Raw genomic sequence first — 57,107 nt, forward strand, 5'->3', positions numbered from 1 at the left:
CGGGCGGCTATGTCACCGCAATACGCGCGGCGCAGCTGGGTATGAAAGTCGCAATCGTTGAAAAAGATGCCTTAGGCGGCGTATGTCTGAATTGGGGCTGCATTCCGACAAAAGCGCTACTGCGCTCGGCTGAAGTTTATCATAATATGCAGCACGCCAAAGCTTACGGACTGACGGCTGATGCGGGATATGACCTCAAAGCCATCGTCAAACGTTCGCGAGATATCGCCAAGCAGCTCTCGTCGGGCGTGGCCTATCTGATGAAAAAGCACAAAATCGACGTCATTAAGGGCTTTGCAAAATTAGAAAAAGGCAAAGACGCGCCTAAAGTGATTGTCGGTGACGATACGCTCACGGCTAAGCATGTCATTCTGGCCACAGGCGCTCGGGCGCGCACTATTTCGAAAGCTGGATTGGAGCCGGACGGTAAATTCATCTGGACTGCCAAAGAAGCGATGGTGCCGGATACCATGCCGAAGAATTTACTCGTGATAGGTTCCGGCGCAATTGGGATGGAATTCGCCAGCTTTTTTAGCGCCTTTGGCGCGCAGACCACTGTGGTTGAAATGGTTGACCGTATCCTGCCGGCCGAAGATGCTGAGATTTCGGCGCTGGCCCAAAAAGCATTTGAGAAACGTGGCGTGAAATTTCTGACGGGCGCTAAAGTTAATAGCGTCAAAACGGGTAAGTCCGTTACGGCAGAGATTGAAGCCGGCGGCAAAACGCAAACTCTTGAGTTTGACCGCGTGATTCTGGCGATAGGCATTGTTGGCAATGTCGAAGATATGGGGTTTGAGACGGTCGGCGTAAAAGTCGAGCGGACTCACGTCACCGTTGATGAATACTCGCGCACCGGCGTGCCGGGCCTATATGCGATTGGTGACCTGACAGGGCCGCCATGGCTGGCCCACAAAGCCAGTCATGAAGGCGTGATTTGTATTGAAAAGATTGCGGGTCAAAATCCGCATCCGCTGGATATTAACCGCATACCGGGCTGTACCTATTGCCATCCCCAAATCGCCAGCGTTGGTTTTACCGAAGCCCAGGCGAAAGAGGCAGGACATGACGTCAAAATCGGGCGCTTCCCCTTCCTTGGCAATGGCAAAGCGATAGCCCTTGGAGAGCCTGAGGGACTGGTAAAAACCATATTTGACGCCAAAACCGGCGAACTCCTTGGCGCGCATATGATCGGCGCAGAAGTGACGGAGCTTATTCAGGGCTTCGCCATAGCCCAGACCCTTGAGACAACAGAAGAACAGTTAATGGAGACGGTATTTCCGCACCCGACATTGTCTGAAATGATGCATGAGTCTGTTCTAGATGCCTATGATCGGGTCATTCACATTTAGACTATTTGGCGGGTGCAGCCTCTGGCGGGCGGCGTGAGAGCCAAGCGCTGAAACGCGGTTTTAGGGCTAATGCAGGCTTCTCTATCCATATCCAGGACGCATAGGCGATTAGCAGTGTTATGAGTGTGGCCGTAATCATAAGTGTCCATAATCCAATGTCGGGAAGTATGGCTTTGATCGTCTGTAAAACCGCCCAATGATAGATATATATCCCATAAGACGTATCCGTAGCGCCTTTTAGCTTATCTAGTTTTGGCACCTTCATATAGGCGAGCGTAAAGACAGCCGCGCCTATTGTAACGTTCATCAGGATTTCAACTTCGGGCGTAGATTTCAATAACCACGTCATCAGTCCGAACACCAAAACCATAGGCCAGTAAAGACGAATGAAGTCTTGATAGGCATAGAGCGCTGCACCCAGACCATATGCAACACTGAAACGTAATATGGATTGAACTGTTGCTGGAAAGGCGTCAAATATACCCAGTCTATGCGCTGCAATCCACCCAATAACGCTCAGTACAAAGGGCGCGGCAATCATCCATTTTTTGTGCATCAACCCTGTCGCGAACATGATTGCCGTTGCCATATAAGCCAGCAGTTCATAGCGCAAAGTCCAAAGCGTTGCTGAGGATAATTGCTCTGCATTAGATGTGAAGACGCCCGGCAGGATCATGTCTGTATCATAAAAACTCAAAACAAAGGCAGGTTGTGCCAGAACTTGAGGATCCATAAAATAATCAGCTAAAGGTAGGGTAGTCATGATTGCGCCCAAGACAAATGCCACGATGACAACATGCACAAAAAGAGCAGGATAAATCCGCAATACACGCGCGGCGCCGAATTCACGCAAATCACCCCGATAGAGCATGCTTCCTGTCACTAAAAACCCGGATGCTATAAAAAAGGCATTTACCGCCAAATAGCTGGGCGTGTAATGTAAGAATACTTTCGGCTCAAAATCAGATGCTCCGTAATAGACAACAAAGGCATGTCCAAATACGACCATTAGCGCCATAATAATACGTAGCGGCGTGAAGAAGTTATCATGCCCTTTGGAGATTGTGACAGCGCGAAACATATTAAACCTTCACAGTTTGTGATTGGGTGCGCCGATAAGTCTTAATAGATGACAGCAAGGCCGTCATAATCACGGATAAGATAAAAGTGACGGGTAGGGTTATCGTAATTAATTGCCAAGAAGATAGATTTGGGCTGGCCAGCAAAATAAGCTGAGCCGCAGGCCAATGGATCAGGAATATCCAAATCGAAATATCTGTAATAGATTTCGATTTAAGGGCGGTAGTATCGATATAAAGCGAAAGAGCACCCGCCAGCATAGCAAAGGCAATTGCGGCTATAACTTCTATTAACGGCGTCCATGGAAGCACATAAAATTGAAAAGCCGTCAATGCGATTAGGGTAAAGCCCGCAATAACTAATTGTCTGAATTTCGGTGTTTTGATTGATTGGCAATAGGCAAAAGCGCCTGCGCCGAGCATAAACATTGTACCCAACCGCAGTGGCGCTTGAATGAATTCAGGGGTTTGAACCCAGTTGCTTATATAATTTTGTAGACCCAGCATGTATAGGATGAGTACCGCCAAACTGGCCGAAATGACAAAGCCGCTACGTTTAAATATTCCAATTTGCCACGCCAAGGCCGTGCCGATATAGGCTATTGCGCCCCACCGTAATGTCCATATTGCGCCCTGTATCGACCCCATATATTTTGCATCATCCATAAGTCCCGGTAAAATCGCTCCGGGGTCTAAAAACGTTATCAATCTCAATACATAGAGGCTGAGGCGCACGGCTGTGTCTATCGGAGTTGCGGCCGGACTACCTAGCAAGGGGTAAATGATTGCCACAACAGCAAATGCAAACATAGCAACAGGAAGAAGATTGTTCTTGGTTCTGCTTTTCAACATGAGCCATGCAGAGCCATGAGTATAGAGGGTTTTAAGGGCGAAAAAGCCGGCGAGGATAAAGAGCACATTCATACCGTGCCAACTGGGATCAAGGCCGAATATACGGCCATATTCTTCTGTGCCAGGGCCGCGCGCCATAGTAGAGATATAGCCAAAGGCAACTAGCGATACCACGCCCATACGCACTATCGCCACGCCAGCACTTCGCGGGGACTGTTTCAAGTCTGTTTTTGCGACACTACTCTGCATCTTTGCCCTTCAAATTCGCACTCGAAACAGTTAGGTAGCCTAAAGCTGTTAAAATCAGGTCAAAGGCCCATATAAGACATTATGACCGTATTATTCGATGCAAAATCCCCGCCACACAAAGTGACCACACTGCGTCACCCTGAGAAGCAAAAGCGTGCAGACACGCCGGTGTTGCGTAAGCCAAGCTGGATTAGAGTTAAAGCGCCCACCTCCAAGGGCTATGCAGAGACCCGCAAAATCGTCAAAGATAAGGGTTTGGTCACAGTCTGCGAAGAAGCGGCCTGTCCTAATATCGGTGAGTGCTGGGAGAAATCCCACGCCACATTCATGATTTTGGGCGAAATCTGTACGCGGGCCTGCGCATTTTGTAATGTTAGAACCGGCCTTCCAACAGGTATTGACGAAGCCGAGCCAGAAAAAATCGGGCAGGCCGTGGTCGAAATGAAGCTCCAGCACGTCGTGATCACGTCTGTGGACCGTGACGATCTTCCCGATGGCGGCGCTCAGCATTTTGTCAATGTTATCAAAGCGATACGGTTGGCCTCTCCGGCAACAACAATTGAAATACTCACGCCGGATTTCCTGCGCAAAGCTGGTGCATTAGAAGCCGTCATTGACGCCAAAGCCGATGTCTTTAACCATAACCTTGAGACGGTTCCTCGCCTTTATCTCTCTATCCGTCCCGGCGCGCGGTATTATCATTCCATGCGTCTTTTGGAACGTGTCAAGGAACGCGATCCTAACCAATTTACGAAATCCGGTCTAATGGTTGGTCTTGGCGAGACCAAGTCTGAAGTGATGCAGGTTATGGATGATATGCGCTCTGCCGGTATCGATTTTCTGACAATCGGGCAATATCTGCAACCGACCCGTAAACATGCCGCCGTTGAACGCTTTGTTACACCTGATGAATTTAAAGCCTATGAAACGATTGCGCGCGCGAAAGGGTTCTTAATGGTTTCGGCTACACCGCTGACACGCTCCAGTTATCACGCCGATAGCGATTTTGCGCAGCTTCGCGCGGCTCGGAGGGCTTTGAATGCCTAAAGCCCATTTGCAGGAAATTATGCCCTACCGTCCTGACGACCTTCTCGGCATGGTAACAAATGTGGAGCAATATCCTTCGTTTCTCAATTTTGTATCAAGCATGCGGGTGCTCGGCCCCCGCGAACGCATTGGAGATATTGAAACATTCGAGGCGCAAATGAACGTCGCCTATAAAATGGTTTCAGAATCTGTGCGTTGTAGCGTGACAATTGATTATGCAAAGCGCAGCGTTATCGTCCGAAATAGCGATAAACCAGGGCCGCTGAAAACATTGATTAATGACTGGAAATTTACCGAACTCTCAGACGGACGAACCGTAATCGACTTCATGGTGAACGTGACTCTCAAATCCTTCCCGCTTAACTTACTGGCCGCGCAAAAATTCGGCTCCGTCACCGATAAAATCATGGATATTTTCAAATTGCGGGCCGCGCAAATTTTGCGGCCGGTTAAGGAAGACCCGAAAATAGACCTGGCAGCAGAGTTTAAAGATTTAAACTTAAAGCGCCTCGTTTAGGGTTTTTAGCGCGGCGAGACAGGTTAAGTCCCGCACCTTATTGCGGCCAATATCGCCAAATTCATACAGATGGGCGGTGGCAGATACGTCATCTCCGACATGTTTCGCAATGCCGATCCATACTGTTCCGACAGGTTTTGCCCGAGTACCGCCGCCCGGTCCGGCGACGCCCGTCACAGAAACCGCAACATCTAAGCTCAGCGCCTTTACTACGCCGGTTGCCATCGCTTCTGCTGTCTGCGCGCTGACTGCGCCATGGTCGCGTAAGGTTGAGGCTAGAACGCCAAGAAGCTTCATTTTGACTGAATTATCATAGGCAACAATTGAACCCCTAAACGCGCGAGATGAGCCCGGTATGGCGGTTAGCGCCGCACCAATAAGGCCACCTGTGCAGCTTTCTGCCGTTCCAATTTTGATGCCTGCAGCATTGGCTTTCTCTAACACTGCGGCAGCTTGGTCGGAGATATCTTCGAGAATCGGGTTCATTGAGGTATTTTTAGCGTTGCAATGGCCTGTGCCGCCAGACCTTCTTTACGTCCTGTAAAACCGAGAGCCTCGGTTGTCGTCGCTTTAATACTAACCCGTTCAAGGGGCAGGGCGCAAAGCTGCGCGATACGGCCTCTCATGGCGGCGCGGTGTGGCTTAATCTTAGGCTGTTCACAGATCAGGGTGAGATCGACATGTTGAAGCTCTGCGCCGCGCTCGCTTATCTTGTCTATCGCATATGACAGAAATTCGGCACTATCTTGGTCTTTGTGCGCGTCATCCGTAGGCGGGAAATGATCGCCAATATCGCCGAGCCCAAGCGCCCCGAATATGGCGTCAGTCAGAGCGTGCAGCCCTGCATCCGCATCTGAATGCCCTTTCAGGCGGTAGCCGCAATCAATCGCAATACCGCATAGCATCATCGTCCCGCCCGCTTCGAACTGATGTACATCGAAGCCTTGGCCTACGGCCATATAATTATCAGTTTGCAGCATATGTTCGGCCCGCTCGAAATCACCTGGATACGTTATTTTGAAATTGCGTTCTTCGCCCTCAACGAACTTTAACGAAAGTCCGTGTGTTTTGGCTATAGCGATATCGTCTGCGGCCTGATGCCCCGCCGGTAGAGCGTCAAATGCGGCCATAATCTTGTCATAGTGAAAGGCCTGTGGCGTTTGCATACGTAAAACAGTTGTTCGGTCAAATGCCTCGCCGGATTTTGTTTTCAGTGCATCCGTTACAGGAAGGGCAGGCGCCGCGGCGTCATGCGTATCCAACGCTTCAGATAGTTGCTGTAATAGGCCTGAAGAGACGAAAGGACGGGCAGCGTCATGGATGAAAACATGTTCAATGTCATACTCTCGCAGGGCTTGCAGTCCTGCACGCACAGAATCTGTGCGAGATGCCCCGCCTGTTGTACATCGAATATCGATGGATGATCGCGTAATTACGTCCGATACCAATTCATCATTCTCAGAAATAACAAAAATAATTTTATTAAACACCAATGCTTTAGCGCATGATTCTAATGTATGCTGTAAAACGGTTTTTCCAGCAATAACACGATATTGCTTGGGCACGTCCTGCTGTGCCCGTGTTCCGCGCCCCGCAGCGACCAATATAAGTGCAGTGTCAGCCATGTCACTCCTATATGAGCGATGAATTATTGTTCAGCGCAGCTATGCGCGGTAAGGGCAAGCATGAACAATTCGTTTCACATCGGCAAGTGTAAGATTGACACGCGCATATTCGTCGCGCCTATGTCGGGTGTGACCGATCTGCCGTTTCGAAAGATACTCCGTGATCTGGGCGCTGGCGCGATTGTATCCGAAATGGTGGCCAGTGAAGAGCTCTCCAAAGGCAATATGGAAAGTCTCCAACGCGCATCCGGCGTAGGGGAGATGTCGCCATTAATTATCCAGCTTGCAGGGCGCGAAGCTAAATGGATGGCGGAAGGCGCGCGCATGGGTGTGCGCGGCGGAGCCGATATTGTCGATATCAATATGGGATGCCCGGCCCGAAAGGTGACGAGAGGTGCATCAGGGTCTGCGCTGATGAAGGATCCTGACCATGCGCTAGAGCTGATTAAAGCCACTGTCGAGGCGGTTGATGTGCCTGTTACATTGAAAACACGGCTGGGCTGGGACGATGATATGCTTAACGCCCCTGAAATTTGCGCCCGCGCGCAGGACGTTGGCGTGCAAGCTTTCGTAATACACGGGCGAACGCGTTGCCAGTTCTACAAAGGCAAAGCCGATTGGGCGGCCGTGCGTAAAACGCGGGAGGCAGTGAGCAAACCTTTACTTGTAAACGGCGATATCCTCACACCTGAAGACGCCCGTCAGGCTATTGCGCAATCGGGCGCGGACGGAGTCATGATTGGACGGGCTTTGGTTGGCGCGCCATGGCTCATTGCAGACTTCCAATCCGCATTTGGTGAGCGGCATCAGTCGCCTCTATCACGAGAGGCGCAACGCGACATTGTTCTACGGCACTATGCATATGCGCTGGAGTTTCACGGAGAAGCGCTGGGCAGCCGTATGATGCGCAAACATCTGGCCGCCTATATTGACCGTTCTGATGTTGATATTTCCTCTGACGACAGAATCAGGGCTCGCGGACTGGCCTGTACACTAAGTGAACCTCAAGACGTTATTACCCACCTTACCCGCTTTTATGACGGCCGATTTGTCCGCAAGGCAGCGTGATGGTCGAGCTTAAAGACATTCATCAACTGGCTTTGATGGACGACCTGCCGATAGCAATTGTAATCATTACGCAGTCCGACCATAAGATTCAGTGGCTTAACAATCATGCCGAGCTGTGGCTGCAGCGCAGTCGGCAATCGCTTCTCAACAAATCATTATCCGAACTGACCGAAAATCCCGAGCTTCTGGCTCTGCCGATCTCGCGGGTTAGCGCAACCGGCGGCCCCGTGATCGCTGAGGATATTGCTCTGCGACGCGCTGACGAGGCCAATACGCTCTGTCACCTAACGGCGTTTCCTGTTGGAAATAATGTGGCGCTGATTATTCGCGAAGAGCCAGCCGGACGCGTTACAGGGCGCAGCTTGCAGGATTCCGACGCTGTCGAGGCGCTTGGCCGAATGCTCGCCCATGAGCTTAAAAATCCGCTGGCCGGCATTAAAGGAGCGGCGCAACTGCTTGCATCTGAAGCAAAATCTGACGAGGCCAAAGAACTTATAGCGTTGATAACCACGGAAACAGACCGCATCCGGCGGTTAGCCGACCGGATGGAGGCGTTTGGCTCGATTTCCATGGAAAGTCTGGAAGCTGTCAATATCCATACAGTCTTGCGTCAGACTCGTCTTCTGGCACAATCCATGAATGGGGAAATAGCGTTTAACGAGAATTATGATCCATCATTGCCTGATGTATCAGGCAATCGCGACGCATTGATGCAGGTTACGCTCAACATTATAAAAAACGCGCTGGAAGCGATTGTGCAGCATAAAACAGGTAATGAGATTACTCTGCAAACAGCCTACAGAGCCGGAATGTCGCGCAGCGAAACAGGCCGTAAACTTGCTCTGCCTGTTGAAATCAGAATCACGGATAACGGTCCTGGCATCCCCGGGCATATCCGTAGCCAGCTCTTCCATCCGTTTGTAACTGACAAGCCAGCCGGCCGCGGTCTGGGGCTAACATTAGTATCAAAAATTATTCACGCACATGGCGGAATTATCGAGGTCAGTTCCAAACCCGGGAAGACTGTCTTCTCAATCTTACTTCCAGCATATCAAAACCGAGGTTAATATGGCCGCCCAAATTCTACTTGCCGATGACGATGATACTATCCGTCTGGTCCTCAGTAAATCACTCACGCGCGCAGGCTATAATGTACGCTCAACTGATAATCCGCATACGCTCCTCAAATGGGCGGAAGCCGGAGAGGGGGATATAATATTGTCGGATGTTCTAATGCGGGGTGAAGAGATTTTTACCCATCTGCCGGCGCTTCGCCGCGCGCGTCCGAATATGCCGATTATCATTATCTCAGCCAATAATACGGTATCCACAGCGCTCAAGACCGGAGAGCATGATGTTTTTGAATATGTTCCTAAACCCTTTGATCTTGATGATGTGACCAGCGCGGTTAGCCGCGCTGCGGGTAGCCTGACACCAACGCGAGCGCGCGCGATAAAGAAGACTGACAGCTCGCCGATGATAGGTCGTAGCGCGGCAATGCAGCCCGTTTACCGTGCGGTGTCGCGTTATGCATCCGGTAATCTTCCTGTCCTTATCCAAGGCGATGTAGGAACCGGTAAAGATCTGGTCGCACGGCTCATCCATGAGGGCGGAACCCGTAAAAACCGCCCGTTCATTCGCGAGACGGTCTTTGATAATATCTCATTGACGCTCCAGAAAGTGAGCGGAGGCGACATATATATCGACGAAGTTTCGAGCTTAAGCCATGATCAACAAAACGGACTTCTACAGTTGATGATAGAGAGCGAAAACATTCCTTCGGCTGATCGACCGCGTATCATCTCGGCGACCCGCAAAGATCTCCATCGTCTGGCGGAGCAGGAAAACTTTAGGGATGATTTGCTCTTTCGATTGAATGTCGCTGAAATAAGAATCCCGCGTTTATCGGAACGCGAGCGCGATACTTATGAACTTGCTGACGCATTTCTTGATAATGCTGATGCGTCAAGCAATCAGAGCCGCCGCTTTGCTGCAGACGCGCTGGACATGCTTTACCGACATGAGTGGCGTGGCAATGTGCGGGAGCTTGAAAATCTGGTCCGGCGGCTGGCTGTACTATATTCGGATGATGTCATCACGGCAGAAATGGTCGCCTTGGAATTTTCGAAAAAAATTGCCATGCATCCGCGCGATGAAGATACAGCGAATATGGAAAAACTTATTCGTGAAGCCGCTAAACGCCTCTTAAACAAAGCTGGGCAACCGCAATTTAAGGATCGGGAAGAGACCGTCTTCCAGACCGCCCTACAATGGGTTGAAACCCCATTGATTGAAGAAGCGATAAGGCTAACTGGGGGTAACAGGGCCAGAGCGGCAGAAATTCTGGGTATTCACCGCAATACGCTCCGGACGAAGCTCAAAACACTCAACATTGAATAGTGTTGATCTTTTGCAACACTGGGGTATCATTGCAACAGTTTGATAAATTAAAGATGAGGTCGAGCTGTAAATTATGCCGGATAGAGGCAAATTAAATCTTCCGACTGCGCCGTTTATGACTGCGCCTAATGTCGTTGTGCATTCTTTATTATTTGGAATATTCTTTCTACTTTCCGTGGGATTTATTAGTACGGGCGCATTTTTTGCTTTTACCGGCACTCAGTTTAAGACATTTAGCGCCGGAGACATCCTCAACGCAAATTTTGTGATAATAATCGGATTAGCTTATTATCTTGGTTACCGCGTTTGGCGCAATTTATTTTCTGCTAAAGCAGGTGAGAGCGCGCCGCAACTTCACCGTCGGTTTCTTCTTATATTCTCACTGGCGGCTTTGCTGCCGGCCATTGTGATAGGATCATTTTTTGCCTCTGTCATGAACCGCGACATCAACTCGGTATGGGACGAAACAATTGAGATTGGCATGGCAGAAGCCAATTTGCTGACATCTAGCTTCATGCTGCAGCAAGACCGGCAAATGCGCCAAGAAATGAATGCTATGGCCGGCGACCTCAACCAAAACAGTGCTCTTCTTGCGAACAGAATTACTTTTACGTCTTATCTCATTGCCCAGGCTGTATTCCGTGAGCTGCCCAGTGTTTACATCGTCAATCGCAAAGGCGAAATACTCGCGCGCGCCGAAAGCGCGGCAGCCCCCCCATTTCGTTTGCCAAGTCCGGAAATGTGGCGGTCTGCAGAAGATACATTTCTGACGATGGATACACACATTAATATCGACTTCCTGACTGTTCTTGTAAGGCTTGACGGGTTTGAAGACGCATATCTCTATGTCGGCAAATATGTCGAGAAGGGCACTTTCAATTCCATTGTACGCTTGGTTGAGCTTAATGAGCGCTTCCAAGCGTCCACAACGCGCCAAGATGAAGTTAATAAACTTTTTAGTTCAGTATATGTCCAATCCGCTCTTCTGCTTCTTATGGCTGCAGTGTGGCTTGGCCTCGTTCTGGCGGGTCGTATCGTGACGCCATTGGGTAATATCGTTCAGGCAGCTGAGAAAGTACGATCCGGCGATCTTTCAGCACGCGTAACCACGCAGGGTAGCTGGGACGAGATTGCCGATCTCGCTAGCGCTTTTAATCGTATGACTCGTCAGTTAGGGGCGCAGCGCGATGACCTTATCCGAGAGCATGATACATCAGAACAGCGTCGTATATTCAGTGAAGCTGTTCTATCTGGCGTATCTGCGGGCATAATCGGCCTATCTCAAGACGGGCGTATAACACTTATGAATCAATCTGCTGTTAATTTGCTTGGCAATATTGAGAGCAGCCGCATCGGCCAGCCTATAGGTGTTGCTATTCCCGCCTTTAAAGCTGCCTTTAAACGTGCCCAAGAAAGCGTTGGACGCGAAATCGCCGACCAAGTCGATTATGAAGGCGAAATTGGAACGCGTAATTTCGACCTGCGTATTTCCAGCTATCACGGCGAGACTGTAGACACAGGATGGGTTATAACTTTTGATGATATGACGCGCCTTGTGGCTGCGCAGCGCCACAGTGCTTGGCGAGAAGTTGCGCGACGCGTCGCACATGAGATCAAAAACCCACTGACACCGATCCAGCTCTCTGCAGAACGGCTCGAGCGTAAATATCTAAAACAGATTACTTCTGAGCCCGAAACCTTTGTTAATTTGACACAAACGATAACCCGGCAGGTTGATAGTTTAGAACGCATGGTTGAGGCTTTTTCTAACTTTGCCCGCACGCCTGCGCTCACAATTGAACCCGTTAATTTTGAACAGCTTTTAGACCGGACATTGTTTGCGCAGCGCGTTGCCTTTCCCGATATTGAATTTATAAATCAAAACGAGTTTGGCCGCGCGCCTATAATCGACGCAGATGAGCGCCTCTTGGGCCAGGCCCTAACCAACCTTCTGAAAAATGCAGGCGAATCAGTAACAGCGCGTGTGGATGCAGATGGTTTGGATCAACTTGACGGGCAAATTAAGGTCCTTCTTCGAGAATTTAAAGGCGCGCTACGCATCGATATCATTGATAATGGAACGGGGTGGCCGCTAACAAATGTAGATAAGCTTTTTGAGCCTTACGTAACGACTCGCGAGAGCGGAACCGGGCTGGGCCTGGCTATTGTTAAGCGCATTATTGAAGATCATGGTGGAACACTGAATCTAAAAGACCGTCCGGACAGCATTTCCGGCGCCTATGTCTGCATCGAAATCCCTATGGGCACAGGACAACTTTCAAACAGAATTGCGGCTGAATGATGAAAAATATGAAATCTGAAATTCTTATCGTTGAAGACGAAGCGGATATCCGCAGCCTAATTGCGGGAATATTAGAGGATGAAGGACTTTCGGCCAAACAAGCCGCCAGTAGTGAAGAGGCTATTTTGGCTTTCCGGGCCCGTAAACCCTCCCTTATTATTCTGGATGTTTGGCTCAAAGGCTCGGGCATGGACGGGATAGAATTATTAGATAAATTCAAGGCGAGTGATCCAGACATTCCGGTTATTGTCATTTCCGGACATGGCACTGTTGAAACAGCTGTTTCCGCAATTCGTAAGGGGGCCTATGACTATATCGTCAAGCCGTTTAAAAGTGAAAAGCTCATTGTCACGGCGCACCGTGCGTTGGAAGCCGCTCAGCTCAAACAAGAAAATGCCGAGCTTAAGGGAAGATCAGCAAATGATGACGATATTATCGGTGAAAGTCAGGCCATCAGCTTTGTGCGGCAGAAGATAAGCCGTATCGCACCGACCAATAGCCGCGTTCTTATCACCGGACCATCCGGGGCAGGTAAAGAGTTATTCGCCCGTATGATACACAGTCAAAGCCGACGCTCAAACGGTCCGTTCAAAGCAGTCAATGCCGCGTCTATGGTGCCGGACCGGGTTGAAGAGGTGCTGTTCGGCGTGGAAGATCAAGATACGCACGCCGTACAATCAGGGCTGTTGGAACGCGCGCATTTGGGAACTTTATATTTAGATGAAGTTGCTGATATGCCATTGGAAACACAGGGGAAATTATTAAGGCTTTTGGTCGAGCAGAGATTTGTCAGATTAGGCGGATCTGAAGATGTCCAAGTTGATGTCAGGCTCATCACTTCGACCTCTCGCAATCTGGAAGACGAAACCCGTCTAGGGCGCTTCCGAGAGGATCTTTACCACCGTTTGAATGTCATGCCGCTCGCTGCGCCGGCATTATCTTCACGGCGGGAAGACATTCCGCAACTGGTAAAATACTTTATCGAACGGCTTTCAACATCGACTGGCCTGCCGCCGCGTCAGATCGGGGATGATGCAATGGCAGCTTTACAGGCTCATGACTGGCCAGGAAATGTGAGGCAACTGCGCAATAATGTCGAACGGCTTTTGATTTTAGCCACCGGAGATCCCGGCACACCTATTACGCTTGAAACTCTACCCCCAGAAGTGTCAGTCGTGCGCCGAAAGAACGGCAAAGACAACTCAGAACGTATGATCGCCTTGCCGCTTCGGGATGCGCGCGAACATTTTGAGCGGGAATATTTGATCGCGCAAATCGAAAGATTTGGCGGGAATATATCGCGCACAGCAGAATTTGTTGGTATGGAGCGCTCAGCCCTTCACCGCAAACTCAAATCTCTGGGTGTGCCGCCATCGGGGCGGGAGTAGAATATGGATGTCATCATTTGCGGAGCAGGCCGCGTGGGTTACGGGATCGCGCAAAAGCTTGCTTCTGAAAGTAATTCAGTCACGGTTGTCGATCTTTCTCAGGATTTGATCCGTCAGATCACGATCGAATTAGATGTACGCGGGGTGGTGGGTCATGGCTCACATCCGGATATCCTTAAACGCGCCGGCGTTGAAAATGCTGATATGATTATTGCGGTGACGTATTCTGACGAGGTAAATATGGTTGCCTGTCAGGTCGCACATTCTATATTCGACGTGCCGGTCAAAGTCGCTCGCGTTCGGGCTCAGAGCTACCTGATGAGCGAGTATAACGACCTCTATAGCCGCGAAAATCTGCCTATTGATGTTATTATATCGCCCGAAGTGGAAGTCGGAGAGTCGATATTACGTCGACTTGCGACGCCCGGCGCGCTCAATGTTGTTCCATTCGGTGATGGTCTCATCAACCTTGTCACTCTGCGCATTGAGGAAAATACACCCATCATTAATACGCCCATACGCCAAATTCCGGATTTGTTTTCAGGATTGCATGCCTGCGTCGTGGGCATATCTCGTGATGGTCAGGTTTTTGCGCCGCAACCTGATGACCCGCTTGTTCCGGGCGACGAAGCTTATGTTGTGACAAAGGCCGAGCATACGGCGCGCCTTCTTGATATTGTTGGCGGAGAAGGGCGGCAGGCCCGTCACATCGTTATTATCGGGGCGGGGAATGTGGGGGCCTATGTCGCCGCGAGACTGGAAAAAACGCCCGGCATTCGGGTGCGGGTTATCGAGCTTGATAAAACCGTTGCTGAAAATGCGGCTGACACTTTAAAGCGCACAGTAATTCTTAATGGCGACGCGATGGATGCCAGCGTTCAGGAAGAGGCGGGCGTGATGGACGCTGAGTGCGTCTTGTCTGTCACTAATGACGACAAAACGAATATCTTGGCAGGCGTCCTGGCTAAAAAGCTCGGCGCGAAACAGGCCTATAGCCTGATCAACGACCTGTCTTTGCAAAGCATGAAACAGACTTTGGGAATTGATATGGTTATAGACCCGCGGGGCAGTACGGTGAGCTCAATTCTGCGACACGTCCGACGCGGCCGTATTGTCGATCTTTTTTCTGTTGAAGAGGGATTGGCCGAGGTCATGGAAGGCGAGGTTTTGGAAACATCGCCTCTGTCCGGGAAAGCGCTTAATGCCGTCGATATTCCGGAAGGAATCGCCATTGGCGCAATTTTACGGCAAGGTCAGGTTTTCGAGCCATCTCCTGAACTTGTCCTGAAAATCGGAGACCGTATCGTCCTATTAGCAGAGAAAGACAGCCTGTCCGAAGTCGAGCGTCTTTTCCGAGTGTCCATGAGCGCATTTTAAAGCATTATTATGGCTATTACTCGCCTCATATTCTGGCTCGGAAACAGCTTTATTCTATGTGCCTTTATTTTGGCTATTGCCGTTTTTGGCGCGGTTGTCATGGCCGAATTTCCTATTGCAGTAATTTTTGCAGGCTCGGCTTTCTTCTCTGCGCTTATCGGCGGAATTTTACGTTTGATTACGCAAGATACAGGTTCGCATGAGACGCAGGTTGATGCGCTGGTGTTTTTACTTTTATTCTGGGTTTCGACGCCGTTACTCCTCTCGATCCCGTTCTGGTTATCAGGGGCAACAGGGTCCGGTGTACAAGCCTATTTTGAAGCTGTATCGGCCTTTACAACAACTGGCGCGACGACACTAACGCCTGAAGACTTGCCGCGAAGCCTAATAATCTATCAATGTTTAGTACAGTTTATCGGCGGCGTTATTACTGCAACATTTGCCGTGGCGATCCTGGCGGCTATAAATTTGGGCGGCACAGGCGTTCATATCTCCAAGTTATTTACGCTGCAGCGCGGTGATATTTTCAGCCGCCTGTTCAAAGTTGGGAGAACTGTTGGTGCTGTCTATCTCTCTATAAGCGCAATTTGCTTTCTTCTTATGGCAATGGGCGGAACATCGATATTCAACGCATTTTGTCTCTCGCTCACATCGATATCAACAGGTGGAATAACACCACAATCCGGGCCGCTCTCATCTTATGTTGGGCGGTTTGCCACAGGCGTAATGGCGATAACCTGTATACTTGGCGCAGCCAATATTGGGGTGCTGTCTGACATTCTAAAACGCACCTCCCCGAATAACCGCTCAATACGCCATTTTTTTTCTAATATAGAACATCGCGGATTGATTGCGATTATGATTCTACTGATTGCGTTTGGGCTTATGTTTTCCGGTCTGGGTGAAGCATTCAATATAATTGTTGAATCAGCTTTTATGGTTAGCTCTGCCGGTTTCGACTATGAGGTCATTGGCATTGATATGCTACCGCCCGCATTTTTGATCATGATTGCGCTGATTGGCGGCTCGGCCTTGTCCACGGCAGGCGGACTTAAAATTATTCGACTAATTTTACTTTTCTCCCACGCGGCGACTGATCTTGACCGAATGAGCCATCCGTCACGCGTGAAATTAGTTCAATTTAAAGGCCAGAAACTACCCGACTCGCTATTTCTTTCAATTTGGATGTATTTCTTTGGCTATACGCTTGTTTTTGTGGGGGGTATCGTTGCGCTGGCTGCAGCGGGTATAACATTTGAATATGCTGTCGCACTTAGTGCTGCAGGTCTATCCAATATCGGCCCGCTTCTGAGCGCGACTTTTCCAGAATTAAGTTACTCCAATTTAAACGGGTTACAGCTTTCGGCTATGTCCGTCTTAATGCTGATCGGTCGGGTTGAAGTATTAGCCGCATTAGCGGCTTTTTCGCCCTCGTTATGGCGTAAGTGAGTTTTTTATCTCATGCGCTAGCTTTGGTCTTGAAACCTACACATACGCGCCATAAGACTTTGCGTTAGAAGGTAGCTGGGATAAACATAATGGATAAACGACAAAATCTTCAGGACACATTTCTTAATTCTGTCCGCAAATCCAAAACATCGCTGACGATTTACCTGACCAATGGCGTGAAGCTTCAGGGTGTTGTGACATGGTTTGATAATTTTTGCGTGCTTTTACGCCGTGATGGTCAAGTTCAATTGGTCTATAAACATGCGATTTCCACAATTATGCCCAATGGCCCTGTGTCACTAATGAGTGAAGAAGAGAGTGACGAGCTTGAATAAACACCATGATTGATCTCGAATCGCGCGTACTGCGCGCTTATGTTGTTCAACCCGTTTTGTCGTCGGACCGGGCTTATGACTCTGACTATAAACTCGAAGAGGCCAGGCGTCTGGCCGAAGCGCTGGAAGTTGAGGTGGCAGGCGCAGATCTTGTCGCATTACGTGAAATTCGTGCTGGCGAGTATTTTACATCAGGCAAACTGGACGAGATTAAAGCCTATATAAACTCCCATGATATAGACATCTTGATCGTTAATACCAGTATCGCGCCGATACAACAGCGTAATCTCGAACGTAAATTGAATGTAAAAGTCGTTGACCGCTCGGGTATGATTTTGGAAATTTTTGGCCTGCGCGCTGCGACCAAAGAAGGTAAACTTCAGGTCGAACTCGCGCGGCAGGCTTATGAGCGCTCTCGCCTCGTGCGTACCTGGACCCATTTAGAACGTCAGCGCGGCGGTCAGGGCTTTTTGGCGGGGCCGGGCGAAACGCAGATCGAAAGTGACCGGCGTATGCTGGACAAGAGAATATCCAAGCTGAGATCACAGATTGACGATGTGCGCCGCACCCGTGAATTACAGCGCAAGCAGCGCCAGCGGGCACCTGAGCGGGTCGTGGCTTTGGTGGGTTATACGAACGCTGGCAAGTCGACAATCTTCAATCGCGTAACGGACGGCGACGTTCTCGCCAAAGATATGCTCTTCGCCACATTGGATACAACGCACCGCCTTTTGGATTTACCGAGCGGAAGCAAAGCCATTCTCTCTGACACGGTTGGATTTATTTCCGACCTTCCAACCGATCTTATTACTGCGTTTCGTGCAACGTTGGAAGAAGTGCAAGAAGCTGATCTTATCTTACATATCCGTGATATTACCGACCCGCTGGCTGATGACCGCCGTGATGTGGTTATGGATATTCTGCGCTCGCTCAATGCCGGGCCTGAACACGGGCAGCCCATTCTTGAAGTTCTCAATAAAATTGACTTGCTTGACGATGACGAGAGCGAGTCAGAAGTTAATGCCGCGCGCCGTCTTTTGGACGGGGATGATCATACCGGCGCGATTGGTATTTCAGCACTAAACGGACAGGGCGTGGATCGGCTGCTGATGCGGATTGAGGAAATGCTCGGCGCCAGTGACGAAATCATTCATTCGATCATTCCACCCGCGCAATTTGCTGCCCGGGCGTGGCTTCATGAACATGGCGAGATAATATCCGAACAGATGCGTGATAATGGCGTTATGGATATTAAAGTGCGGTTGCGGTCTTCTGATGCCGGTATCTATCGCAGCAAACACAGTGATTTAATCGCGGGTTAAAGCTTTTCGATGCGCTTGGCATCCTGCCAGAGTGTTTCCATGTCATCCAGTGTCATCTCGGACAATGTTTCGCCGGCGTGCGTTTCGACATGCGTAAATCGCCGTGTGAATTTTTTATTCGCCGCGCGCAATGCGTCTTCAGCGTCCACGCCCAAATGACGCGCCATATTTACAGCGGCAAACAGGAAGTCGCCGACTTCTTCGGCGATGTGAGCTGGATTAGAGTTTGATTTCGCTTCGGCAATCTCGTCGGCTTCTTCTTTGAGTTTGTCGATAACAGGCGCAATATCCGGCCAGTCAAAGCCCACTCGTGCAGCCCGTTTTTGTAGCTTTTGCGCCCGCAGCAGGGCTGGCAGTCCCAGCGCAACGCCATCAAGAGCACTCACGGAATCACCGGCCTGCGCGCGCTCGCTCGCTTTTTGCTCTTCCCACGCTAGGGTTTGCGCGTCAGCATCTGCTACGCTTATATTCCCAAATACATGCGGATGACGCCGCACCATTTTCTCGACGAGGCCATTGGCGACATCGTCGAGGTCAAAATATCCGTCTTCCTGCGCCATTTGCGCATAAAACAAAACTTGAAGAAGAAGATCGCCCAACTCGTCTTTGAGCTCAGCCATATCTTCATTCTCTATCGCTTGAACAACTTCATATGCCTCTTCGATAGTGTAACGGCCAATGGATTTGTAATCCTGCGCAACATCCCATGGACAGCCGCTTTCTTTATTTCGTAGCTGCGCCATTAATGTGCGCGCGCGTATAAGCGCGGTAGAACCCAGCTCGGTAACGTCGAAATCACTCATTTACGACGTCCGTACAGCCACAAACCAACAAGCACGAGCGCGGTCAGGCCATAAGCTGTCCACACCACAAAGTCATATTTACCAAAATCGGGTATCATGGCTCCATCCGTGTCAGGGTCGCAGTCGCTGGCGCGTTGATTTTAGCTGCGCTGTCTTTGCGCTTAATTGCAATATCGCGCAGCACGGCGCGTAAGACGACCCAAGCAAAAAAGAAACTCACGCCGAAAAACATCAGCATAAGCGGGAGAAGCATTGATAGTGGAAAGTTGGAACTCTCCGTCGTTAAAATACTGGCTTTTTGGTGCATGACGTCATCCCACCAATCGACGCTAAATTTGATGATGGGCAGGTTAATTGCCCCGACCATAGCGAGTATCCCGGCAATGCGTGCAGCGAGTTTTTTGTTATCCATCGACGACCAAATCGCGATATATCCCAGATAGATAAATAAAAGAACTAATGTCGATGTATTGCGGCCATCCCATACCCACCATGTCATCCAGCTTTGCGACCCCCATAAGCTCCCTGTGATCAGCGCAAGCGCGGTAAAGACGGTGCCTGGCAGGGCGCAATTATAGGCGACACGATCCGCCAAAGGATGGCGCCAGATAAAACTTATAAAGCTCATCACGGCAATAGCACTATAGCCCGCCATTGCGACCCACGCGCTGGGCACATGAACATACATAATACGTACGCCTTGACCAAAGCCCTGCGCTTCGGGCGAGGCGTAGAGACCAAAATAAAATCCGGTCACAATCAGCACAAGCGCTAACCAGCCGCAAATGGGCACAGCTGTGCCGGCGAAGCGTTCAAAACGTTTGGGGTTAGAGAGCCAGTTTATCATCCATCTTCCATTGTGGCTTGCAATATCGCCGCAACTGCCGGAATGGCCGCCGCGACAGAAATAAGGCTGACCCCCATTAACGCCAGTCCGTCAGCATTGAAACCGTAACGTTCATAGGCCTGTGAAAAACTTAAACCAAACATCAGCGTTGGAACGAGAAAGGGCAGACTGATCAGAATAATGACCATGCCGCCCTGAGACAGTCTCAGTGTTGCGGCGCCGGCTAGCAGAGCATAAGCAAGAATTGCAGGACTGCCTAGCACCAAGCTTAACGTCAGACCAAGCGCGGCCTGCGCTGACTGCCCGAACGCAATGGCAACCGGAAACGCCGCGATTAAAAGAGGTACAATGATCGTCAGAGCCATAGCCAGCGCTTTGCTGAGCGCAAAGCCCGCAAAGCTTCGCCCTGAAAGACGTAACTGTTCTAGATAGCCGTCGGGTAGGCTGGCCTGCCATGATCCTCCGGTGGCAAGTAGTACCGACAGAATGAGCGCAATCCAGAGCAGGGCGGGCGCAATGGGCGCCATAACCGCGCGTGATCCGCCCAGCGCAATGGCGCAAATCGATGCAAAAAGTGCGAAGAAAACAAGCGCAAAGACCCAGCTTCCCGCAAGGCGGCGAGTCAGCAGAAGTTCACGGGACAACAGGCTCATCTGGCTGCACTCAAATTCAAAATAGATGCGCCCGCGCTGATGCGACTTGGGACGTGGTGAGTCGCAATCATGGCGGCGCCGCCAGAATTAATATGATTCGTTACCGCCGCCATTAATGCCTCTCTGGCTTCTGCGTCCAGAGCGCTAAGCGGTTCGTCTAATAGCCATATGGGTTTGTCTGAGCCGATCTGGCGGGCAATGGCGGCGCGGCGGCGCTGTCCTGCTGATAAGGTCTTTATGGGTCGATCACGCAGTTGCTGCAGTTGAAATGCGGCGGGCAGGGCGTCCCACATATCATCGCTTTGCATCCAGACCTGCATTTCTTCCGCCGAAGTAAGCGCCGGGTGCAAGCCGTCTTCGTGTGACAACAAAGAGACAAGCTGCGATGCTGGCACGTCCTCACTATCTTGATTGAACCCCACAGACCCGGTTTCAGGCCGCAATATGCCGGCGGCCAATCGAAGAACGGAGCTTTTGCCGACACCGTTTTCACCTGTAACCCATATGAAATCGCCCGGCTTAAGCGTCATAGACAAGCCAGACAGAATTATCCGTCCCCCGCGCGCAATCGCGCAATTGTCGAGTGTCAGCTTATAGGTCAGATTGCATCCTTTCTTCTGTCTCTTAAACTGCATGGCAAAATTGCCAAGGCGGTAATTTGTACTTACATGTTTTTGAAATCAAAAGAGGTAAACATGGCTCCGCCAAAGCGTAACAGACGTCTCGTTGTATTTTTTGGATGCGCCGTGCTGGCGATTGCCGGCGTCATCCTTCTAATCACCGCTTTGCGCAGCAATACGCAGTTCTTCCACAGCCCCAGCGCCGTTACCCGCGCAGACTTTATCCCTAAATCAGAGATTTTTAGAATCGGCGGCATGGTTGTTCCTGGAACATTAAAGAGCGAAAGCGGAACGCATCATAGTTTTAGCGTCGCAGATTTTGAGGCAGAGCCGGACGACAAACCGCTATCGGTACAGTATTCAGGCGTGCTGCCTGATCTGTTTGGTGAAGGCGAGGGGGTTGTGGTTTCAGGCTCTTTAGATGGGCGTGGCGCCTTTGTCGCTGATAAGGTTCTAGCCAAACATGACAATGAATATGTACCGAAACTTCCTCAGAACGGAACTTAGCGCAATGAGCGGAAATAAAATATGAAGCGGCCATAAACCGTTGTGAGGCAAATTCAGAGCCCGTCTTGTCAGTTGTCTGACATTGAGGGCGCATAGACACTTGGATACAGTTTAGACATCACCCACATTTAATCCGGCGTGTTTAACGCTCTAAGTTTAGGGCCGCTTCGCCCAATTTCGTCAGTATCGCATCCAAGGCGCTATGCTCTGTTTCAGACAAACGATCCAGTAATTTCGTCTCATAAGCCCGAGCCAGCGGCATGACTTCCGCGTATATTTCACGGCCGCGCTGGGTCAGAACAATATTGTGCAGCCGTTTATCATAATCTGAAGGAATGCGGAGTACGAACCCTTTATCGACCAAGCCTTTAACCGCCCGGGAGACCGACATTTTATCCATGAGTGTAATCTGGCAAATCTCCGACGACGAGCGCGGCTCGTCCTGCGCCGCGACCACCATGACGCGCCATTCATTCAGCCTAAGACCGAAGCGCTGCCCGTATTCACGTGCAATCAATCCGCTTACCCGCCGTGACAAAATGGATAACTGGTAGGGCAGAAAGGATTTTAAATCGAAATTTGATGACATGCACGCTCTCCTGACGTGATTACAAACTATTAAACCGCGCCAAACTGTCCAGCGTAAATGGCAGTGCTGGACAGTGGCGGCGGGACTGCTATCACCACGTCATGAATACGCAGTCGGATATGATTATTGTTGGCGCCGGGCTTTCGGGTCTTTTGACGGCGTGGCGGTGCTTTGATGCTAATCCCGAGATAGAAATTTTAGTCATTGAGGCCAGCGGCCGTATCGCCGGCGACCATACATGGTCATTCAACCTAACCGATATTCCTGAACATCTGAATGACTGGATTTCGCCATTTATAGCTTACCAATGGAGTTGCTATGATGTGAAATTTCCCAAACGGGAGCGCACATTAGAAATACCATACTGCACGGGGAACAGCGATACGCTCCGCGCCTGTGTTCAGCCTCATATTAATAGCGGGCGATTGAAAGTTCTGCTCAATACAAAAGTTACTAAAATCGACTCAACATCTGTGATGACAGAAACAGGCCGGCGCTATGGTGCAAAATGCGTATTAGATGCGCGCGGCTTTAAGCCCAATGACAATGTTTTTCTTGGCTATCAGAAATTCGTCGGCCACGTCATCAAGACGGTAGAGCCACATGGTATTGAGCGCCCCATTATCATGGACGCCACAGTTAAGCAGTTCGGCGGATACCGTTTTGTCTATTGCCTGCCGTTTACCGATACCGAAATGCTGGTTGAGGATACATATTACACAGACGGGCCGGAGCTGCGACGCCAAGAGATTGATGCGCGGATCAAAGACTATATCCGCGATAATCTGGGTATGTATGACTATGAAGTTATTCAACGCGAGAAGGGGGTCTTGCCCATAACTCTTGCAGTGGATGAAAACGCTTTTGACAATGATAGGGATTGGTCAAAAAGAGAAATAGGAATACGCGGTGGATTTTACCACGCGATTTCCGGGTACAGTCTTCCAGATGCACTAATAATTGCTGATATTATTTCAGAAGAAATTTCAGAAGGTTTCGAAGATTATCCAGAAAACCCATTCAAAAATATTGATACAATATTTCCAGCTGTTCAAATAGGGCATTTTGAAAATGAACGCTTTCTTCGTCTCCTCAATCGAATGTTGTTTCGCGCGGCAAAGCCTGAGGGTCGATACAAAATTCTGCAAAGATTCTATGGCCTTAGTGATGGTCTTATAAAGCGTTTTTATGCCAATGAACTTAAAAGGCGCGACAAAGTGCGAATTCTCATCGGAAAGCCGCCTGTGCCCGTATCTAAAGCGCTGTATAATTTCAGCGAGAAAGCCTTTATCAAGCGCGAGCGCGCAGCACGGACACAAAATCAATGAACGCTATGACTAAAATTACACCAAAGTCTAAATCAGAGATAAAGCCAACAGCGGTAGTCGTCGGCGCAGGGTTTGGCGGGATTGCGCTTGCAATACGGTTGCAAGTCATGGGGTTCCAGACGACATTACTGGATAACCGCGACAAACCTGGTGGCCGCGCTTATGTTTATGAAATTGACGGCTATAAATTTGACGGCGGGCCAACCGTCATCACTGATCCGGATTGCTTAAAAGAGCTGTTTCAACTGGCCGGTAAGTCCATGTACGATTACGTCACCTTGCTGCCCGTCGATCCGTTTTACCGCCTGCAATGGGAAGATGGTGACGTTCTGGATTACGCCGCCAGTCAAGAGGAATTAGAGGCGCAGATAGCAGATAAAAACCCTGATGATGTAGTGGGTTACCGCCGTTTCCTAGACTATTCCAAGGAGCTTTACCGCGAGGGATATGAAAAGCTGGGCACGACCGCATTCCTGCATATTAGCCAGATGCTCGCTGCCGCTCCACAGCTTGTGCGACTTCGCGCCGATCGCAGCGTCTATACTCAGGTCAGCAAATTCGTAAAAAACGAGAAGATCCGGCAACTTCTATCTTTTCAATCGCTACTCGTAGGCGGCAATCCTTTTGCAACGAGCGCTATTTACGCCCTGATTCACGCACTCGAACGCAAGGGCGGCGTTTGGTTCGCTAAGGGTGGCACAGGCGCTTTGGTTGAAGGGCTTGTCAGTTTATTCAAAGACATAGGCGGACAAGTGCAGCTGAATTCTGAAGTCACAGATATCCATACGGCTGGCGACCGTGTTACGGGCGTAACCATTGAAGGCGGCCAGACATTGCCGGCAGATTTAGTCGCGTCTAACGCTGATGTCGTACATACATATTCCAAACTTTTGCGCGGCCACAAACGTGGGCAGAGCTATGGTAAATCGCTCGCGAAAAAGCGCCACTCTATGTCACTTTTCGTCATTTATTTTGGTCTCAACACCACTCATCCGGATATGAAACATCATATCATTTTGTTCGGACAGCGTTATAAAGAGCTGATTGCCGAGATATTTGGCAAGGGCGGAGAACTGCCGGATGATTTCTCGCTGTATCTCCATGCGCCCTGCGTCACCGATCCCGATATGGCGCCCGAAGGAAAGTCTGCCTATTACGTTCTCGCGCCGGTCCCGCATTTAGGTCACGTTGATATTGATTGGGACGAAGTCGGCCCGGTATATACGCAAAAAATTCTAGATTATCTTGAAGAGCACGCCATACCGAACCTCAATCGTGATGTTGACGTACTGCATACGCTGACGCCATTTGGATTTCGTGACATTATGAATGCCCATCACGGTAGCGCGTTTTCTGTCGAGCCTATACTCACACAATCGGCTTGGTTCAGGCCTCATAACCGTGATGACGTGATTGGCAATATGTATATTACCGGCGCAGGGACTCATCCCGGCGCGGGCGTTCCGGGCGTTGTCGGCGCGGCGAAAGCCACAGCCGGCGTCATTGCCGATGATTTCAGAGCCCAATTGAAAGGTTAGTTATGTCTACTTTATCTATGTCCAATGCCGTCGGCGCGCTGCCACGTCTCCTTGATAATCTTGAGCACATTTTGCGCATAGGTGAGGCCAATGCAAAAGAGCGCGGTATTGATCCATCCATATTTCTAAACGCCCGCCTTGCCCCCGATATGCATCACCTGATCAAACAGGTTCAGATCGCAAGCTCGCTGACTAAAATGGCGCCGTACCGCATAACGGGCATGGAGCCGCCCGCCTATGAAGAAACTGAGACTACATTTAATGATCTCTATGTTTTAATTGCCAAAGCCAAAGCCGACTGCATGGCGGTGCCGGCTTCTGATCTTGACGGCAAAGAAGGCCGCAAGTTCGTTCTTAAAATGGGCCCGCGGGATATGGACTTTACCGGCATTAGTTATTTGTCGGGCTTCACACTCCCAAACATCCATTTCCACATCACGACAGCCTATAATATTTTGCGGCATAATGGCGTGCCTCTGGGTAAAGCCGATTATTTCGGTGGAATGACGTAAATACGGCATGGACGCTGTCACTGCACATGGTCATTCTGCGATAAAGCAAGGCAGCAAAAGTTTTGCGCTCGCCAGTCGGGCTTTGCCGCCCGCGTTGCGCGATGATGCATCCATGCTTTATGCGTGGTGCCGCTATTGCGACGATGTGATTGACGGCCAGATTATGGGCCATGAGCAAATCGCGGATTACAAACTAGGGCAGGGCGAGCGTTTGGAGCGTCTGCGTGCCGAAACGGCGGCCGCGTTAAACGGCGAGCCAACAGACAATCCGATATATGCAGGACTAGCGCGCGTTTTTAAAACGCATGACATTAACCATAAACATGCTTTTGAGCTTCTCAAAGGGTTTGAGATGGACGCGCAAGACCGGGTATATAAAACGGTCAATGATATTTTGGATTATAGCTACCATGTCGCCGGCGTAGTCGGCGTGATGATGGCCAATATTATGGGCGTGCGAGATGACGCCACGCTTGACCGCGCCAGTGATCTGGGACTGGCCTTCCAACTTACTAATATCGCCCGCGACTTAGTTGATGATGCCCGTGCAGACCGTGTTTTTATCCCGCAGGATCTGCTAAACGCCGCAGGCGCACCGCTTACGGCTCATGAGCTGGCGAAGCCTGAGAACTGGCCTGCCGCGCATAAGGCAGCGATGGCGCAGCTTGATATTGCCGAAGCCTATTATGACAGCGCAAAAGCAGGGGTTAAAGAACTGCCGTTTCGCTGTGCCTGGGCGATCAGCGCTGCGCTATCCGTGTATCGCGAGATCGGACAAAGACTGCGCGAAGGCGGGCCTCAGGCTTGGGAGGGCCGTGTTAGCGCCAGCAAACCGCGAAAAATTACATTGGCCCTCGGTGCCGTTGGCCCTGCTTTAACGCGAAAAAAAGCAATAGAGACATCTAGGGAAATGTTTTATCAACGTCCGCTTTAGCTTCATTTCTAATGTAGAAAATACGCTTCACGACATGAATGATTAAAATAATCAGCCCGAGCACAATAACGGCATATAGAGCGTTCATAACCGACACATACAGCGCCTGACTTGTCGCGAGTTCCGTCGGAACGTCGCTGGCGATCATGGCATTGCGTATTTTACCGAAATTTGAACCGACGTGAATAATAAAAAAGAGTTGCAGAGCTGTGATCGTCGCCATGATCGGTCGAGCGCTCCACAGCACGACAATCGATAAGGTGAGCACAAAAGCCAGCGGGATAATCATGCCGCTTTTTTGGCTTTCAGTTGCGCTTTCAGCACGTCCGGTTTTTCAGCCCAAAGAAAGCCAAAACTGACCGCGCCGTGTTTAGTGGTGACGTGATGATGCATGCGGTGGGCGAGTATGAGACGGTAAAGATAGCCGCGTTTGACGGTGATCCGAAAGGGCCAGCGTTGATGGACTAATCCATCATGGACGAAGCCATAAAGAATACCATAAATCGTAAAGCCAAGAGCGATATACCAGAGTGGCATCCAGTACAGGCTGCCTAATACAAATAGCGCTGCCGCAATCACGCTGAACCACACAGCGTAGAGGTCATTGGTCTCAAAATAGCCTTCCGTATGTTTATGGTGGCTTTCATGCCAGCCCCAGCCCGGGCCGTGCATATAAAATTTGTGAAACAGCAGTGCGAAGACTTCCATCCCGATAACGCTTACCACGACAATGACGATATTTCCGATCATTTCGTATGCGCCTTTCGTGTCTCCGCGCGGCGGCGTGGTAGTCGCCACCACGGCTCATAGGGATAAAGATGATGTTCATGGTGATACCCGAAGTGAAAACACGACAGCAGCGATCCAAGCCAGTTATAATCATTTGAGCGCGCATTATGGTGGTCGGCAAATGCCTCGCCATGACGGTGCGGTAGATAGGTACCAAAATAGAAAAGCTGCAGCGCGGAAAGAAGCGCGGGCAGGGCCCAAAACAGCAATATATTTGAATAGGCCGCGCCAAATACAAGCATATATATCAATGCCATAGCTGTAATAATCGCCATTTGCGCCCAGCCAAAATAGGTCAGGAACCAGCGTAGGAACCACGGCGCAAAATTATGCGGGTTATCGGCGTTAAAATCGGGATCATCCGCTGTGCCCGGATTATCATGATGAGCATGATGGGCGCGGCGCATTTTCGGCCAGTGGAATCCCGCATAAACCAGCAAAATCGCCTGTCCAACACCGTGGTTGGCTTTGGGGTGATGGGGGAAAAGCGAGCCATGCATGGAATCATGGGCAACGATAAACATTCCGGCATAAAGCCAAACCTGTAGCGCAATTGCGCTAATGTTAAACAATGGATGAGCCGCGCGCCAGTCAAATCCGAAAATCAAAAATATATGAAGTGCAAGCCATCCTCCACACACCAAACCCGCCAGCACAAGGCCGGGCCAGTAAGTCGGTATATGAGTTGTATGAGACAATTCTAAAACCTCATCAGGCGGTGGGACAGTACGCTGGCGCTTATCAGCGCAATGACCGTTATGGCGCAAAGTATAGCAAGAGCAGGCGCAACCGCCAATATGTTAGAACCGCGCGCGAGCGAGGCGTAATAGGCCTCTATCGCCCATGCATTTGGGGTAAAATTCCCTAGAGTTTGAAGCCATGTCGGCATCATGAACCGAGGTATCATAGATCCGCCTATGGCCGAGAATAATAGCACAAGAAATGTCGCTAAGGTATTCATTTGTATCGTATTCTTTGCTATCGTGCTCACCAGTAGAGCGAGTGCGGCGCAGGCGCCTGAGACGATTAGGCTGATGATCGCCAGCAGCAAGACGGCGTCAAACACAGGTACGCCAAAACCAATTGCCGCGACAATAAGAATAACCCAGGCCTGTACAAATCCTTGGGCAGTGAGATAGAAAAACTTACCGGTCATCATCGCCATAGCCCCGCTCGGACCAAGTAAAAGGCGATCCGTAATGCCGCTACCGCGCTCTTCCAGCGATATTGCAGCGCCGTGCATGGCCGAAAACAGCAGGAACATAGCTATAGTTGCTCCGGCGTAATAAGCGATAGACGGGTCGTCTATAATGCCTGTCTCGCCGGACGCTCTGGCGCTATGTGTCGTTATTAGGCCGAGCGGCCCGTCAGTTACATTCAGCGCGCCACCTTCGGCTTGAATAAGCACGATATTGACGCGGGTCTGTTGTTTGTCAGTCAACGGCCCTGTCGCGCGACCGGAAAACATTAGGCTTTCCCGTATTAGAAGGTCAGGCCGCGTCTCGGATAGAAAGGCGCGCAGTTGGCCGCGCAATACATCACCGGCGATCTTACGGCTCGGCTCAGTTACAATTATAATCGGGGCGCTTTGCGTATCGGCTATATCGCCGCGCAGGATAATACCCGCATCGTAACGCCCCATGCGCACATCATCGAAGACCGTGTCTGGATCCGCGGCCCATTGCGTCTGAAACGGCGCGTCACGGGCAATCTGGGCGGCCAGATTTTGCGTCGCCATAGAGGGACTGTCCACCGCCATAATAATGCGTAAATCCAGATCGCCGCCGGCGGCATTGTCAAAAATGGTCGCAAATATTGCAAAGATAAATCCGGGCAATAAAAACGCCATAGCCATAGCGCCTTTGTCGCGCCAGAGACGCAGAAACAAAGTATAAAAAACGGCACGGATCATGCGGCGGCCTTTGGGTCTGGACGACATAATTTATACATTAGGCTGCCTAATCCCGGTTCGCGTACGGCAATCTCCCGAACTTGGACGCCTGCCGCTTTGATCTGCGCGCTAATCGCTGGCAGCTCATCATCGGGTATCATTTTTCTAAGCTGACGCGGATGATCCGTGGTTTCAAATCCAAGCGCCGTTAGCGCCGTGACAGCGCCTATGTCGGGGATAGCTTGAAGTGTGATGACACATTCTTTTTGGGATCCGAAAGTCTGTGACAGCAACGCTGACGGTGCGCCATAGCCGCATAAGTTTCCGTCGTTAAGTAGCAGGATTTTATCGCAATAATGCTCTGCGGCTTCTAGCTCGTGCGTGATGAGTAGTATTGTCATGCCCGATGCGGCAAGATCTTTGGCCGTTTTGTGAATGGCGTCGCGGGCAGGGCTATCAACGCCTGCTGTCGGCTCGTCGAGGATTAAAAGCTTTGGCTCATGCAAGATTGCGGCGGCAAAATTTATGCGGCGTTTCATGCCGCCGGAAAGCTCCGCTGCTTTGGTCTCGGCGCGGTTGGCCATGCCCACCCGTATTAAGGCCTCGCCAACACGCTTTGCAATCAGTTTGCGGGGCAGGCCGCAATATCCGGCAAAAACGCGCAGGTTTTCGGCGGCTGTCAAATGAGGATAGAGACCAATAGATTGCGGCACAAATCCAATAAATTTTCGGCTATCGACACCGCGTCGAATTTGCGTTCCGGCCACGCTAACATGACCCGAACTAGGCGAGATCAGTCCGCAAATTGTTTTAATTAAAGTGGTTTTTCCTGAGCCATTTGGCCCGATTAATCCGATAAGCCCGCCTTGCTCAGCAGAAAAAGTCAGATTGTGTAAAACTGCGGTTTGCCCGTAATGAACGGTGACGCCGTCAATATCGAGCGCGGTCATCAGCCCGTATCCGGCATTTTGAATTGCGCGGCGATCGTAGCGCGGATGAGCGAATTTTGCGCAACGCCCAAAGCGGTTAGGGCTTCATCCGCTGATCGCAAATATCCGCGCAGACGCGTCTTGGCACCCACATGACCATCAAGCGCCAAAAGCGTGGCTTTGCCAATATCGCGATCAATGGTTTTTCCCGCTTGGACCTCGGTCATAAGTTGATCTTTGAGGTCATCGAGGAGCTGAAACGCCAAACCGATTTGCGATGAAAACTCCTGACAGTGATTGGTTTGGTCCTCATCCAAGTCGCAAATGTTCGCGGCAGCTAATATGCTGTAGTCAAATAAAGCGCCGGTTTTCAGGGCGTTGACTTGCTCAACATGAGCTGCATCAGCCGCCGTATTAATGTTTTCCAGATCTGCAACCTGTCCTGCAATCAGGCCATGTGACCCGACCGCGCGCGATAAAAGCTCTGTCAACTTTACCCGTGATTGCGCGCTAATCTGGTCAGTCCGCGCAATCACGCCATAGGCTCGGTTAAGAAGAGCAACCGCAGCCAGAATAGCTGTACTCTCGTCAAATTGTAAATGCGTCGTTGCAATGCCACGTCTGAGGTCGGCGTCATCCATACAGGGAAGATCATCCAGAATGAGCGAGGCCGTATGAACCATTTCCGCAGCGCAGCCTGCGTCCATTGCGGCATCTATATCACCGTCAAACTCAGCCGTGAGCAAGATGCAGAGCAGGGGTCGAAAGCGTTTCCCGGGCGCAAGCAGGCTGTGCGCGATGGCCGCATTTAGGCGCGGGGCAAAATCGGACCCAATCGACAGATCCGTAAGACGCGTGTTCACGCGCGCCCGTATATCGGTAATCATATATTCGGGCTGAGCCGTTTGGTTTGCTGTGGCAGTCATACTGCGACCCTAAAAGACTTGGCGTTTCGAGCAAGTGGGCAATGTGTCTAAATGTCGAATTTATCTTCGACGGGATGGAGCCCACTTGCGCCGTAAGCTTACATTTGCGGGTAGAAGCTTAATTTTGCGACAGCGCTCAGACTTTAAAGGTTTTTATACCTGCGACGATATTACTGGTTAGGAGACGGAACATTGGGCCATAACCTTCGTTAAATACAGTATACCCACTAAAATAGAGTTTTGAGAGGACATCCCATGCCACAACATTACGTCAATAATATGGATAAAAATACGCGCACAAAGTCACTCGATATTCTGATGCCGACACTCAGCTGCGCTATCGACCTTCAGGTCGCTATTAAGCAAGCGCATTGGACAATAAAAGGTCCAAGTTTTATCGGCCTTCATGAATTACTCGATCAAGTCGCAGCGCGCGCATATGAGCATTCTGACCTGATCGCAGAACGCATCGTGATTTTGGGCGGGCAACCCCGGGGAACTCTGCAAACAGTTACTAAAGATACGAAGCTGGACGCTTATCCGGTCGAGGCTACAGATCAAAAAGTGCACGTTGAAGAGCTGACCAAACGTATCATGGTCTTCGGCGCGATGTGTCGTAAGGCGATTTCCGAAGCAGGGGATAATGGCGACGAGGACACAGCTGACTTATTTACTGGCATTAGCCGCAATCTCGATAAAGATGCATGGTTCATTGGCGCTCATAACGATTAGAATCCAAACCTATTGTAAAACAGGAGCGCGCTGTGAAGCGCGCTTTTTTTTTGCCATAAATTTCATGCGGGTGGAGGGCAGCATGTTATTTAGGATACTAAACTTGTAGTTTGGGATTTAAAGGCACATTAATACAAAAGTTGCATAATCATTATTATGAGAAATAAAAACTAATATTAGGCTAACTTATAGATACAACATACTGAACAATAGCGTCTTTACCAATTTAAGAGTGTTGGTTCAACCTGAGTCTAAACTCGATATAATCTGTTGCCCGTCATAAGCCGGCTCGTGCAGTCCCGGTAATTCATCAGCCAGAACGCTATAATCCATGTCGATATGGAGGTTTGTCAGGATGGCATGTTTGACCTCTAGACGCGCGATCCAGCTTAGAGCTTTATCGGAATGGGCATGTGTAGGATGTTTATGGTAGCGCAGCGCATCAACTATGAAGTGCGGCACGCCATGCAAGATGTCATAAGCCGTGTCCGACAGCTCATGCGCGTCCGGCGCGTAGCCGAATGGGCCAATACGGAAGCCGACCGCATTGGCATCGCCATGACTAACGTCGAAAACTGTTAAGTCCAGAGGACCGCCCGGGCCTGTAATTATGGTTATATCTCCGTTACTTAGATAGGGTTTTTTATCTAAAATTGGCGGATGGTTACGCCCTTTTGGGATCTGAAAAATATACTCAAATTTATCAAAAAGCTCACGCCCTGTCGGTGCATTCATATAGACCGGGATAAGGCGTCGCATGCTGTAAGCAATGGCGCGCAAATCATCAATGCCGTGTGTCTGATCTGCATGTTCATGTGTATAGAAAATTGCGTCAATATGGCGAATGTCAGTTCGCAAAATCTGCTCGCGCAAATCAGGCGATGTATCAATTAGGATGATAGTACGCTGATCTTCAGGCGGCGGCGTATTGCCCCCTTCCCAGCGCTCGATGAGCAGCGAACAGCGAGTCCGTCGGTTTTTAGGCTCTTCAGTATCGCATACGCCCCAATCGCCATTGATGCGGGGCACGCCGCCTGAACTGCCGCAGCCGAGTATAGTCGCGCGGTACATCGCCCTACTCATGAGAGGCCTTAGCTGGACGTTGGGCTTTTGAAAACAGTCTGAAAAAGGCATCCGTCGTGCGCGCCTGCGTCTCAGCCAGGCTCCAGCCTTTAATTTCGGCTAATTTCTTTCCGGTCTCGACCACCATATGCGGCTCGCAGCGGCGGCCGCGATATGGCATGGGGGCCAAATAGGGACAGTCCGTTTCAATCAATATACGGTCTTCGGGCAGCCCCGGAACCAGAGCGCGAATGTCTTTGGCCGAGTTAAAGGTCAATATGCCCGATAGCGAAATATAACCGCCAAGCGCCGCGCTGCGGCGGGCAAGCTCTGCCCCGCCTGTATAACAATGCAGCAAATGCGGAAAAACACCCTTGTCGTGTTCCTCCTCTAAAATTTGCGCCATTTGCGCGTCTGCATTCCGGCTGTGTATAATTAAGGGCAATTGGCTCTCGCGTGAAGCCGAAATATGGGCTCTGAAATTGGCGTATTGCACGTCCTCATCACTGTAATTGTAGTGAAAATCCAGCCCCGTTTCGCCAATGCCAATGACTTCGGGATGATGGATATGAGCAAGCAAATCGGCGGCCATAATATCGGGATTGTCTTTGGCTTCGTGCGGATGAGTGCCGACGCTGCAATATATATCTTTATGGCTTTGCGCCACAGCAAGAACCTGATCAAACTCAGATAGCTTACAGCAAATCGTCAACATTGTGCGCACATCCGCGTGACGCGCCTTCGCGATTACTTCCGGCAGATCTTCGGCGAATTTCTCGCCATGAAGATTGACATGACTATCAACCCACATCAGGCAGCCTCCCCGCGCAAAGCCGAAAAGACCGTCAACATTGTCACATTTTTATCCATATTCACGCTGTCTTCTGCCCTGCGAAGCTCTGTCAAACGGTCCCGCAGATCCAGCCAGAACTCTGTTGGTCTCGGAAGCTGCATCGGGCCAAAAGCACTGTTCCACTCCCCCGTTGCGGAATAGCGGGACTGCTCACCAATAATATCTACCAAACTGTCCCAGAATAAATCACGATCTGTCGCAGCGCCGTGCGCAGCCAATGCCCCCGCAATGCGGTGATCTTGAGCGCTGCTGCGAAGAAACTGCGGCGATAAAATATCGGCGAGCGGCCGCAGGACTTTGGCTTCGCTCTGCGCGAGAGCAAAGGCCTTACCCGGCGCGCCGCGTGATAAGGCGGCGGCAATATCAGCCGTTTTCTCGGTCACGTCACGCTTTAGCAACCAGTTTTTGATCTCGGGCTTCGGAACGGCGCGCAAACTCAGATTCATGCATCTTGATCGAATGGTCGGTAAAAGCCGCCCCGGCTCGCTGGATAATAATATCAAAAGCGCGTTTGAAGGCGGCTCTTCGAGCGTCTTGAGAAGGGCATTTGCCGCGCTAATATTCAAATCATCGGCACTGTCGATCAGGCAAACTCTCCATCCGCCTTCAGAAGGCTTATGAGCAAAAAAATCCGACAAACGACGTAGTTCTGATACCACAATTTCGCTGCGAAGTTTTTTCAGTTTAAAATCATAGGGTGGACGCAGGAGCAGGAAATCGCCATGTCCCAGTGACGCCACACGGCTGGCTGTCGGGTCATCTGCGGGAACGTCAAGACGGCCTACATGTGATTCAGTTCCGCCTAACACCTTGCGGACAATCCGGTACGCTAATGTGGCTTTGCCGACGCCTTTGGGGCCTGTAATCAACAAAGCGTGGTGCATATGCCCCGAGGCAATCTGCGCTGCAACACGCTGCTCAGCGGCCCCATGCCCTAACAAGTCATAGACATGTCGCGGATGAGCACATCCACTGGCGCGATCGGCCTCCGGATATTCAGTTTCTGTGTTCGCCGCGCGCGCCAATATCCGCTCTAAATCTTCAGGCCGTCAAATTTATCTGACATACCTGATTTAATTTGCGCAAAAATCTCATCACGCGAGCTGGCGGCATCCAGTTTTACAAATCTGTCCGGGTCTGATTGTGCAATCGACAAAAATGCGTCGCGGATTGTTTTGTGGAAATCCAGCGCTTCTTTATCGAAACGGCTGAGCTGCTCGCCCCGCGTTTCGACTCGCTTTAGGGCCAGCACCGGGTCTATATCGAACAGGAATGTCACATCAGGACCAAAATCGCCCATAACGGCTTGGTGCACGCTCATGATGCGCTCGATATCAACACCGCGTGCATAGCCTTGATAAGCCAGTGTGCTATCGGCAAAACGGTCGCTAACCACCCAGACGCCCCGCTCCAATGCGGGCTCAATTAATTTTTCAACATGGTCAACTCGAGCCGCATACATCAGCAACAGCTCGGTCATGCCTGACCAGCGATCGTCTATGCCCGTCAAAACCAGCTCCCGGATTGCTTCTGCACCGAATGTACCGCCCGGCTCTCGCGTCAGCAGCGTTTCAATACCTTGAGCTTCAAGCGCAGCGCATAAACGTTTGGCCTGAGTAGTTTTTCCCGCGCCTTCTCCGCCCTCAAACGTAATAAATTTTCCCCGGCTCATTTATGATCCTCCAAACAAGCGGCCAAATCCTGACCATATTCGCCCGGTTAAGCCCTTGCGCTCAACGGCATTTGCGGCGACCAAATCAAATGTTTTATCCGCTTGGCCCGGTACTGTAACCGTAAGAGTTCCGATTTTCTGTCCCTGCGCAATCGGTGCTGCGACAGGGCCGTCATAATTAACCCGTACCTTCATCTCGCTGCGCAGCGACTTATGCATGCCAATATTTGCAGGATCTTTAACGGTTAGCGCGACTGTATCTGACTTACCCATGAACACATTTGCGCGCGCAGCCTCATCGCCGGGAGCGAATAATTTATAAGCTTTGAACTCGGTGAAACCGGCGCGCATCAGGCGTTCGGATTCAACTCTGCGCGAACTGACTGTCGGCAATCCATTCACAACAATAATGATCCGTGTGTCGCCCTGCTTGGCAGACCCGACGAGACCTTTGCCGGACTCTTCAGTTGCACCGGTTTTCAGACCGTCCGCGCCGTCAAAACGCCCTAGAAGAGGATTGCGGTTCCTCTGTGTATGGTTGTTCCACGTAAATTCCCGTTCGGCATATAGCGGGTAGAATTCCGGGTATTCATTAATCATGTAGCGGGCCAGTTGAGCTAAATCGTAAGCACTCATAACATGTTCGGGATGCGGCCATCCGGTTGAATTGCGAAATTGCGCGGTTTTTAAACCGAGGGCTTGCGCGCGCTCAGTCATCATGCGCGCAAATGCGTCTTCTGATCCGGCAATCCCTTGCGCCAGAACAATGCAGGCGTCATTGCCGCTTTGAATAATTACGCCGCGAAGGAGGTTCTCGACGCTGACAATAGTGTTTGGCTCAAGAAACATGGTCGAGCTACCCGACGAGATACCACCGCGGCGCCAGGCATCGGCGCTGACAGTAAACTCTGTATCCAGAGAGAGCGAACCGTCGCGAATACGGTCAAAGACCAGCGACGCTGTCATAATCTTGGTCATGGACGCCGGAGCCATGGGCTTACGGGCATCTTTTTCGTATAAAACGATGCCCGTCTCGCCGTCCATAATCAGGGCATGGGGGGCAGATGTTTCAAATCCGGATGATTGGGCATTAGCTAAACCCGACCCTAGGGCTCCAGCAATAAGTACAAAAAAGATACGGTATAAAAAAGTGGACATAAGAACCTGTAGCCAAGAATCACAAAACGCGGTCGAATGACCGCGTTTATGACTACCCGTAGCGGAGGCTATGGGTAAAGGCTTGGTATCAAATTTAATACATCTCAATGATGCGGGCATCCGTATAACCCAGAGTGGCAACACCGTTTTGCGCGGCGTCTGCATCAGCTTGTGAAGCAAATGGACCAACAAGGACGCGGTAAAGCGGCCGACCATTACGTTCAATTTCGGAGACTGAGAATGTTCCGATAGCGCTCAAGCTGTGGCGAATCGACTCTGCACGGTCCATTGATGAGAAAGCTGCGGCCTGAATGTACCGTGCGGATGCCGGCATTTCAGAAGAGGTTGTAGCTTCGCCGCGGTGAACAGCGGGAATGAACCGTGCGCCGTGATCTGTGTCAGCGCTAGCCATATGGATAGGTCCGGTAATCGTCAGAGTCATGACGCCGCCTTCAGGAGCCGTAAAGTCTTGCGCCGGACGGTTTTCATCTTTGGTCTCTGCGGGACGAAGCGGCGCAATATCAGAACTCATCGGGGCGCTCGGGGCAGAAAAGTCAAAAGCTTCGGGAACTTTGGACTGAACATTTTCGCCACTAACATTCTGCGGAGTCGGCATTGCCATAGGTGTATGGGGAATGACGGAAAGCGGTTTGTATGTTGGGACACCCAGATTTGCGGTCATTGGGGCCTTAGGCTGAACTTTAGGCATTGGCGCAGGCGTCGCGATTACCGGCTTAGAGTTATCACGCTGGACATACTGACTGGCCATTGGATCGGCTGGCCCGGCATATTGAACGCGAACTTTAGCCAGTCCGGTAATCCCTAATACCTTAGCCGCGCCCATTGAAAGATCTATTTCACGCCCTTCGACAAATGGACCGCGGTCATTCAGGCGCACAGTTATAGTTTTGCCATTTTCGAGATTGGTCACATGAACAAGGGAATTGAGCGGCAAGGTTTTATGAGCCGCGGTCAAACCGTTCATGTCAAAGGTTTCGCCATTAGCTGTTAATTTGCCGTAATAGCTGGGACCGTACCATGAGGCAGTGCCCGTTTCGTCGTAATTCGGGTTGTGCTTAGGCGTATAGCTTTTCCCGGCAATGCGGTAAGGACGGCCAACTTTTTGATGCATGTAAAGATCTTTGTCGACTTTGCGGGCATGGAACTTATCTTGTGGAAAAACAGGTGATTTAAAATCTTCGGGGCGAACAACCGGACGCGGCGTTATCGCTCTGGGTGAGACGTAATTATGCTGGCTTATATAAGGGCGGTTTTGAGCAACTGTGCGGGGCGCGGCACTATAAGTCGATACGCTGGCCCCGGCATTGGCACCCATATAACGGATTGGTGCAGCTTTATTATTATCAGCGGCTGCGTATCCTGTTAAGTTTACAGTTAAGCTTGCCAAAACCAAGTACCCTATGCCTCTAATATTAGTCGCATTCATCTCATTCACCTTTTTATTTTGTCGCCCGTATTTTTACGGGTCAACGGAAATATCTATAAACAAACATTTTTAATACCACGTTAGATAACACCCTTAATATCTAATTATCGTGCATAGTGACTGCTTTGTTAACGACTCTTGCAGCTTCAATTAAGTCCTTGAAACTGCAATTATGCCTATGCCAGTGGAGAAAATACATATGAGTGTATCTTCGGGCTTGCAGGGCGCGCCGCTTGTTGTTAACTCGCGCGCTTAGCGGAAGGGTGGCAGAGTGGTCGAATGCACCGGTCTTGAAAACCGGCGATGCGCAAGTATCCGTGGGTTCGAATCCCACCCCTTCCGCCATTTATGTAATTTCTGTTTTATCTGAATATTTTGCTTGCCTTTCCCATAAGACTTACTGTACCAGCATGCTAACACAGTAAGGCGGCCATAATGACCGATGTCAAATCTATAAATGAAACGCGCCAGACAGACGAGGCTATGCGCCTTACGTTTCTGGCGGAGGCGCTGGTCACAATAGAGCAGCCGACAGAAATGCGGCGTTTTTTGGTGGATTTGTGCACGCCGGCAGAGTTGCGCGCGCTGTCAGAGCGCTGGCATGTCGCTAAAATACTTCATCGGGGCGAGCTGTCCTACCGGGATATAAATGCCCGCACAGGCGTATCAACCACAACAATCGGGCGAGTTGCCCGTTTCCTCAAAGAAGAGCCCCATAAGGGCTATCGCGTCGTATTAGACCGTCTGGACGCACAGAAAGACACATTATGACAGAACGTTTACGCATTGCCGTACAGAAAAAAGGCCGGCTCGCCGATGATAGCTTTGCCCTACTTAAAAAATGCGGCCTGCGCTTTTCTGTGCGCGGCGGCGGTCTTCTGACCCGGGTCAAGAACCTGCCTATTGATCTCTTACTTGTACGCGATGATGATATCCCGGCTTTTGTTTCCACAGGGGCCAGTGATCTGGGCATAGCGGGCGAAAACATTTTGGTCGAAGAACAACTGACCACAGAGGGCGGTCTGGACGCGGACGTCGACCGCCGCCTTGGCTTTTCACGCTGCAGCCTATGCCTCGCCTCAGAGACAGACGGCGCGATTAGGCGCCCGTCTGATCTGGCGGGCACAAAAATCGCGACCACCTATCCCGGCGTTTTACGAAAATTCTTAAAGGATCAGAACATCAACGCTAAGATTGTCGAAATGAAAGGCGCAGTGGAGCTTGCGCCCAGCATACATATCGCAGAATCGATTTGTGATCTGGTGTCGTCCGGCGCGACTTTGGAAGCCAATGGCCTTTCGGCGTTTGAGACCATCTTGAATAGCGAAGCCGTACTGATAAAGTCTGCGCGCAAATTATCTCCGGCCAAACAGGATATATATGATAAGCTCGTGCGACGCATAGATGGCGTGACGGCGTCATCAGATAGTAAGTATATTATGCTCAATGCTCCAAAATCGGCGCTCGCCGATATAACAGCCATTCTCCCGGGCGCGGATGCGCCGACAGTTATACCGCTCGCGGGACAGGATGATATGGTAGCCGTTCAGGCTGTGTGCACAGAGAACGTATTCTGGGAAACGCTTGAACAGCTTAAAGCCAAAGGCGCGCGCTCAATCCTTGTGCTCCCCATAGAGAAGATGATGGCCTGATATGCGACTGCTTGACTGGACATCTTTAACCGCAAATGAGCGCATTACCGCCCTCACCCGCCCCGCTGCGGGCGAAGACGAGCAGCAGATTAAAGCCGTTCGCGAGATTCTAGCTGATGTAAAAGCGCGCGGTGACGATGCCGTCGCTGAATATACAGTGAAGTTTGACGGGGTTAGTGCGGCCGCATTTCACGTCTCTCAATCTGATATCGACGCAGCGCTCGGCACTCTCTCTATAGAGGACCGCAAAGCAATCGATATGGCGATGGCAAATATAGAGGCTTTTCACGCCCTACAAAAGCCGGACGACATAGAGATGTCGACTATGCCGGGCGTCATTTGCCGCCGCGTGGCAAAGCCTCTGGGCAGCGTTGGTCTTTATATACCCGGAGGCACAGCCCCGCTGGTTTCCACCGTGATGATGCTCGCCCTGCCCGCCCGCATTGCAGGCGTATCCCGCCGGGTAATCGTCTCTCCGCCGCAAGCGGATGGTCACGTCAATAAAACTGTCTTGGCCGTCGCGGCCCTTTGCGGCGTGACAGAAATTTATTGTGCAGGCGGCGTGCAGGCTATCGGCGCATTGGCTTATGGGACGCAAAGCTGCGCGCGCGTGGCGAAAATTTTCGGCCCGGGCAATAGCTGGGTTGCGGCCGCTAAGGCCCAAGTCGCCCTGCCCGCCTCCGGCCCCGCTATTGATTTACCCGCCGGACCCAGCGAAGCTATGGTCGTTGCCGACGACAATGCCAATCCTGCCTTCATCGCCTCTGACCTGTTGAGCCAAGCCGAACATGATAGTGAGGCGCAAGTCATTGCCGTGCTCAGTTCGCGCGCCTTAGCCGATGAGGTCAACGCGCAGATTGAGCAGCAACTTATTGACCTGCCGCGCGCGGATATAGCGAGAGCCGCGCTGAAATCCGGCGCGCTCATTATCGCAGATGGTGATAATCGTCTGGACATCATCAATGCTTACGCGCCGGAGCATTTAATTGTGCAGACCCGCGACGCACAGGATTTAGCGGCGCGCGTCGACAATGCCGGATCAATCTTCATAGGGCCGTGGACGCCGGAATCGGTCGGCGATTATGCTTCAGGTACAAACCATACCCTGCCCACGGCAGGCGCGGCGCGCGCTTATTCCGGCGTCAATGTGGAGAGCTTTATGAAATTTACGACTCTGCAAGAGCTATCCCAAGACGGGCTTCGCGCATTAGGCCCAACGGTTGAGCGTCTTGCGCAGCTTGAAGGACTGGAAGCCCATAAACGCGCAGTTAGCCTGCGTCTGGCGGCTATGTCATGAACGATTGGCCCAACACCATAGCGCGGCCTACTATTGCAGCGATGTCCACCTATAGCGCGCGCGGCGCGTCGGGCGACGCTTTGCACCTCGACGCCAACGAATCCCCCTACGCCCCGCCGCCGATGAAAGGTGCGGACAATTATAACCGCTATCCTGCGCAGCAGCCTCCTGCTCTGATGGCGCGTCTTGCCGGGTTATATGGTGTGGACGAGGCCCGCATCATGCTGGGCCGCGGCGCGGACGAAGCCATAGATATATTACTGCGTACATTTTGCGATGCTGGCAAAGACGCCGTCTTGATCTGCCCGCCGACATTCGGTTATTTTAAAACAGCAGCGCAAATTCAGGGCGCAAATATCATTGAAGTCCCTCTTAATGACGATTTTACGTGGGATAAAGATGCAATGTTAGCCGCTGCACCCAAAGCCAAGCTGATCTTCTTATGCTCTCCTAATAATCCAACAGGCAACATTATAGAGGCAGACCTGTTAGAGAAGCTATGTAATACCTGTCCTGATAGCCTGATCGTAGTGGATGAAGCTTATCAGGAGTTTTCGAGCGCTGATGGATATGTCGGCCGATTAGGCGAATTTCGTAATCTCGTCATCACCCGTACATTATCCAAAGCTTATGGCCTCGCAGGCGTACGCGCGGGCGTGGCGCTGGCTGATCCTGCTGTCATCGCCCTGATGCGCAAAGTCCTGCCGCCTTATCCTGTTCCCCGTCCGGTTGAAAAAGCTGTAACTGCCGCGTTATCTCCTGCAGCCATGAGCCTTCACGCCGCGCGTTTGACCGAAACACTGTCTGAGCGCGAACGCCTTGAAGGGGTTTTAGCACAGTCAAAATTTGTTTCTGACGTTTTTCCAAGCGAGGCCAATTTCATTGCATTTACCAGCTCTAATGCGGAAGCCATGCTGCGCGCGCTACAGGCATATAATGTTTGTATTCGCGATTTTCGCTCTAAACTCCCCGGGCTATTTCGCATCAGCATCGGGTCGCCATCAGAGAACGATATAGCGCTGGCTGCATTTGGCGTGGGTAAAGCTGAGCAAGTCGTGCCGCGAATCGCTGAAATACAGCGTACGACCAAAGAGACAGACATATCCGTTCGTGTCGAGCTGGATAAATCCGCGCCAATAGAGATTGATACAGGCCTTGGGTTTTTCGATCATATGCTCGAAGCTTTGGCGAAACATGGCGGATTTTCCCTGCGCCTGAAATGTGCGGGCGATCTTCATATTGACGCCCATCATACAGTAGAAGACTGTGCTCTGGCATTAGGCGAGGCATTGAAAATGGCGCTTGGTGACAAGGCCGGTATTGGCCGCTTTGGATTTGTTATGCCTATGGACGAGACGCAGGCGCGCGTGGCGATTGATTTGTCAGGCCGTCCCTCCATGACTTTTAAGGGCACATTCCCATCGGATCACGTCGGCGCATTCCCCGCCGAAATGTGCCCGCATTTTTTTGAAAGCCTCGCGCAAACATTAGGCGCAGCCATTCAAATTGATGTGGACGGAGATAATACCCACCACATTATCGAGGCGAGCTTTAAGGGCGTTGCCCGCGCGCTTCGCCCTGCATTCTCGCGCAGCTATGGGGACGCCGTACCGTCGACTAAGGGCGTTTTGTAATGGCGGCGCAAACCGATGTCGTTATCGTTGATACAGGTTGCGCGAATTTGGCGTCCGTTGGCTTTGCCTTTGACCGCCTCGGCGCGTCATATCAGATCAGCCGTGATGCAGACGTTATATATAGCGCCCCGCGCGTGCTCATCCCCGGCGTCGGCGCTGCGCCCTATGCTATGAATATATTGCGGGAAGCCCAACTGGTACCTGTTCTTCAAAACTTGACACAACCCGTTATGGGCATTTGTCTGGGTATGCAGCTAATATTTGACCTCTCCGTAGAAGGCGGACGCGACGTCGCCTGCCTCGGCATGGTGGACGGGGCGATAGAGGCTCTGAACACGGCTGACTTACCCAGCCCGCATATGGGATGGAACCAGCTTGGTGATCTGGCCGATGATCCGCTTCTTGTGGGGATTAGCGCAGGAGATTATGCCTATTTCGTGCATAGCTACGCTGCGCCCGTCAGCACATACACGCTTGCAACGTCCGAATATGGACAAAAGTTTTCTGCGATTGTCCGACAAGGCAATGTATATGGGTGTCAATTTCACCCTGAGCGCTCCAGTGCGACGGGCGCGCGTATTTTGAAAAACTTTTTGGAGCTTGGCGAATGATCTATCCGGCGATTGACCTCATGGACGGCGGATGTGTGCGCCTGTTCAAAGGCGACTTCGACCTACGCACCAATTATGACGGCGCTCCAACTGACGTTGCGGCGTCATTTGCTAAGGCCGGTGCGAAGTGGGTTCACATTGTGGATTTAGACGGCGCGCGGACTGAAAACGCTGCGCAGACCGATCTAATCATTGAAATTGCGAAATCAACGCCGATCAACGTGCAAACAGGTGGCGGCATTCGCAACGCAGATCAAATTGCAAAACTTTTAAATGGCGGCGTGTCGCGGGTTGTGCTGGGCTCTATCGCCGTAACCGACCCCCTAACAGTTATGTCTTGGATGGATAAGTTCGGAGCAGATAAATTCTGCCTCGCCTTCGATGTCCATATTAACGAGGCGGGAGTTGCCCGTCCGGCCCTGAAAGGCTGGACACAAAGCGCGTCGACAGATCTGCTTTCAATTATTAAACGCTATTCAGCATATGATTACGGGGCGCTTCTCGTGACAGATATCGCTAAAGATGGCGTACTGCTTGGCCCGAACGTTGAGCTCTACCGTAATCTGCTGGCGCGCTTCCCCAATGCACCACTCATAACGTCCGGCGGCGTCGGGAAATTGGACGACGTAAAAGCGCTAAAATCGCTCTCGCCCTATGGTATTATTATTGGCAAAGCGCTTTATGAGAACAAATTCACGCTTGAAGAGGCTATCACATGCTCGCCAAGCGAATAATTCCTTGCCTTGATGTGCGCGATGGCCGCGTTGTTAAAGGCGTGCAGTTTCGCAATCACGAAGATGTCGGCGACATTGAGGATCTAGCGCTGCGATATCGCGACCAAGGCGCTGACGAGCTTGTCTTTTATGATATTACGGCGAGTACTGAGCAGCGCGAGGTCAGTCCTTTATGGATATCGCGCGTCTCCAAAGCTTTGGATATTCCATTCTGCGTGGCGGGCGGGATTAGCTCGGTCGATACCGCTGCACGGCGACTGAATGCGGGCGCAGATAAGATTTCTATCAATAGTCCGGCGCTGATCAATCCTGATCTGATTAATCTGTTAAGCGGTACATTTGGACGCCAGTGTATTGTCGTCGGCATTGATAGCTTTCACGACGGACAGGCTTACCGTGTGAAGTCCCATACCGGCGATCCCGATAAAATGCGCGAAACAGGCCGCGATACTCTGGGATGGATCAAAGAAGCCACTCAGCGCGGTGCAGGCGAGATTGTTTTGAACTGTATGAACCAGGACGGCATGCGCCAAGGTTACGATATTGCGCAGCTTAAAGCCGCTCGCACCGTTTGCCCCGTCCCGCTAATTGCATCGGGCGGCGCAGGCGCGCCGGAGCATTTCGAAGATATATTCATACAAGCTGGTGTTGACGGCGCACTGGCAGCCAGTGTGTTCCATAAATCAGTAATTACTATTCCTGATTTAAAACAATACCTTGGCTCTGAAGGTATAGAGATACGTTTATGAAAATTGATTTTGAAAAAGGCGGTGGCCTCGTCCCTGCAATTGTACAAGACGCTGATAGCGGTCAAGTTTTGATGCTGGGTTATATGAATGAGACGGCTGTTGAAAAAACAACATCGACGGGTCTTGTTACGTTCTATTCCCGCTCACGGGAGATGCTCTGGACGAAGGGCGAAACCAGCGGCAATACGCTGGAGCTCGTCGATATGACCGTCGATTGTGACAATGATACTCTTTTAGTCATGGCACGGCCGAACGGCCCGACGTGTCACAACGGCACTGTCAGCTGTTTTGCTGAGGCCAAATCGCCGTCTCTGTCGTTTCTAGGCGTGCTGGAAAACGTTATAAAGTCTCGACAAAACGATGATAAAACAACGAGTTACACCGCAAAACTCTTATCAGGTCCGCTTCATAAAATTTCTCAAAAGGTCGGCGAAGAAGGCGTGGAAACCGCGCTGGCTGCAGTGGCCGAAGATGACGAGGCCTTAAAAAACGAGTCGGCAGACCTAATTTATCACCTTATGGTTTTACTTCGCGCCAAAGATATTCACCTGGCTGATATAGTGTCAGTGCTTCAATCGCGTCACCGCTAGCCCGCTAGAATAATCTTGGCAAAATCTTCCATTTTCAGGCTCGCCCCGCCGACTAAAGCGCCGTCTACGCCCTTGGCCGACAGAATCTCTTTGGCATTGGCCGGTTTAACTGATCCACCATATTGAATACGAAGCTTGCCTGCACTCTTGTCGCCCAATAACTGTCCGTATACCTTACGAATATGACCATGCATCTGTTCGATATCGTCAAGTGTAGCGGTTTTGCCCGTACCGATCGCCCAGACAGGTTCGTAGGCTATGACTGTATTGAGTGCTGTGGAGGTCGTAGGGATCGAGCCTTTAAGCTGCATCTCTACGGTTGCCTCCGCTTCGCCGCTCTCTCGATACGCCAAAGTCTCGCCAACGCAAATTATAGCCGACAAGCCCGCTGCGATAACAGCGTCAGCCTTAGCTCTAACCACCGCGTCAGTTTCTCCGAATAGAGCGCGGCGTTCTGAATGTCCGCAAATCACGTAATCTGCACCGCAATCCGCCGCCATTTGCGCGCTGATTTCCCCTGTAAATGCGCCCGACGCACTGGCGTGGCAGTTTTGCGCGCCGGCATTCATACCGAATTTGCCAGCTTCTGTGGCGATGCGGTCCAAATATACGGCGGGCGGGCAAAATAACACTTGCACATTTTCGGGCATATTATCGCCTAATAGGCTCGCTAGCGCCGCCGGTTTGGTGCTCCAACTCCCCTCACCGTTCATTTTCCAATTTGCTGCGACGAGTTTCTTCATCTGTCTGCGCCTCTATCATTGCATTTAGCGCCGACCGTGATAGTTAAGCGCCGACGTTTTAGAACATGATTTCAGACTGAGATAAAGGCGATATGGCCCAGCAAAGCTCTAATATTTTTCGTAACATCGGACTCGGCATTATTATTGTCCTTCTGGTGATCGGTTTATCTATTTTTGGATTTACGGATATCTTTCAGCCAAAAGCCAAAGGCTCCGTTGCTCTAGTGGGTAAAAACAAGATCACTGAACGGGTATATACAACTGAGTTCAAGCGGCGTCTGGATATTTATAACCGCGAAAACAACACCAGTATGACGGCAGCGGAAGCATATGAACGCGGTTTCAATCAAACCGTTATGAGTGGACTATTAACCGAAGCCGCTATGGATTTGGATGCTGATATATTAAATATCGGCGTAGCGCGTACAGTTGTACGCGAGTCTCTGTCAGATATCGAAGTCTTTAGAGACGAAATGACCGGTGAGTTCTCTGAAGAAAAGGTCAACGAATTTTTTGCTGCCAATCGCCGCGATTTCAATCGGGATGATTTCGAAGCCAGCACAGTACGCGAATTGCGCCGACAGCAAAGTACGCGCGCGGTTATTTCCGGCATCAAAGCCCCTCTGGCTTATGCCGAACAGCGCTATAAATTTTTGACCGAGCAGCGCCTCGTTAAGATATTGACGTTGACACGCGATTCTGTTTCTACGCCCGAGGCGCCATCGGATGAAGTGTTACAAACATTTATTGCTGAGAACGAAGCCGACTACACGCAGCCTGAATATCGCCGGTTTACGATTTTACGGATAGAAAATTTTGATACTGTATCAGATATTGAGATTGACGAAGCTGATGTGGTGGCGACTTACGAAGCTGATCTCGCCGATGGTAAGCTCGGTGAGCTCGAAATACGATCCGTGACCTATCTCCCTGTCACTAATAAAACTTTGGCCGAGGATGTGAAACAACGTCTGGCCGACGGAGAAAGTTTTGCTGATGCGGCAACGGCGGTTGGCGTTTCTCCACCAATTATATATACTGAAGTGCGTCCTGTGACGATTGCAGATCCGCGGGTTGCCGAAGCTTTATTTGAAGCTGAGACAGGTGAAATTATTTCAGGCGAAGGGACTTTAGGCGGCGCTTATGTTGCACGTCTTGATAGCATCACGCCGGCCGTTAAACCCAGCTTAGAGGCCGAGCGCGAACGTATAGTGTCTGAATTAACCCGCGATCAGGCCGAAGCCGTGTTGTTTGAACGCTTTGGTAAATTGCAAGATGTTATCGAAACGGGCGCGGCTTTTGAAGACGCCGGTAAAGAGTCCGGTGTGTCCGTCGCCTCCATTGATTATATTTCTAGGCTTGGCGTAACCCGCGATGATAAGAAATTATCCGGCATTGGGGCCTTAACGGGAACTACCGGCGATGATGAAATCCTGCGCCAGCTCTTCACCGCTGAGCCGGGATTTCCGACAGAGTTTTTTGAAACCAGCACGGGCGGCTATGCCATGATACGCGTCGATGACGTTATTGCGGCTAAACTGCGTTCATTTGATGATGTCAAAGAAAAGGCAAAAGCGGTTTGGACTGCGAAACAAATCGACGAAAAATTAGCCGATTTAGCACGCACACTGGCAACGCGTATCCGCGACGGCGAAACCCTAGAGCAAGTTGCCGCAAGCGTGCCTGCCGGAACAAATATTGAAACTCGCACAATGGTACGAACTAACCGCTCCCCCGGCTTATCACCGGAAGTTCTGTCCCAGCTTTTGACTGCGCGACAGGGCGAGGTTGTCCAAGGTAATGGGACCGATCCACTCACACGCAAAGTCGCAATTGTTGCGCGCGTCTCGGCCAATACGGACCGGCTGTCAGGCGGTTTTGCAGACGCTATGCAAACGCAATCCACAGAGGACTTATCGTCCGATATTCAGATGGTTTATCGTCAAGATATTTTACGCGAGAATCCCGTGCAAATGTTTGAAGACCGTATGAGTCAGATTAACGGCGTTACTGAGTAAATGACTTTGGCGGACACGGGGCGTGTCAACGGTGCGGCAGAAGATCTCTGTCCGCATAAGGACGATTTTAGTGCCGTTTATGAAAGCGGCGCACCTCAACTCGTCTACCGGCGTGTTATCAATGATCTCGATACGCCTGTCTCAGCTTATATAAAAATTGCAAAAGGCCGTCCCTACGCTTTTTTGTATGAATCCGTTCAAGGGGGTGAGCAGCGCGGCCGTTATTCCTTTTTAGGATTCTCCCCAGATATCGTTTTTCGTTGCACTGGGTTGGCGTGCGAGATTGCGCGTGGCCAGGACGCTATCTCATCAGATAATTATACGCCGCTTGAAGGCGCTCCGCTGGATAATTTACGTTCATTAGAGCACGAGTCGCGTTTGCCCTTGCCTGACGGACTGCCCCCTATGGCAGCCGGGCTGTTTGGTTATCTTGGTTATGATATGGTGCGACATGTCGAGGATATCGGAGCGGCCGGCCCTGATCCGATTGGTACGCCTGATTGCATTATGATCCGTCCGACGGTCATCGCCATATTTGACCTCATTGCGCAGGAAATTATTCTCGCTACGCCTGTGCGCCCATCTGATAAAACAGCGAAAGAGGTTTATGCGGAAGCAAAAGACAAACTTGAAGCGATCTGCAGTGATTTACAAACGCCGATTAACGCCGGCCCTGTCACGCAAGGCCAGTCCAGCAAAGTCATAGCTAAAGCCGGGCAGAGTCTGGGTGCATTCTCAAAACGCGTCGAAAAAGCCAAAGATTACATACGCGCGGGGGATGTATTTCAAGTTGTCATAGGACAGCGCTTCTGTGCTGATCTTCCGGTTAGCCCTTTTGCGCTTTACCGCTCGCTTCGCCGGCTCAATCCTTCGCCGTTCCTGTTTTTCTTAAATTTCAAAGATCACGCTGTTATCGGATCCAGTCCTGAAATATTAGTCCGCCGCCGCGGCGATGTTGTTACCGTCCGTCCTATTGCGGGTACTCGGCCGCGCGGAGCAACGCAGCAGCAAGACGCCCAACTGGAAGCCGAATTACTGGCGGACAAGAAAGAATGCGCCGAGCATTTAATGCTACTTGATCTGGGCCGAAATGATGCCGGACGGGTGAGCCTGCCCGGGACTGTAAAAGTCACAGAGAGTTTCACCGTAGAGCGCTACAGCCACGTCATGCACATCGTCTCCAATGTTGAAGCCCGCCTGGATCCTGCATTCGATACCTTGGACGCGCTATTTGCCGGCTTTCCGGCAGGCACAGTCAGCGGCGCGCCTAAGATTCGCGCGATGCAAATAATTGATGAGCTTGAAGACGAAAAACGGGGTATATATGCAGGAGCCGTGGGTTATATCTCCTGTCAGGGCGATATGGATACCGCGATTGCGCTGCGTACAGCTATCGTAAAGGACGGCGTCATGCATGTCCGTGCAGGCGCGGGGATTGTGCTCGATAGCAATCCAAAGGCTGAGTATGAAGAGACGCAGCATAAGGCGCAGGCTCTGTTCACAGCGGCTAGCCATGCCAGCCGGTTTGACGGGAATGCCTTATGATCCTGATGATCGATAATTACGACAGCTTTACTTACAACCTCGTCCACTACGCGCAGGAATTAGGCGCAGATGTCAAAGTCATCCGCAATGATGATATGAGCGCCGCTGAGGCCCATGCTCTGGGCGCGAGCGGCGTGATATTATCGCCCGGCCCGCGCACGCCTGACGATGCGGGCATAATGCTGGACTTTATTAAAACTGCGCCGGACGATTTACCAATCTTTGGCGTATGCCTTGGTCAACAAGCGATTGGCCAGGCCTTTGGCGGCAAAGTCATCCGCGCTAAAGCGATTATGCACGGCAAAGTGTCTCCGGTTTTTCATGATGATAGCGGGCTGATGTCCGGCCTTAATCAGCCGTTCAATGCCACGCGCTATCACAGTCTTGCTGTTGAACGTCACTCATTGCCCGACTGTCTGCGCGTGAACGGCTGGACGCAAGACGATGAAATAATGAGTTTTTATCACATTTCACGCCCCATTCACGGCGTACAGTTTCATCCCGAATCCATTGCCTCAGAGCATGGTCACGACATTATCAAAGCCTTTTTGGAGCTTACGAAATGAGCGTATTCAACGAGGCCTTTGACGCCTTTGTCAAAGGCAAACACCCCTCTGAAGAAGTGATGACGCAGGTTTTGCAGGCTATGTTATCAGGCCGCGCATCGGACGCACAAATCGGCGCAGTTCTTCTTGGGCTTGAAATCGTGGGCGTGACAACATCGGATATCGAGATCGGCGCGGGTCTAATGCGTGAGCATATGAGCCCTGTCAAAGTGGATGTCGAGGTTGTCGATACGGTCGGAACGGGCGGAGACGGCCACAATACATTCAATATCTCAACAACCACGGCGATTGTGGCTGCCGCTTGCGGCGCTCATGTCGCCAAACATGGTAGCCGCGCCGTCTCATCCAAATCCGGGAGCTCCGATGTTCTGGCTGAGCTGGGCGTCGACATTGACGCGAATGCGGTCACTGTCGCGCGGTGCATAACCGAAGCGGGCGTAGGTTTTCTTTTTGCGCCGAAGCACCACGGGGCCATGCGCCATGTTGCGGCAGCGCGCGCAGGATTGGGACGCCGCACATTATTCAATCTTCTTGGCCCTCTCACAAACCCTGCCGGCGCAAAGCGTCAATTGGTCGGCGTTTATGACAAAAAATGGTGCCGACCTATGGCCGAAGCGCTACAGTCGCTCGGGTCCAAACATGCATGGGTTGTGCACGGGCACGATGGCCTGGACGAGCTAACCGTCACAGGCAAAAGCCATGTCATCGAGCTTAAAGACGGTAAAATACGTCAGTTTACCGTTCACCCGGAGCAAGCGGGATTAGGCGTTTATACATTGGAACAATTGCGCGGCGGGTCTGCGGAACTCAATGCCCAAGAGCTGTCGGATGTGCTACGTGGACAACAAGGCGCCTATCGCGATTGCGTTATTTTGAACACGGCAGCGACGCTAATTGTGGCGGGACTGGTCGATGATCTCTCGCAAGGGGCAGCCAAGGCCGCGCAGGCCATTGATAGCGGCGCAGCGCTGCAAACGCTGACGAAACTCGCGCGCATGTCATATTCCGGCTGATGAGCGATATACTCCAAAAAATCGCGGCGTATAAACATGACGAAGTCGACGCGCTTCGCCCCCATGCCGCAGACATAAAAGCGCGCGCCGCAGATGCGCCCGCCCCGCGTGGTTTTGCTCGCGCGCTCGCCGAAGCGCGGGGCCCTGCCCTAATTGCCGAAGTAAAAAAAGCGAGTCCATCTAAAGGACTTATCCGCGATAATTTCGATCCTGCCAATATTGCGCGGGCGTATCAGGCAGGCGGCGCAACATGCCTGTCTGTCTTAACGGACGGCCCGAGCTTTCAAGGCAGCGCGGACGGTTTCGCAGAAGTTCGCAAGGCCGTTAAACTCCCCCTGCTTCGCAAAGATTTCATGGTCGATCCGCTACAGATTTACGAATCCCGCGCTATGGGCGCAGATTGCATACTGATTATTATGGCGATGATCGAAGACGGTTTGGCTAAAGACCTTTTTAATATGGCTAAAGACCTGGGCATGGACTCTTTAATAGAGACACATGACATGGACGAACTTGACCGTGCATTAGTGCTCGGAGGGAATTTGATCGGTATTAATAACCGCAACCTCAAAACATTTGAAACAACCCTCACAACATTTAAAACCCTAGCGCCTCGCATTCCGATCGAGAAATTTTTGGTCGCCGAAAGCGGAATTTTCACTCCCGGTCATATACTTGATCTAACGGCTCATGGCGCGCGTGCCTTCCTTGTCGGGGAAAGCCTGATGCGGCAAGACAATGTTGAACTTGCGACGCGGCGACTTCTCGGTCTTTCGGCTACGCCACTTGACACAAAAGCGGAACACACATAGAACAAAAGCGTATGTTGCTGATTTGTTCAGTGATGATTCGACTATTTTGGAGTGTTTTATGCTTACCCAGAAGCAACATGACTTACTGTTCTTTATTGATAAACGTCTTAAAGCCGGTGGTGTGTCCCCGTCATATGACGAAATGAAAGACGCTCTGGGTCTGGCAAGCAAATCAGGCATTCACAGACTGATTACAGCGCTTGAAGAACGCGGTTTTATCCGCCGTCTGCCGCATCGGGCCCGCGCGCTTGAAGTTCTTAAAATGCCGCAGATTGAAGCGGCTAAGCTGAAAACCAAATCTTCGCCCCTGCCCGTTGCGGCTAATGATGAATACGAAATACCCTTTGTCGGGAAAATCGCTGCAGGTAATCCTATTGCAGCGATTGAAGACGCGCATCGCATGATTTCCGTGCCACCCAATATGATGGGCCCGGATCATTTTGCGCTCGAAATCGAAGGCGAATCCATGACCGGCGCTGGAATTCTAGACGGTGATATCGTAGTCATTCGCAGAGCCAATACAGCAAGAAACAACCAAATCGTTGTGGCCTTGATTGACCAAGAGGAAGCGACGCTCAAAACGCTTAACAAAACGTCGCTAGGCGTAGAATTGAGAGCCGAAAACCCGGATTATGAGACCCGTACTTTTGGACCTGACCGCGTTGAGGTTCAAGGCATTCTCGTCGGATTGGTCCGCAAATATCATTAGCGTCTACCCGCCCATGGCCGGCTCTTTCGCGAGGGCGGGTCGGAGGATTTCATTTTGATCCCCTCCTCTGTCAGATAAATATCCAAACCGCCATCTCGAGCCAGTGCGCGCAAATCAACTAATTTGTCGTGGCATTGACGCCGGAGCCGCGGGCCCGCCGGGCGCTGCGTAAGAAGTACAAGATCCGCACGTTCACATTCCTCGGCCAAAACTTCAGGCGTATCGACAATAGATATATTCCGGTCATCAATGATGAAGCGGCAGGCCGCCGCGTCGCATACGGCATCGCTCTCCTGCATATTCACAATCTGCGCATTGCTTTGGCCGAGGCGTTCTAAAAACATATCTCGTCCGTAATTATCTGCACGCAGACGGCGTCCATAAAGTGTTGTTCCGTCATCGGTCATATCCCAATATGTAAGAACAGCACTCTCTGATATACGCAAACGCGGCAGCGGGAGAAGCGTCCACCCCGTGATTGCAGCAGTTAAAAGTGATACGCCGATAAGACGCGTCCACCGATGGCCCAGACAGAGCACGGTGAACCCCAGCGCGTAGAGGCACAAAATCCAAGGGGCTCCGCCCGGCACCTCAATAAATGCGCCGGGCCATTTCGATATCGGCGTGACTACGGCCAATAAACGCTCAAGACCCCAGCCCATGACTTGCAAGAATGGACCGTCCAAACCAAATGGCATCAGGACGACAGCCAGAATACCAACCGGCATAATCAAAAATGTGAAGATCGGCATTACGAGTACATTCGCCAAAAATCCATATCTTGAGAGATGATGAAAATGCAGTGCTGCAAATCCACCTGTGGCAAGTCCGGCAACAAGAGATGTCACAGCAAGGCCAGTCAGATTATTCACGCCCCGTCTCACTAAGCTTTTGGAGAAGTTAGCGGGACGTCTTTGTTGCCAAATGCCATATACAGTCACCAAAGCCAGGACCGCTGCGAAACTCATCTGGAATCCTGCGCTAACAACCGCTTCCGGGTGTATCCACAAGCAGACCCATGCTGCGACAGCTACAGACCTGATCGACAAAGCCGGTCGCCCGATGATAATGGCCATAAATACGATAAGAGCCATGACATATGCCCGCTGTGTCGACACGGCCCCTGTTGAGATGCAAAGATAAAGCGTGGCGGCCAACAAGCTGAAAACAGCAGATATTTTACGCACATCATAGCGGCGCGCCAAAACATCAATGCTGGCCAGCAGCCATGTCAGCGCCCAGTAAACACCGCCGGCGACCAGTCCCATATGTAATCCGGATATAGCCAAAATATGGGCGAGGCCTGTGACCCGTAACGCCTGAACCTGATCCGGATTTATAAAGGCCCGCTCTCCGGTAATCAGCGCAATTTGTAGACCCGCAGTCGTCTCGGGCGCCTTAGCCTGAATGCGTTTAATTATGCGGGCCCGAAATCCGGCTCTGGCACGGGCAATTCTTTGTGCATAACCGACCTGAGCCATATCAACGGTTTCGATTTTACCAAGCGCAAAACCGTTTCCTCCAACTTTGTCAAAAAAAGCTCGCCGCGCCGGATCATATCCGTCCGGTATAGCCGGTCGCGGCGGAGCGCTTAGCCGCCCGAAGATACGTATAGTTTGGCCGGGTGAAATATCCTGTGCGCCTTTTGCCTTGATCCGCACTGCATAAGGCCGACGATTATCATCGAGCGGTTTTCCATACTGCTCGATTTGGGTTACGCGCAGATTGAGGCGATAGCCGTTACCGCTCCGCTCAACGGCCTGAACCCATCCAGTAACCGTGTAAGCTTGCGCGCGCTCCGGCAATATCGGCGAGTCTACAGCCGCGCTATGCAAGGCCGCCCGGGACATGCCCAGCACCATAAGCATCAGAACAAGCGCCGCTGCCCAAACGCCGTTATAATGACGTCCACTCCATTGTGCGATACCGCAAATCAGCAAGAGGGTCGTCAAACCATAGAGGTCCGGCTCAAAGGGCAGCGCAAAATAGGCCGCTATGCCTATACCGAATATAACAGTCCCCACCTCGAACGAAATCCGCCATCGCTCGAAAAAGTACTGTTTTACGCAGACTTGCGGTTCGTTGGTTTCATATATGCCGTGTGATTGCTCTATTGCCCGCCCCCCCGCGCATGTTATCAGATGCAGGTTAAGCCTCCCGGCCAAATTTGACCAGACACTGAAAGAGATATTCTATGGCCCGAAAGACGCCGGTTACCCGGTTCGCCCCCTCGCCTACAGGTTTTTTGCACATTGGCGGCGCGCGCACAGCTTTGTTTAATTATCTCTTTGCCCGCCATCACGGAGGCAAATACTTGCTGCGTATCGAGGACACGGACATCGCGCGATCAACGCCTGAGGCGACGCAGGCTATAGTTGACGGTCTGGATTGGCTCGGCCTTAACCCGGACGGCGATATTGTATATCAAAGCCGAAACGCTGACCGCCATGCCCAAATCGCGCATAAATTAGTGAAGCTTGGTCACGCCTATCGATGCTACCTTACGTCGGAACAAGCCGAAGATCAGCGCCGGATTGCGCAAAATGAGGGCCGCGCCTTTCGCTCACCTTACCGAGAAAATGCTCATCCCGATGGAGATGGCGATTATGTTGTGCGGTTCAAAGTTCCAGACGGCCAGACCCGCATTGACGACCTTGTTCAAGGCCATGTGTCTTGGGAGAATTCAGATTTTGACGACCTTGTCCTGCTTCGTGCTGACGGCACGCCGACTTATATGCTGGCCGTCATTGTCGACGACCACGATATGGGCGTGACCCATGTTATTCGCGGCGACGATCATCTGATCAATGCTGCCCGCCAGAAATTAATGATCGAGGCTATGGAATGGGACGTCCCAGACTATGCGCATGTTCCGCTGATACATGGCCCGGATGGAAAGAAATTGTCAAAACGTCATGGCGCACTCGGCGTGGATGCCTATCGCGATATGGGTTATATCGCGCCTGGGCTTCGTAATTATTTGATGAAACTCGGTTGGTCACATGGTGATGACGAGATATTCTCAGACGAAAACGCAATTGCTGCCTTTAATTTATCCGGCATTGTTAAATCCCCGGCACGGCTGGATTTTGACAAAATGGACTATATAAATGGCCAGCATATTCTGCTGATGTCGAATGAGGACCTGCTCGCCGAAGCTCTCCCATTTTTAATTGGCGCCAATGACAGGTCTCTGACAGACGCGGAAACAGTGAGGGTCACGCGGGCAGTAGACGCATTAAAACCGCGCTCTAAAACCCTGAAAGAAATGGCCGAACAAGCGCGATATCTTCTTCTCTCCCGCCCTTTGCAAATAACAGGAAAAACCGCGAAACCTCTAAGGCGCGAGGGCGTTTTGCCGCTTATGCAGGCTTTGACTTTGACGTTGAAATCCTTAGAAGATACCAAATGGACAGCGGATGCTGTTCACATGATTTTAGACCGGTTCGTTTCGGATAATAACATCGGATTTGGTAAAATCGGGCAACCCGTTCGCGCAGCTTTAACTGCAGGGCATCCTTCGCCAGATTTGTCACAGGTGATCTACGCACTGGGACGAGAAGAAACACTGGGCCGTCTCGAAGACGCGCTAAGATATAATTCATAGGATAGATAATGGAAAATTTGATTAAACAGACGGCCACGGCGAAACTTTCACTTGATGGAAAGAATATCGACCTACCGGTCTATTCGGGCAGCCTGGGTGCGCCTGCTATTGATGTCCGCGGCCTCTATAAAACGTCCGGACATTTTACATTTGACCCCGGCTACACCTCTACCTGCTCTACTGAAAGTCAGATTACATTTATTGATGGCGGAAAAGGACAGCTTCTTTATCGCGGTTACCCCATTGAGCAATTGGCTGAGAAATCAACATTTCTAGAAGTCTCATATCTCCTTATTCACGGTGAACTGCCCAATAAAAAACAAAATACCGAATTCACCAACACAATCACGCAGCATACGATGCTGCACGATCAGATTGAGAGCTTCTTTCACGGCTTTCGCCGCGACGCTCATCCTATGGCGATGATGTGCGGTACTGTAGGCGCGCTTTCCGGTTTCTACCATGACGACACGCACACGACCGTCGATGATGCGCGTAATGTGGCGATGCACCGCCTGATTGCAAAGATTCCGACTATTGCCGCACGCGCTTATAAATATTCCATCGGACAGCCGCATGTTTTCCCTGATAATTCCCTGAATTATGCCGAAAACTTTTTGAATATGTGTTTTTCTGTTCCGGCCGCGCCCTATCATGTCAGCCCGACAATTTCGCGTG

Annotated in this window: 58 protein-coding genes and 1 tRNA gene (2 of these 59 cut by a window edge); 35 read left to right on the forward strand and 24 right to left on the reverse strand. The window is 51.1% G+C overall.

From position 1 onward, the window contains the following. Window positions 1-1,349 carry the 3' portion of a dihydrolipoyl dehydrogenase gene (gene lpdA, locus H142_RS0102560; RefSeq protein WP_017930531.1) on the forward strand. 43 nt of this gene lie to the left of the window's left edge, so 1,349 of the gene's 1,392 nt are visible here — the last part of the coding sequence; the start codon falls outside the window, past its left edge; it ends in the stop codon at window positions 1,347-1,349. Between the two features lies 1 nt (window position 1,350). On the opposite strand, the gene H142_RS0102565 is transcribed toward lpdA, so the two are convergent. Together H142_RS0102565 and H142_RS0102570 are read right to left on the reverse strand one after the other, a co-directional pair. Continuing rightward, the gene (locus H142_RS0102565; RefSeq protein WP_017930532.1) at window positions 1,351-2,430 is read right to left on the reverse strand and encodes an acyltransferase family protein; all 1,080 of its coding nucleotides are present in this window, start codon (window positions 2,428-2,430) and stop codon (window positions 1,351-1,353) included. A 1-nt stretch (window position 2,431) separates the two neighbouring features. Then, complete coding sequence (locus H142_RS0102570; protein ID WP_156811859.1) at window positions 2,432-3,529, reverse strand: acyltransferase family protein; 1,098 nt, start codon at window positions 3,527-3,529, stop codon at window positions 2,432-2,434. 81 nt (window positions 3,530-3,610) lie between these two features. Here H142_RS0102570 and lipA point away from each other — a divergent pair, with 81 nt between their 5' ends. Next, window positions 3,611-4,576: a lipoyl synthase gene (lipA, locus tag H142_RS0102575; protein ID WP_017930534.1), complete on the forward strand. Its 966-nt coding sequence runs from the start codon at window positions 3,611-3,613 to the stop codon at window positions 4,574-4,576. Next, window positions 4,569-5,093: an SRPBCC family protein gene (locus tag H142_RS0102580; RefSeq protein ID WP_017930535.1), complete on the forward strand. Its 525-nt coding sequence runs from the start codon at window positions 4,569-4,571 to the stop codon at window positions 5,091-5,093. Before lipA ends, H142_RS0102580 begins: the two co-directional genes overlap by 8 nt. Here H142_RS0102580 and H142_RS0102585 read toward each other — a convergent pair. Together H142_RS0102585 and H142_RS0102590 are read right to left on the reverse strand one after the other, a co-directional pair. Continuing rightward, entirely contained in the window at window positions 5,076-5,579 is a 504-nt protein-coding gene (locus H142_RS0102585; protein WP_017930536.1) for a CinA family protein, read from the reverse strand. The genes H142_RS0102580 and H142_RS0102585 overlap by 18 nt on opposite strands. Further along, window positions 5,576-6,718, reverse strand: a complete 1,143-nt coding sequence (locus tag H142_RS0102590; protein ID WP_017930537.1) for a bifunctional 2-C-methyl-D-erythritol 4-phosphate cytidylyltransferase/2-C-methyl-D-erythritol 2,4-cyclodiphosphate synthase — start codon at window positions 6,716-6,718, stop codon at window positions 5,576-5,578. Before H142_RS0102590 ends, H142_RS0102585 begins: the two co-directional genes overlap by 4 nt. A gap of 60 nt (window positions 6,719-6,778) precedes the next feature. Between H142_RS0102590 and dusB the strand changes: the two genes are divergently transcribed. From dusB to hflX, 9 genes are all read left to right on the forward strand, one after another. Then, window positions 6,779-7,786: a tRNA dihydrouridine synthase DusB gene (dusB, locus tag H142_RS14050; RefSeq protein ID WP_017930538.1), complete on the forward strand. Its 1,008-nt coding sequence runs from the start codon at window positions 6,779-6,781 to the stop codon at window positions 7,784-7,786. Then, complete coding sequence (locus tag H142_RS14055; protein WP_017930539.1) at window positions 7,786-8,853, forward strand: two-component system sensor histidine kinase NtrB; 1,068 nt, start codon at window positions 7,786-7,788, stop codon at window positions 8,851-8,853. Before dusB ends, H142_RS14055 begins: the two co-directional genes overlap by 1 nt. 1 nt (window position 8,854) lies before the next feature. Further along, window positions 8,855-10,186, forward strand: a complete 1,332-nt coding sequence (locus tag H142_RS0102605) for a sigma-54-dependent Fis family transcriptional regulator (RefSeq protein WP_017930540.1) — start codon at window positions 8,855-8,857, stop codon at window positions 10,184-10,186. A 115-nt stretch (window positions 10,187-10,301) separates the two neighbouring features. Continuing rightward, the gene (locus H142_RS14060) at window positions 10,302-12,488 is read left to right on the forward strand and encodes a sensor histidine kinase (protein ID WP_169331791.1); all 2,187 of its coding nucleotides are present in this window, start codon (window positions 10,302-10,304) and stop codon (window positions 12,486-12,488) included. Window positions 12,489-12,496: 8 nt separating this feature from the next. After that, entirely contained in the window at window positions 12,497-13,876 is a 1,380-nt protein-coding gene (gene ntrX / locus H142_RS0102615) for a nitrogen assimilation response regulator NtrX (RefSeq protein WP_026147730.1), read from the forward strand. Window positions 13,877-13,879: 3 nt separating this feature from the next. Beyond that, complete coding sequence (trkA, locus tag H142_RS0102620) at window positions 13,880-15,253, forward strand: Trk system potassium transporter TrkA (protein ID WP_017930543.1); 1,374 nt, start codon at window positions 13,880-13,882, stop codon at window positions 15,251-15,253. 9 nt (window positions 15,254-15,262) lie between these two features. Then, window positions 15,263-16,702 carry a TrkH family potassium uptake protein gene (locus H142_RS0102625; RefSeq protein WP_017930544.1) on the forward strand — a complete coding sequence of 480 codons (1,440 nt, stop codon included), beginning with the start codon at window positions 15,263-15,265 and terminating at the stop codon, window positions 16,700-16,702. An 89-nt stretch (window positions 16,703-16,791) separates the two neighbouring features. Further along, window positions 16,792-17,037, forward strand: a complete 246-nt coding sequence (hfq, locus tag H142_RS0102630; RefSeq protein ID WP_017930545.1) for an RNA chaperone Hfq — start codon at window positions 16,792-16,794, stop codon at window positions 17,035-17,037. Window positions 17,038-17,042: 5 nt separating this feature from the next. Next, entirely contained in the window at window positions 17,043-18,359 is a 1,317-nt protein-coding gene (gene hflX, locus H142_RS0102635) for a GTPase HflX (RefSeq protein WP_017930546.1), read from the forward strand. Here hflX and mazG read toward each other — a convergent pair. The 5 genes from mazG to ccmA are packed head-to-tail and all read right to left on the reverse strand — an operon-like array spanning window position 18,356 to window position 21,297. Next, entirely contained in the window at window positions 18,356-19,162 is an 807-nt protein-coding gene (gene mazG / locus H142_RS0102640) for a nucleoside triphosphate pyrophosphohydrolase (RefSeq protein ID WP_017930547.1), read from the reverse strand. The genes hflX and mazG overlap by 4 nt on opposite strands. After that, the gene (gene ccmD, locus H142_RS16625) at window positions 19,159-19,260 is read right to left on the reverse strand and encodes a heme exporter protein CcmD (protein WP_017930548.1); all 102 of its coding nucleotides are present in this window, start codon (window positions 19,258-19,260) and stop codon (window positions 19,159-19,161) included. The genes mazG and ccmD overlap by 4 nt, the downstream gene beginning before the upstream one ends. Continuing rightward, window positions 19,257-20,009 carry a heme ABC transporter permease CcmC gene (gene ccmC, locus H142_RS0102650; protein ID WP_017930549.1) on the reverse strand — a complete coding sequence of 251 codons (753 nt, stop codon included), beginning with the start codon at window positions 20,007-20,009 and terminating at the stop codon, window positions 19,257-19,259. The genes ccmD and ccmC overlap by 4 nt, the downstream gene beginning before the upstream one ends. Next, complete coding sequence (locus tag H142_RS0102655; protein WP_017930550.1) at window positions 20,006-20,662, reverse strand: heme exporter protein CcmB; 657 nt, start codon at window positions 20,660-20,662, stop codon at window positions 20,006-20,008. The genes ccmC and H142_RS0102655 overlap by 4 nt, the downstream gene beginning before the upstream one ends. After that, a complete protein-coding gene (ccmA, locus tag H142_RS0102660) occupies window positions 20,659-21,297 on the reverse strand; it encodes a heme ABC exporter ATP-binding protein CcmA (protein WP_017930551.1) in 639 nt (212 codons plus the stop codon). Before ccmA ends, H142_RS0102655 begins: the two co-directional genes overlap by 4 nt. 60 nt (window positions 21,298-21,357) lie before the next feature. Between ccmA and H142_RS14065 the strand changes: the two genes are divergently transcribed. Continuing rightward, a complete protein-coding gene (locus H142_RS14065) occupies window positions 21,358-21,789 on the forward strand; it encodes a cytochrome c maturation protein CcmE (RefSeq protein ID WP_033314911.1) in 432 nt (143 codons plus the stop codon). 142 nt (window positions 21,790-21,931) lie between these two features. Here the strand turns inward: H142_RS14065 and H142_RS0102670 are convergent, their stop codons facing one another. Next, on the reverse strand, window positions 21,932-22,378 hold the full coding sequence (locus H142_RS0102670) for a MarR family winged helix-turn-helix transcriptional regulator (RefSeq protein WP_017930553.1): 447 nt from the start codon (window positions 22,376-22,378) through the stop codon (window positions 21,932-21,934). A gap of 101 nt (window positions 22,379-22,479) precedes the next feature. Between H142_RS0102670 and crtY the strand changes: the two genes are divergently transcribed. From crtY to H142_RS0102690, 4 genes are read left to right on the forward strand one after another with little or no spacing between them, the layout of a single operon-like run. Then, on the forward strand, window positions 22,480-23,706 hold the full coding sequence (gene crtY / locus H142_RS14070) for a lycopene beta-cyclase CrtY (RefSeq protein WP_017930554.1): 1,227 nt from the start codon (window positions 22,480-22,482) through the stop codon (window positions 23,704-23,706). Further along, window positions 23,703-25,244 carry a phytoene desaturase gene (locus H142_RS0102680; RefSeq protein WP_017930555.1) on the forward strand — a complete coding sequence of 514 codons (1,542 nt, stop codon included), beginning with the start codon at window positions 23,703-23,705 and terminating at the stop codon, window positions 25,242-25,244. The genes crtY and H142_RS0102680 overlap by 4 nt, the downstream gene beginning before the upstream one ends. A gap of 2 nt (window positions 25,245-25,246) precedes the next feature. Next, window positions 25,247-25,756, forward strand: coding sequence for a DUF1993 domain-containing protein (locus tag H142_RS0102685; RefSeq protein ID WP_033314789.1), 510 nt, complete (start codon window positions 25,247-25,249; stop codon window positions 25,754-25,756). Window positions 25,757-25,763: 7 nt separating this feature from the next. Further along, on the forward strand, window positions 25,764-26,690 hold the full coding sequence (locus H142_RS0102690; RefSeq protein ID WP_017930557.1) for a phytoene/squalene synthase family protein: 927 nt from the start codon (window positions 25,764-25,766) through the stop codon (window positions 26,688-26,690). Here H142_RS0102690 and H142_RS0102695 read toward each other — a convergent pair. From H142_RS0102695 to H142_RS14080, 6 genes are read right to left on the reverse strand one after another with little or no spacing between them, the layout of a single operon-like run. Then, window positions 26,659-26,979, reverse strand: a complete 321-nt coding sequence (locus tag H142_RS0102695; RefSeq protein ID WP_017930558.1) for a hypothetical protein — start codon at window positions 26,977-26,979, stop codon at window positions 26,659-26,661. The two genes, H142_RS0102690 and H142_RS0102695, sit on opposite strands and share 32 nt — an antisense overlap. Further along, complete coding sequence (locus H142_RS0102700; RefSeq protein ID WP_017930559.1) at window positions 26,976-27,440, reverse strand: sterol desaturase family protein; 465 nt, start codon at window positions 27,438-27,440, stop codon at window positions 26,976-26,978. Before H142_RS0102700 ends, H142_RS0102695 begins: the two co-directional genes overlap by 4 nt. After that, a complete protein-coding gene (locus tag H142_RS0102705) occupies window positions 27,437-28,177 on the reverse strand; it encodes a fatty acid desaturase (protein WP_233341549.1) in 741 nt (246 codons plus the stop codon). The genes H142_RS0102700 and H142_RS0102705 overlap by 4 nt, the downstream gene beginning before the upstream one ends. A gap of 2 nt (window positions 28,178-28,179) precedes the next feature. Next, window positions 28,180-29,391 carry an ABC transporter permease gene (locus tag H142_RS0102710; RefSeq protein WP_017930561.1) on the reverse strand — a complete coding sequence of 404 codons (1,212 nt, stop codon included), beginning with the start codon at window positions 29,389-29,391 and terminating at the stop codon, window positions 28,180-28,182. Continuing rightward, complete coding sequence (locus H142_RS14075) at window positions 29,388-30,320, reverse strand: ABC transporter ATP-binding protein (protein WP_017930562.1); 933 nt, start codon at window positions 30,318-30,320, stop codon at window positions 29,388-29,390. The genes H142_RS0102710 and H142_RS14075 overlap by 4 nt, the downstream gene beginning before the upstream one ends. Next, window positions 30,320-31,225 (reverse strand): polyprenyl synthetase family protein, encoded by a 906-nt coding sequence (locus H142_RS14080; protein ID WP_017930563.1) that lies wholly within the window; start codon window positions 31,223-31,225, stop codon window positions 30,320-30,322. The genes H142_RS14075 and H142_RS14080 overlap by 1 nt, the downstream gene beginning before the upstream one ends. A 255-nt stretch (window positions 31,226-31,480) precedes the next feature. Here H142_RS14080 and dps point away from each other — a divergent pair, with 255 nt between their 5' ends. Further along, window positions 31,481-31,957 carry a DNA starvation/stationary phase protection protein Dps gene (gene dps, locus H142_RS0102725; protein WP_017930564.1) on the forward strand — a complete coding sequence of 159 codons (477 nt, stop codon included), beginning with the start codon at window positions 31,481-31,483 and terminating at the stop codon, window positions 31,955-31,957. Between the two features lie 240 nt (window positions 31,958-32,197). Here the strand turns inward: dps and H142_RS0102730 are convergent, their stop codons facing one another. The 6 genes from H142_RS0102730 to H142_RS16050 all read right to left on the reverse strand — a co-directional run bounded on the left by H142_RS0102730 (window position 32,198) and on the right by H142_RS16050 (window position 38,110). Beyond that, complete coding sequence (locus H142_RS0102730) at window positions 32,198-33,040, reverse strand: MBL fold metallo-hydrolase (protein WP_033314790.1); 843 nt, start codon at window positions 33,038-33,040, stop codon at window positions 32,198-32,200. After that, on the reverse strand, window positions 33,033-33,830 hold the full coding sequence (locus H142_RS0102735; RefSeq protein WP_017930566.1) for a TatD family hydrolase: 798 nt from the start codon (window positions 33,828-33,830) through the stop codon (window positions 33,033-33,035). Before H142_RS0102735 ends, H142_RS0102730 begins: the two co-directional genes overlap by 8 nt. Beyond that, on the reverse strand, window positions 33,830-34,897 hold the full coding sequence (locus tag H142_RS0102740; protein ID WP_017930567.1) for a DNA polymerase III subunit delta': 1,068 nt from the start codon (window positions 34,895-34,897) through the stop codon (window positions 33,830-33,832). Before H142_RS0102740 ends, H142_RS0102735 begins: the two co-directional genes overlap by 1 nt. Before the next feature lie 8 nt (window positions 34,898-34,905). Continuing rightward, window positions 34,906-35,544, reverse strand: coding sequence for a dTMP kinase (gene tmk / locus H142_RS0102745; RefSeq protein ID WP_017930568.1), 639 nt, complete (start codon window positions 35,542-35,544; stop codon window positions 34,906-34,908). Then, complete coding sequence (locus H142_RS0102750) at window positions 35,545-36,702, reverse strand: D-alanyl-D-alanine carboxypeptidase family protein (RefSeq protein WP_017930569.1); 1,158 nt, start codon at window positions 36,700-36,702, stop codon at window positions 35,545-35,547. Between the two features lie 94 nt (window positions 36,703-36,796). Then, window positions 36,797-38,110 carry a septal ring lytic transglycosylase RlpA family protein gene (locus H142_RS16050; protein ID WP_156811860.1) on the reverse strand — a complete coding sequence of 438 codons (1,314 nt, stop codon included), beginning with the start codon at window positions 38,108-38,110 and terminating at the stop codon, window positions 36,797-36,799. A 296-nt stretch (window positions 38,111-38,406) separates the two neighbouring features. Here H142_RS16050 and H142_RS0102760 point away from each other — a divergent pair. From H142_RS0102760 to hisIE, 9 genes are all read left to right on the forward strand, one after another. After that, window positions 38,407-38,494: transfer RNA gene (locus H142_RS0102760), tRNA-Ser, on the forward strand. A gap of 90 nt (window positions 38,495-38,584) precedes the next feature. Continuing rightward, window positions 38,585-38,920, forward strand: a complete 336-nt coding sequence (locus tag H142_RS0102765) for a YerC/YecD family TrpR-related protein (protein ID WP_017930571.1) — start codon at window positions 38,585-38,587, stop codon at window positions 38,918-38,920. Beyond that, complete coding sequence (gene hisG / locus H142_RS0102770) at window positions 38,917-39,801, forward strand: ATP phosphoribosyltransferase (protein ID WP_017930572.1); 885 nt, start codon at window positions 38,917-38,919, stop codon at window positions 39,799-39,801. Before H142_RS0102765 ends, hisG begins: the two co-directional genes overlap by 4 nt. Window position 39,802: 1 nt before the next feature. Continuing rightward, window positions 39,803-41,098, forward strand: a complete 1,296-nt coding sequence (gene hisD / locus H142_RS0102775) for a histidinol dehydrogenase (RefSeq protein WP_017930573.1) — start codon at window positions 39,803-39,805, stop codon at window positions 41,096-41,098. After that, window positions 41,095-42,732 (forward strand): histidinol-phosphate transaminase, encoded by a 1,638-nt coding sequence (gene hisC / locus H142_RS16985; RefSeq protein ID WP_017930574.1) that lies wholly within the window; start codon window positions 41,095-41,097, stop codon window positions 42,730-42,732. Before hisD ends, hisC begins: the two co-directional genes overlap by 4 nt. Beyond that, window positions 42,732-43,343: an imidazole glycerol phosphate synthase subunit HisH gene (hisH, locus tag H142_RS0102785; RefSeq protein ID WP_017930575.1), complete on the forward strand. Its 612-nt coding sequence runs from the start codon at window positions 42,732-42,734 to the stop codon at window positions 43,341-43,343. Before hisC ends, hisH begins: the two co-directional genes overlap by 1 nt. Further along, entirely contained in the window at window positions 43,340-44,077 is a 738-nt protein-coding gene (hisA, locus tag H142_RS0102790; protein ID WP_017930576.1) for a 1-(5-phosphoribosyl)-5-[(5-phosphoribosylamino)methylideneamino]imidazole-4-carboxamide isomerase, read from the forward strand. Before hisH ends, hisA begins: the two co-directional genes overlap by 4 nt. After that, window positions 44,059-44,826, forward strand: coding sequence for an imidazole glycerol phosphate synthase subunit HisF (gene hisF / locus H142_RS0102795; RefSeq protein WP_017930577.1), 768 nt, complete (start codon window positions 44,059-44,061; stop codon window positions 44,824-44,826). The genes hisA and hisF overlap by 19 nt, the downstream gene beginning before the upstream one ends. Beyond that, window positions 44,823-45,416, forward strand: a complete 594-nt coding sequence (hisIE, locus tag H142_RS0102800; RefSeq protein ID WP_017930578.1) for a bifunctional phosphoribosyl-AMP cyclohydrolase/phosphoribosyl-ATP diphosphatase HisIE — start codon at window positions 44,823-44,825, stop codon at window positions 45,414-45,416. The genes hisF and hisIE overlap by 4 nt, the downstream gene beginning before the upstream one ends. On the opposite strand, the gene tpiA is transcribed toward hisIE, so the two are convergent. Then, complete coding sequence (gene tpiA / locus H142_RS0102805; protein ID WP_017930579.1) at window positions 45,413-46,159, reverse strand: triose-phosphate isomerase; 747 nt, start codon at window positions 46,157-46,159, stop codon at window positions 45,413-45,415. The genes hisIE and tpiA overlap by 4 nt on opposite strands. Window positions 46,160-46,251: 92 nt before the next feature. On the opposite strand from tpiA, the gene H142_RS0102810 reads away from it, so the two are divergent. The 6 genes from H142_RS0102810 to lexA are packed head-to-tail and all read left to right on the forward strand — an operon-like array spanning window position 46,252 to window position 52,822. Further along, window positions 46,252-48,177 (forward strand): SurA N-terminal domain-containing protein, encoded by a 1,926-nt coding sequence (locus H142_RS0102810; protein ID WP_017930580.1) that lies wholly within the window; start codon window positions 46,252-46,254, stop codon window positions 48,175-48,177. Then, entirely contained in the window at window positions 48,178-49,722 is a 1,545-nt protein-coding gene (gene trpE / locus H142_RS0102815; protein ID WP_017930581.1) for an anthranilate synthase component I, read from the forward strand. Beyond that, window positions 49,719-50,288 carry an anthranilate synthase component II gene (locus H142_RS0102820; protein WP_017930582.1) on the forward strand — a complete coding sequence of 190 codons (570 nt, stop codon included), beginning with the start codon at window positions 49,719-49,721 and terminating at the stop codon, window positions 50,286-50,288. Before trpE ends, H142_RS0102820 begins: the two co-directional genes overlap by 4 nt. Further along, window positions 50,285-51,301 carry an anthranilate phosphoribosyltransferase gene (trpD, locus tag H142_RS0102825; protein WP_017930583.1) on the forward strand — a complete coding sequence of 339 codons (1,017 nt, stop codon included), beginning with the start codon at window positions 50,285-50,287 and terminating at the stop codon, window positions 51,299-51,301. Before H142_RS0102820 ends, trpD begins: the two co-directional genes overlap by 4 nt. Continuing rightward, window positions 51,301-52,113: an indole-3-glycerol phosphate synthase TrpC gene (gene trpC, locus H142_RS0102830; RefSeq protein ID WP_017930584.1), complete on the forward strand. Its 813-nt coding sequence runs from the start codon at window positions 51,301-51,303 to the stop codon at window positions 52,111-52,113. Before trpD ends, trpC begins: the two co-directional genes overlap by 1 nt. A gap of 58 nt (window positions 52,114-52,171) precedes the next feature. Continuing rightward, window positions 52,172-52,822, forward strand: coding sequence for a transcriptional repressor LexA (lexA, locus tag H142_RS0102835; RefSeq protein WP_026147735.1), 651 nt, complete (start codon window positions 52,172-52,174; stop codon window positions 52,820-52,822). Here the strand turns inward: lexA and H142_RS0102840 are convergent. Next, window positions 52,819-54,846 carry a ComEC/Rec2 family competence protein gene (locus tag H142_RS0102840; RefSeq protein WP_017930586.1) on the reverse strand — a complete coding sequence of 676 codons (2,028 nt, stop codon included), beginning with the start codon at window positions 54,844-54,846 and terminating at the stop codon, window positions 52,819-52,821. The genes lexA and H142_RS0102840 overlap by 4 nt on opposite strands. 170 nt (window positions 54,847-55,016) lie before the next feature. Here H142_RS0102840 and gltX point away from each other — a divergent pair, with 170 nt between their 5' ends. Together gltX and H142_RS0102850 are read left to right on the forward strand one after the other, a co-directional pair. After that, window positions 55,017-56,429 (forward strand): glutamate--tRNA ligase, encoded by a 1,413-nt coding sequence (gltX, locus tag H142_RS0102845; protein WP_017930587.1) that lies wholly within the window; start codon window positions 55,017-55,019, stop codon window positions 56,427-56,429. A gap of 8 nt (window positions 56,430-56,437) precedes the next feature. After that, window positions 56,438-57,107, forward strand: the 5' portion of a protein-coding gene (locus H142_RS0102850; protein ID WP_017930588.1) for a citrate synthase. Its footprint extends 632 nt past the window's final position; 670 of the gene's 1,302 nt are visible here — the first part of the coding sequence; it begins with the start codon at window positions 56,438-56,440; the stop codon falls past the right edge of the window.

It is taken from the genome of Robiginitomaculum antarcticum DSM 21748 (assembly GCF_000365025.1).
GTDB classification, from domain to species: Bacteria; Pseudomonadota; Alphaproteobacteria; order Caulobacterales; family Maricaulaceae; genus Robiginitomaculum; species Robiginitomaculum antarcticum.

Excerpts from the sequence above, each read along its gene's own strand:
- H142_RS0102565 (WP_017930532.1), bottom strand. The coding sequence starts at position 2,430 with ATGTTTCGCGCTGTCACAATCTCCAAAGGGCATGATAACTTCTTCACG.
- H142_RS0102570 (WP_156811859.1), bottom strand. The coding sequence starts at position 3,529 with ATGCAGAGTAGTGTCGCAAAAACAGACTTGAAACAGTCCCCGCGAAGT.
- lipA (WP_017930534.1), top strand. The coding sequence starts at position 3,611 with ATGACCGTATTATTCGATGCAAAATCCCCGCCACACAAAGTGACCACA.
- H142_RS0102580 (WP_017930535.1), top strand. The coding sequence starts at position 4,569 with ATGCCTAAAGCCCATTTGCAGGAAATTATGCCCTACCGTCCTGACGAC.
- H142_RS0102585 (WP_017930536.1), bottom strand. The coding sequence starts at position 5,579 with ATGAACCCGATTCTCGAAGATATCTCCGACCAAGCTGCCGCAGTGTTA.
- H142_RS0102590 (WP_017930537.1), bottom strand. The coding sequence starts at position 6,718 with ATGGCTGACACTGCACTTATATTGGTCGCTGCGGGGCGCGGAACACGG.
- dusB (WP_017930538.1), top strand. The coding sequence starts at position 6,779 with ATGAACAATTCGTTTCACATCGGCAAGTGTAAGATTGACACGCGCATA.
- H142_RS14055 (WP_017930539.1), top strand. The coding sequence starts at position 7,786 with ATGGTCGAGCTTAAAGACATTCATCAACTGGCTTTGATGGACGACCTG.
- H142_RS0102605 (WP_017930540.1), top strand. The coding sequence starts at position 8,855 with ATGGCCGCCCAAATTCTACTTGCCGATGACGATGATACTATCCGTCTG.
- H142_RS14060 (WP_169331791.1), top strand. The coding sequence starts at position 10,302 with ATGACTGCGCCTAATGTCGTTGTGCATTCTTTATTATTTGGAATATTC.
- ntrX (WP_026147730.1), top strand. The coding sequence starts at position 12,497 with ATGAAATCTGAAATTCTTATCGTTGAAGACGAAGCGGATATCCGCAGC.
- trkA (WP_017930543.1), top strand. The coding sequence starts at position 13,880 with ATGGATGTCATCATTTGCGGAGCAGGCCGCGTGGGTTACGGGATCGCG.
- H142_RS0102625 (WP_017930544.1), top strand. The coding sequence starts at position 15,263 with ATGGCTATTACTCGCCTCATATTCTGGCTCGGAAACAGCTTTATTCTA.
- hfq (WP_017930545.1), top strand. The coding sequence starts at position 16,792 with ATGGATAAACGACAAAATCTTCAGGACACATTTCTTAATTCTGTCCGC.
- hflX (WP_017930546.1), top strand. The coding sequence starts at position 17,043 with ATGATTGATCTCGAATCGCGCGTACTGCGCGCTTATGTTGTTCAACCC.
- mazG (WP_017930547.1), bottom strand. The coding sequence starts at position 19,162 with ATGAGTGATTTCGACGTTACCGAGCTGGGTTCTACCGCGCTTATACGC.
- ccmD (WP_017930548.1), bottom strand. The coding sequence starts at position 19,260 with ATGATACCCGATTTTGGTAAATATGACTTTGTGGTGTGGACAGCTTAT.
- ccmC (WP_017930549.1), bottom strand. The coding sequence starts at position 20,009 with ATGATAAACTGGCTCTCTAACCCCAAACGTTTTGAACGCTTCGCCGGC.
- H142_RS0102655 (WP_017930550.1), bottom strand. The coding sequence starts at position 20,662 with ATGAGCCTGTTGTCCCGTGAACTTCTGCTGACTCGCCGCCTTGCGGGA.
- ccmA (WP_017930551.1), bottom strand. The coding sequence starts at position 21,297 with ATGCAGTTTAAGAGACAGAAGAAAGGATGCAATCTGACCTATAAGCTG.
- H142_RS14065 (WP_033314911.1), top strand. The coding sequence starts at position 21,358 with ATGGCTCCGCCAAAGCGTAACAGACGTCTCGTTGTATTTTTTGGATGC.
- H142_RS0102670 (WP_017930553.1), bottom strand. The coding sequence starts at position 22,378 with ATGTCATCAAATTTCGATTTAAAATCCTTTCTGCCCTACCAGTTATCC.
- crtY (WP_017930554.1), top strand. The coding sequence starts at position 22,480 with ATGAATACGCAGTCGGATATGATTATTGTTGGCGCCGGGCTTTCGGGT.
- H142_RS0102680 (WP_017930555.1), top strand. The coding sequence starts at position 23,703 with ATGAACGCTATGACTAAAATTACACCAAAGTCTAAATCAGAGATAAAG.
- H142_RS0102685 (WP_033314789.1), top strand. The coding sequence starts at position 25,247 with ATGTCTACTTTATCTATGTCCAATGCCGTCGGCGCGCTGCCACGTCTC.
- H142_RS0102690 (WP_017930557.1), top strand. The coding sequence starts at position 25,764 with ATGGACGCTGTCACTGCACATGGTCATTCTGCGATAAAGCAAGGCAGC.
- H142_RS0102695 (WP_017930558.1), bottom strand. The coding sequence starts at position 26,979 with ATGATTATCCCGCTGGCTTTTGTGCTCACCTTATCGATTGTCGTGCTG.
- H142_RS0102700 (WP_017930559.1), bottom strand. The coding sequence starts at position 27,440 with ATGATCGGAAATATCGTCATTGTCGTGGTAAGCGTTATCGGGATGGAA.
- H142_RS0102710 (WP_017930561.1), bottom strand. The coding sequence starts at position 29,391 with ATGATCCGTGCCGTTTTTTATACTTTGTTTCTGCGTCTCTGGCGCGAC.
- H142_RS14075 (WP_017930562.1), bottom strand. The coding sequence starts at position 30,320 with ATGACCGCGCTCGATATTGACGGCGTCACCGTTCATTACGGGCAAACC.
- H142_RS14080 (WP_017930563.1), bottom strand. The coding sequence starts at position 31,225 with ATGACTGCCACAGCAAACCAAACGGCTCAGCCCGAATATATGATTACC.
- dps (WP_017930564.1), top strand. The coding sequence starts at position 31,481 with ATGCCACAACATTACGTCAATAATATGGATAAAAATACGCGCACAAAG.
- H142_RS0102730 (WP_033314790.1), bottom strand. The coding sequence starts at position 33,040 with ATGAGTAGGGCGATGTACCGCGCGACTATACTCGGCTGCGGCAGTTCA.
- H142_RS0102735 (WP_017930566.1), bottom strand. The coding sequence starts at position 33,830 with ATGTGGGTTGATAGTCATGTCAATCTTCATGGCGAGAAATTCGCCGAA.
- tmk (WP_017930568.1), bottom strand. The coding sequence starts at position 35,544 with ATGAGCCGGGGAAAATTTATTACGTTTGAGGGCGGAGAAGGCGCGGGA.
- H142_RS0102750 (WP_017930569.1), bottom strand. The coding sequence starts at position 36,702 with ATGTCCACTTTTTTATACCGTATCTTTTTTGTACTTATTGCTGGAGCC.
- H142_RS0102765 (WP_017930571.1), top strand. The coding sequence starts at position 38,585 with ATGACCGATGTCAAATCTATAAATGAAACGCGCCAGACAGACGAGGCT.
- hisG (WP_017930572.1), top strand. The coding sequence starts at position 38,917 with ATGACAGAACGTTTACGCATTGCCGTACAGAAAAAAGGCCGGCTCGCC.
- hisD (WP_017930573.1), top strand. The coding sequence starts at position 39,803 with ATGCGACTGCTTGACTGGACATCTTTAACCGCAAATGAGCGCATTACC.
- hisC (WP_017930574.1), top strand. The coding sequence starts at position 41,095 with ATGAACGATTGGCCCAACACCATAGCGCGGCCTACTATTGCAGCGATG.
- hisH (WP_017930575.1), top strand. The coding sequence starts at position 42,732 with ATGGCGGCGCAAACCGATGTCGTTATCGTTGATACAGGTTGCGCGAAT.
- hisA (WP_017930576.1), top strand. The coding sequence starts at position 43,340 with ATGATCTATCCGGCGATTGACCTCATGGACGGCGGATGTGTGCGCCTG.
- hisF (WP_017930577.1), top strand. The coding sequence starts at position 44,059 with ATGCTCGCCAAGCGAATAATTCCTTGCCTTGATGTGCGCGATGGCCGC.
- hisIE (WP_017930578.1), top strand. The coding sequence starts at position 44,823 with ATGAAAATTGATTTTGAAAAAGGCGGTGGCCTCGTCCCTGCAATTGTA.
- tpiA (WP_017930579.1), bottom strand. The coding sequence starts at position 46,159 with ATGAAGAAACTCGTCGCAGCAAATTGGAAAATGAACGGTGAGGGGAGT.
- H142_RS0102810 (WP_017930580.1), top strand. The coding sequence starts at position 46,252 with ATGGCCCAGCAAAGCTCTAATATTTTTCGTAACATCGGACTCGGCATT.
- trpE (WP_017930581.1), top strand. The coding sequence starts at position 48,178 with ATGACTTTGGCGGACACGGGGCGTGTCAACGGTGCGGCAGAAGATCTC.
- H142_RS0102820 (WP_017930582.1), top strand. The coding sequence starts at position 49,719 with ATGATCCTGATGATCGATAATTACGACAGCTTTACTTACAACCTCGTC.
- trpD (WP_017930583.1), top strand. The coding sequence starts at position 50,285 with ATGAGCGTATTCAACGAGGCCTTTGACGCCTTTGTCAAAGGCAAACAC.
- trpC (WP_017930584.1), top strand. The coding sequence starts at position 51,301 with ATGAGCGATATACTCCAAAAAATCGCGGCGTATAAACATGACGAAGTC.
- lexA (WP_026147735.1), top strand. The coding sequence starts at position 52,172 with ATGCTTACCCAGAAGCAACATGACTTACTGTTCTTTATTGATAAACGT.
- gltX (WP_017930587.1), top strand. The coding sequence starts at position 55,017 with ATGGCCCGAAAGACGCCGGTTACCCGGTTCGCCCCCTCGCCTACAGGT.